This window comes from Streptomyces hygroscopicus (assembly GCF_026168105.1).
In the GTDB taxonomy this organism is placed as follows: Bacteria; Actinomycetota; Actinomycetes; order Streptomycetales; family Streptomycetaceae; genus Streptomyces; species Streptomyces hygroscopicus_D.
In genome coordinates, this window is record NZ_LBMW01000006.1 from 1 (window position 1) to 57,671 (window position 57,671).

Annotated in this window: 48 protein-coding genes and 2 pseudogenes (1 of these 50 running past the window's edge); 23 read left to right on the forward strand and 27 right to left on the reverse strand. The window is 70.1% G+C overall.

Annotated elements, in window-relative coordinates:
* Positions 1–99: 99 nt before the first annotated feature.
* Both AAW14_RS08360 and AAW14_RS08365 read right to left on the reverse strand, forming a co-directional pair.
* Positions 100–633, reverse strand: coding sequence for an alkyl hydroperoxide reductase (locus AAW14_RS08360; RefSeq protein ID WP_055492316.1), 534 nt, complete (start codon positions 631–633; stop codon positions 100–102).
* Positions 634–636: 3 nt separating this feature from the next.
* Positions 637–1,191, reverse strand: a complete 555-nt coding sequence (locus tag AAW14_RS08365; RefSeq protein WP_265561509.1) for a peroxiredoxin — start codon at positions 1,189–1,191, stop codon at positions 637–639.
* Positions 1,192–1,351: 160 nt separating this feature from the next.
* Between AAW14_RS08365 and AAW14_RS08370 the strand changes: the two genes are divergently transcribed.
* The 4 genes from AAW14_RS08370 to AAW14_RS08385 all read left to right on the forward strand — a co-directional run bounded on the left by AAW14_RS08370 (position 1,352) and on the right by AAW14_RS08385 (position 4,266).
* Positions 1,352–2,308 carry a LysR substrate-binding domain-containing protein gene (locus AAW14_RS08370; protein ID WP_265561511.1) on the forward strand — a complete coding sequence of 319 codons (957 nt, stop codon included), beginning with the start codon at positions 1,352–1,354 and terminating at the stop codon, positions 2,306–2,308.
* 182 nt (positions 2,309–2,490) lie between these two features.
* Positions 2,491–3,381, forward strand: a complete 891-nt coding sequence (locus AAW14_RS08375) for a MarR family transcriptional regulator (protein ID WP_265561513.1) — start codon at positions 2,491–2,493, stop codon at positions 3,379–3,381.
* A 65-nt stretch (positions 3,382–3,446) separates the two neighbouring features.
* Complete coding sequence (locus tag AAW14_RS08380) at positions 3,447–3,833, forward strand: roadblock/LC7 domain-containing protein (protein WP_265561515.1); 387 nt, start codon at positions 3,447–3,449, stop codon at positions 3,831–3,833.
* Between the two features lie 4 nt (positions 3,834–3,837).
* Positions 3,838–4,266: a hypothetical protein gene (locus AAW14_RS08385; protein ID WP_265561517.1), complete on the forward strand. Its 429-nt coding sequence runs from the start codon at positions 3,838–3,840 to the stop codon at positions 4,264–4,266.
* A gap of 48 nt (positions 4,267–4,314) precedes the next feature.
* Here AAW14_RS08385 and AAW14_RS08390 read toward each other — a convergent pair whose 3' ends face one another.
* From AAW14_RS08390 to AAW14_RS08410, 5 genes are all read right to left on the reverse strand, one after another.
* On the reverse strand, positions 4,315–6,648 hold the full coding sequence (locus AAW14_RS08390; RefSeq protein WP_265561519.1) for an ABC transporter permease: 2,334 nt from the start codon (positions 6,646–6,648) through the stop codon (positions 4,315–4,317).
* Complete coding sequence (locus tag AAW14_RS08395; protein ID WP_265561520.1) at positions 6,645–7,334, reverse strand: ABC transporter ATP-binding protein; 690 nt, start codon at positions 7,332–7,334, stop codon at positions 6,645–6,647. The genes AAW14_RS08390 and AAW14_RS08395 overlap by 4 nt, the downstream gene beginning before the upstream one ends.
* Complete coding sequence (locus tag AAW14_RS08400) at positions 7,331–7,855, reverse strand: PadR family transcriptional regulator (protein WP_265561521.1); 525 nt, start codon at positions 7,853–7,855, stop codon at positions 7,331–7,333. The genes AAW14_RS08395 and AAW14_RS08400 overlap by 4 nt, the downstream gene beginning before the upstream one ends.
* Before the next feature lie 305 nt (positions 7,856–8,160).
* The gene (locus AAW14_RS08405; protein ID WP_265561522.1) at positions 8,161–8,403 is read right to left on the reverse strand and encodes a hypothetical protein; all 243 of its coding nucleotides are present in this window, start codon (positions 8,401–8,403) and stop codon (positions 8,161–8,163) included.
* Positions 8,400–9,335, reverse strand: coding sequence for an SPFH domain-containing protein (locus AAW14_RS08410; RefSeq protein ID WP_265561523.1), 936 nt, complete (start codon positions 9,333–9,335; stop codon positions 8,400–8,402). The genes AAW14_RS08405 and AAW14_RS08410 overlap by 4 nt, the downstream gene beginning before the upstream one ends.
* Positions 9,336–9,573: 238 nt before the next feature.
* On the opposite strand from AAW14_RS08410, the gene AAW14_RS08415 reads away from it, so the two are divergent.
* Positions 9,574–11,931: a transglycosylase domain-containing protein gene (locus tag AAW14_RS08415; protein ID WP_265561524.1), complete on the forward strand. Its 2,358-nt coding sequence runs from the start codon at positions 9,574–9,576 to the stop codon at positions 11,929–11,931.
* Positions 11,932–11,982: 51 nt separating this feature from the next.
* Here the strand turns inward: AAW14_RS08415 and AAW14_RS08420 are convergent, their stop codons facing one another.
* The 5 genes from AAW14_RS08420 to AAW14_RS08440 form a co-directional block, all read right to left on the reverse strand.
* Complete coding sequence (locus AAW14_RS08420) at positions 11,983–13,446, reverse strand: catalase (RefSeq protein ID WP_265561525.1); 1,464 nt, start codon at positions 13,444–13,446, stop codon at positions 11,983–11,985.
* Between the two features lie 219 nt (positions 13,447–13,665).
* The gene (locus tag AAW14_RS08425; RefSeq protein WP_265561526.1) at positions 13,666–15,783 is read right to left on the reverse strand and encodes a SpoIIE family protein phosphatase; all 2,118 of its coding nucleotides are present in this window, start codon (positions 15,781–15,783) and stop codon (positions 13,666–13,668) included.
* Between the two features lie 274 nt (positions 15,784–16,057).
* Positions 16,058–16,750, reverse strand: coding sequence for a DUF402 domain-containing protein (locus AAW14_RS08430; protein WP_265561527.1), 693 nt, complete (start codon positions 16,748–16,750; stop codon positions 16,058–16,060).
* An 83-nt stretch (positions 16,751–16,833) separates the two neighbouring features.
* Complete coding sequence (locus tag AAW14_RS08435; protein ID WP_265561528.1) at positions 16,834–18,219, reverse strand: class II fumarate hydratase; 1,386 nt, start codon at positions 18,217–18,219, stop codon at positions 16,834–16,836.
* Positions 18,220–18,340: 121 nt separating this feature from the next.
* Positions 18,341–20,008: a fumarate hydratase gene (locus tag AAW14_RS08440; RefSeq protein ID WP_265561529.1), complete on the reverse strand. Its 1,668-nt coding sequence runs from the start codon at positions 20,006–20,008 to the stop codon at positions 18,341–18,343.
* 197 nt (positions 20,009–20,205) lie between these two features.
* Between AAW14_RS08440 and AAW14_RS08445 the strand changes: the two genes are divergently transcribed.
* Both AAW14_RS08445 and AAW14_RS08450 read left to right on the forward strand, forming a co-directional pair.
* Positions 20,206–20,910 carry a DUF1707 SHOCT-like domain-containing protein gene (locus AAW14_RS08445; RefSeq protein WP_265561530.1) on the forward strand — a complete coding sequence of 235 codons (705 nt, stop codon included), beginning with the start codon at positions 20,206–20,208 and terminating at the stop codon, positions 20,908–20,910.
* A 163-nt stretch (positions 20,911–21,073) separates the two neighbouring features.
* Positions 21,074–21,445: a WhiB family transcriptional regulator gene (locus AAW14_RS08450; protein ID WP_265561531.1), complete on the forward strand. Its 372-nt coding sequence runs from the start codon at positions 21,074–21,076 to the stop codon at positions 21,443–21,445.
* Between the two features lie 59 nt (positions 21,446–21,504).
* On the opposite strand, the gene glpX is transcribed toward AAW14_RS08450, so the two are convergent.
* Entirely contained in the window at positions 21,505–22,539 is a 1,035-nt protein-coding gene (glpX, locus tag AAW14_RS08455; RefSeq protein ID WP_265561533.1) for a class II fructose-bisphosphatase, read from the reverse strand.
* 127 nt (positions 22,540–22,666) lie between these two features.
* Here glpX and AAW14_RS08460 point away from each other — a divergent pair, with 127 nt between their 5' ends.
* Positions 22,667–23,188 (forward strand): DUF4245 domain-containing protein, encoded by a 522-nt coding sequence (locus tag AAW14_RS08460; protein WP_265561534.1) that lies wholly within the window; start codon positions 22,667–22,669, stop codon positions 23,186–23,188.
* A 15-nt stretch (positions 23,189–23,203) separates the two neighbouring features.
* Here AAW14_RS08460 and AAW14_RS08465 read toward each other — a convergent pair whose 3' ends face one another.
* Together AAW14_RS08465 and xseA are read right to left on the reverse strand one after the other, a co-directional pair.
* A complete protein-coding gene (locus AAW14_RS08465; RefSeq protein WP_265561536.1) occupies positions 23,204–23,455 on the reverse strand; it encodes an exodeoxyribonuclease VII small subunit in 252 nt (83 codons plus the stop codon).
* 9 nt (positions 23,456–23,464) lie between these two features.
* On the reverse strand, positions 23,465–24,673 hold the full coding sequence (xseA, locus tag AAW14_RS08470; protein WP_265561538.1) for an exodeoxyribonuclease VII large subunit: 1,209 nt from the start codon (positions 24,671–24,673) through the stop codon (positions 23,465–23,467).
* Between the two features lie 236 nt (positions 24,674–24,909).
* Between xseA and AAW14_RS08475 the strand changes: the two genes are divergently transcribed.
* Both AAW14_RS08475 and ppgK read left to right on the forward strand, forming a co-directional pair.
* Positions 24,910–25,905, forward strand: coding sequence for a 4-hydroxy-3-methylbut-2-enyl diphosphate reductase (locus AAW14_RS08475; RefSeq protein ID WP_265561540.1), 996 nt, complete (start codon positions 24,910–24,912; stop codon positions 25,903–25,905).
* 105 nt (positions 25,906–26,010) lie between these two features.
* Positions 26,011–26,757, forward strand: coding sequence for a polyphosphate--glucose phosphotransferase (gene ppgK / locus AAW14_RS08480; protein ID WP_265561542.1), 747 nt, complete (start codon positions 26,011–26,013; stop codon positions 26,755–26,757).
* Positions 26,758–26,786: 29 nt separating this feature from the next.
* On the opposite strand, the gene AAW14_RS08485 is transcribed toward ppgK, so the two are convergent.
* Positions 26,787–27,434 (reverse strand): DUF6542 domain-containing protein, encoded by a 648-nt coding sequence (locus AAW14_RS08485; protein WP_265561544.1) that lies wholly within the window; start codon positions 27,432–27,434, stop codon positions 26,787–26,789.
* A gap of 200 nt (positions 27,435–27,634) precedes the next feature.
* Here AAW14_RS08485 and ychF point away from each other — a divergent pair, with 200 nt between their 5' ends.
* From ychF to AAW14_RS08505, 4 genes and pseudogenes are all read left to right on the forward strand, one after another.
* Positions 27,635–28,723 (forward strand): redox-regulated ATPase YchF, encoded by a 1,089-nt coding sequence (gene ychF, locus AAW14_RS08490; protein ID WP_265561546.1) that lies wholly within the window; start codon positions 27,635–27,637, stop codon positions 28,721–28,723.
* 383 nt (positions 28,724–29,106) lie between these two features.
* Positions 29,107–29,358 carry a hypothetical protein gene (locus AAW14_RS08495; RefSeq protein ID WP_265561548.1) on the forward strand — a complete coding sequence of 84 codons (252 nt, stop codon included), beginning with the start codon at positions 29,107–29,109 and terminating at the stop codon, positions 29,356–29,358.
* A 10-nt stretch (positions 29,359–29,368) separates the two neighbouring features.
* Positions 29,369–30,556, forward strand: coding sequence for a flotillin family protein (locus tag AAW14_RS08500; protein WP_265561550.1), 1,188 nt, complete (start codon positions 29,369–29,371; stop codon positions 30,554–30,556).
* A 154-nt stretch (positions 30,557–30,710) separates the two neighbouring features.
* A pseudogene (locus AAW14_RS08505) lies at positions 30,711–30,958 on the forward strand (DUF488 family protein); the annotation flags it as partial.
* Between the two features lie 85 nt (positions 30,959–31,043).
* Here the strand turns inward: AAW14_RS08505 and AAW14_RS08510 are convergent.
* Positions 31,044–32,279, reverse strand: coding sequence for a PP2C family protein-serine/threonine phosphatase (locus tag AAW14_RS08510; RefSeq protein ID WP_265561552.1), 1,236 nt, complete (start codon positions 32,277–32,279; stop codon positions 31,044–31,046).
* A gap of 331 nt (positions 32,280–32,610) precedes the next feature.
* Between AAW14_RS08510 and AAW14_RS08515 the strand changes: the two genes are divergently transcribed.
* Together AAW14_RS08515 and AAW14_RS08520 are read left to right on the forward strand one after the other, a co-directional pair.
* The gene (locus AAW14_RS08515; RefSeq protein ID WP_416223273.1) at positions 32,611–35,403 is read left to right on the forward strand and encodes a SpoIIE family protein phosphatase; all 2,793 of its coding nucleotides are present in this window, start codon (positions 32,611–32,613) and stop codon (positions 35,401–35,403) included.
* A gap of 471 nt (positions 35,404–35,874) precedes the next feature.
* Positions 35,875–37,014 (forward strand): ABC transporter substrate-binding protein, encoded by a 1,140-nt coding sequence (locus AAW14_RS08520; RefSeq protein WP_416223274.1) that lies wholly within the window; start codon positions 35,875–35,877, stop codon positions 37,012–37,014.
* A 4-nt stretch (positions 37,015–37,018) separates the two neighbouring features.
* Here AAW14_RS08520 and AAW14_RS08525 read toward each other — a convergent pair whose 3' ends face one another.
* The 8 genes and pseudogenes from AAW14_RS08525 to AAW14_RS08560 form a co-directional block, all read right to left on the reverse strand.
* Positions 37,019–37,393 (reverse strand): DUF488 domain-containing protein, encoded by a 375-nt coding sequence (locus tag AAW14_RS08525; protein WP_265561986.1) that lies wholly within the window; start codon positions 37,391–37,393, stop codon positions 37,019–37,021.
* A gap of 204 nt (positions 37,394–37,597) precedes the next feature.
* Positions 37,598–38,034, reverse strand: a pseudogene (locus AAW14_RS08530) (hypothetical protein).
* 42 nt (positions 38,035–38,076) lie between these two features.
* Entirely contained in the window at positions 38,077–38,499 is a 423-nt protein-coding gene (locus AAW14_RS08535; RefSeq protein WP_265561556.1) for a nuclear transport factor 2 family protein, read from the reverse strand.
* 187 nt (positions 38,500–38,686) lie between these two features.
* Positions 38,687–39,181 carry a MarR family winged helix-turn-helix transcriptional regulator gene (locus AAW14_RS08540; protein WP_265561558.1) on the reverse strand — a complete coding sequence of 165 codons (495 nt, stop codon included), beginning with the start codon at positions 39,179–39,181 and terminating at the stop codon, positions 38,687–38,689.
* 85 nt (positions 39,182–39,266) lie between these two features.
* A complete protein-coding gene (locus AAW14_RS08545; protein WP_265561561.1) occupies positions 39,267–39,992 on the reverse strand; it encodes a Pr6Pr family membrane protein in 726 nt (241 codons plus the stop codon).
* A gap of 91 nt (positions 39,993–40,083) precedes the next feature.
* Entirely contained in the window at positions 40,084–40,449 is a 366-nt protein-coding gene (locus AAW14_RS08550; protein WP_265561564.1) for a hypothetical protein, read from the reverse strand.
* Positions 40,450–40,643: 194 nt separating this feature from the next.
* Positions 40,644–43,904: a lectin gene (locus AAW14_RS08555; RefSeq protein ID WP_265561566.1), complete on the reverse strand. Its 3,261-nt coding sequence runs from the start codon at positions 43,902–43,904 to the stop codon at positions 40,644–40,646.
* 358 nt (positions 43,905–44,262) lie between these two features.
* Positions 44,263–45,552: a hypothetical protein gene (locus tag AAW14_RS08560; protein ID WP_265561568.1), complete on the reverse strand. Its 1,290-nt coding sequence runs from the start codon at positions 45,550–45,552 to the stop codon at positions 44,263–44,265.
* A gap of 928 nt (positions 45,553–46,480) precedes the next feature.
* On the opposite strand from AAW14_RS08560, the gene AAW14_RS08565 reads away from it, so the two are divergent.
* On the forward strand, positions 46,481–48,208 hold the full coding sequence (locus AAW14_RS08565) for a TIGR03767 family metallophosphoesterase (protein ID WP_416223275.1): 1,728 nt from the start codon (positions 46,481–46,483) through the stop codon (positions 48,206–48,208).
* A 33-nt stretch (positions 48,209–48,241) separates the two neighbouring features.
* Here AAW14_RS08565 and AAW14_RS08570 read toward each other — a convergent pair whose 3' ends face one another.
* Positions 48,242–50,875, reverse strand: a complete 2,634-nt coding sequence (locus AAW14_RS08570) for an amino acid permease (protein ID WP_265561573.1) — start codon at positions 50,873–50,875, stop codon at positions 48,242–48,244.
* Between the two features lie 326 nt (positions 50,876–51,201).
* Here AAW14_RS08570 and AAW14_RS08575 point away from each other — a divergent pair, with 326 nt between their 5' ends.
* The 4 genes from AAW14_RS08575 to AAW14_RS08590 all read left to right on the forward strand — a co-directional run bounded on the left by AAW14_RS08575 (position 51,202) and on the right by AAW14_RS08590 (position 54,116).
* Positions 51,202–51,498 (forward strand): hypothetical protein, encoded by a 297-nt coding sequence (locus tag AAW14_RS08575; protein WP_265561576.1) that lies wholly within the window; start codon positions 51,202–51,204, stop codon positions 51,496–51,498.
* Positions 51,499–51,933, forward strand: coding sequence for an archease (locus AAW14_RS08580; protein ID WP_265561578.1), 435 nt, complete (start codon positions 51,499–51,501; stop codon positions 51,931–51,933).
* 251 nt (positions 51,934–52,184) lie between these two features.
* The gene (locus AAW14_RS08585; protein WP_265561580.1) at positions 52,185–52,613 is read left to right on the forward strand and encodes a DUF2267 domain-containing protein; all 429 of its coding nucleotides are present in this window, start codon (positions 52,185–52,187) and stop codon (positions 52,611–52,613) included.
* Between the two features lie 78 nt (positions 52,614–52,691).
* Complete coding sequence (locus AAW14_RS08590) at positions 52,692–54,116, forward strand: RtcB family protein (protein ID WP_322741025.1); 1,425 nt, start codon at positions 52,692–52,694, stop codon at positions 54,114–54,116.
* A 147-nt stretch (positions 54,117–54,263) separates the two neighbouring features.
* Here AAW14_RS08590 and AAW14_RS08595 read toward each other — a convergent pair whose 3' ends face one another.
* On the reverse strand, positions 54,264–55,370 hold the full coding sequence (locus tag AAW14_RS08595) for a pyridoxal-phosphate dependent enzyme (RefSeq protein ID WP_265561582.1): 1,107 nt from the start codon (positions 55,368–55,370) through the stop codon (positions 54,264–54,266).
* A 155-nt stretch (positions 55,371–55,525) separates the two neighbouring features.
* On the opposite strand from AAW14_RS08595, the gene AAW14_RS08600 reads away from it, so the two are divergent.
* Together AAW14_RS08600 and AAW14_RS08605 are read left to right on the forward strand one after the other, a co-directional pair.
* Complete coding sequence (locus AAW14_RS08600) at positions 55,526–57,082, forward strand: S8 family peptidase (protein WP_265561584.1); 1,557 nt, start codon at positions 55,526–55,528, stop codon at positions 57,080–57,082.
* A gap of 268 nt (positions 57,083–57,350) precedes the next feature.
* A protein-coding gene (locus AAW14_RS08605) for a GntR family transcriptional regulator (protein WP_265561586.1) crosses the window boundary here: on the forward strand, positions 57,351–57,671 show its 5' end (the start). The gene runs 432 nt beyond the window's last position; the window shows 321 of its 753 coding nt (coding positions 1–321); the start codon lies at positions 57,351–57,353; its stop codon lies off the right edge, out of view.

Below are 57,671 nucleotides of genomic sequence, written 5' to 3' on the forward strand. Positions count from 1 at the left end.
GCGGTCGCCGAACCGCCCTCCGCCTAGCGCGGGCATGACGCAAGGTGCCTGCCCCCCAGCCTCGGGCTGGGGGGCAGGCCCCTTGCGGCGGATGAGCCGTTACTCGGCGAGGACCGCCTCCGCGTCCAGCGTCACGCCGACGGCCTGGATCACCGAAGCGATCTTGAAGGCCTCCTGGATGACCTCACGGTCCAGGCCCGCCTTCCGCAGCACCTGTTCGTGCGAGTCCAGGCACATTCCGCAGCCATTGATCGCCGACACGGCGAACGACCACAGCTCGAAGTCGACCTTGTCGACCCCGGGGTTGCCGATGACGTTCATCCGCAGACCCGCGCGCAGCGTGCCGTACTCGTGGTCCGAGAGCAGGTGGCGCGTGCGGTAGAAGACGTTGTTCATCGCCATGACGGCGGCCGCGGACTTCGCTGCGGTGTACGCCTCCGGCGACAGGTTCGCCTTCGCCTCGGGCTCCAACTCGCGCAGCACGATCGCCGAGCGCGACGCGATGGCCGTGGCCAGCACCGTGCCCCACAGCTGCTGCGCCGGCAGCTCGGAGTTGCCGATGACCGAGCCCAGGTTGAGCTTGAGGTCCTTGGCGTAGTCCGGGATGGCGGACTTCAGGGTGTCGAGGGACATGGCTCACTCACCGGCCAGCAGCTCGACCGGGTCGAGGGTGTCCTCGCCCTTGCTCCAGTTGCACGGGCACAGCTCGTCGGTCTGCAGGGCGTCCAGGACCCGCAGGACCTCCTTCGGGTTACGGCCGACGGAACCCGCGGTCACCATGGTGAACTGGATCTCGTTGTTCTGGTCGACGATGAAGACGGCACGCTGCGCGAAGCCGTCCTCGCCCTCGATGCCCAGGGCGCGCATCAGCTCGTGCTTCGAGTCGGCCATCATCGGGAACGGGAGCTCGCGCAGGTCCGGGTGGTCCTTGCGCCAGGCGTGGTGCACGAACTCGGAGTCGCCGGAGAAGCCGAGGATCTGGGCGTCACGGTCGGCGAACTCGTCGTTCAGCTTGCCGAAGGCCGCGATCTCGGTCGGGCACACGAAGGTGAAGTCCTTGGGCCATGCGAAGACGATCTTCCACTTGCCCTCGTAGGTCTTGTGGTTGATCTGCTCGAACTCCTTGCCCTTCTCCAGCGAGACGCAGGCGGTCAGTTCGAACTCGGGGAACTTGTCACCGACAGTGAGCACACGCTCTCCTAATAGCGCAGAAACACCGTGTTCACAAGGTGTTTCTCGTGGGTTGGACGATCACGATCCTGGCACAGGGAGGATTGATTCGGGAAATAGCTATACTGGGTCGTGTTGATCGGTGTCGGCTATCAGTGACTTCGAGTAAGGGGTAACGGTCATGGCGGGGACGAAGACCCATGGGCGCCGCCAGCCCAGTCTCGCCCAGTTGCGGGCCTTCGCCGCCGTCGCAGAGCACCTCCACTTCCGGGATGCAGCCGCCGCGATCGGCATGAGCCAGCCCGCGCTGTCGGGTGCCGTCTCGGCCCTGGAGGAGGTCCTCGGCGTCACCCTGCTGGAGCGCACCACCCGCAAGGTGCTCCTCTCGCCCGCCGGCGAGCGCCTCGCCGTACGGGCCAAGGCGGTGCTGGAAGAGGTCGGGGCCCTCATGGAAGAGGCTGAAGCCGTCCGGGCTCCCTTCACCGGGGCGCTGCGGCTCGGCGTGATCCCGACCGTCGCACCGTACCTGTTGCCCACCGTCCTCAAGCTGGTCCACGATCGCTATCCGCTCCTCGACCTGCAGGTCCACGAGGAGCAGACCGCCAATCTGCTCGAAGGTCTCACCACCGGCCGTCTCGACCTGCTGCTGCTCGCCGTCCCCCTCGGTGTGCCCGGCGTTGTCGAACTCCCGCTCTTCGACGAGGACTTCGTGCTCGTCACCCCGCTCGACCACTGGCTTGGGGGGCGGGAGGGGATCCCCCGGGAGGCCTTGCGCGAGCTGAACCTGCTGCTTCTCGACGAGGGGCACTGCCTGCGCGACCAGGCCCTGGACATCTGCCGGGAGGCCGGCCGCGAGGACGCGCCTGTGACCACGACCGCCGCCGGGCTGTCCACCCTCGTGCAGCTCGTCGCCGGCGGCCTCGGTGTCACCCTGCTGCCACGCACCGCCCTCAGGGTGGAGACCACCCGCAGCAACCAGCTCCTCACCGGCTATTTCGCGGACCCGGCCCCCACCCGGCGCGTCGCCCTGGCCATGCGTGCGGGCACGGCGCGGGGCGGCGAGTACGAGGAGCTGGCCCAGGCGCTCCGCGAAGCGCTGCGCCCGCTGCCCGTACGGGTGCTGGCGCCCCGAGCCTGAGAGGCTCCGGGCAGCGCCCATGCACACTCGGTCATCCATATGTCCGATGGCGAACCCGGAACGGCGAGAGAGTTCAACTTCCGTCAGCTAGTGCGCATTTCGCCGGAATATGCGCCCGCGCTGATACACATACTCCCTCAGCGTGACGTGTCAGGCATGTGTGCGACATTCCAAGGGGAGTTGTGGCGGGCGTACGGGATTCCCTTGGGCGGGCCGGATACGACCTGCTGTCGAGCGCGGTGACGCGGTACGCGCGTGAAAAGGGTGACGGCGCGCTGCGAGTTTCCGGGACGCCCGGCGGGGTCGTCCATCTGCGCGGTGGTCTCGTGGTCGCCGTCGCGAGCCCCGGCGCCCCCGGACCCGGAACGCTGTTGACGCGCTCGGGCCGGTCGGGTGCCGGGGCGGCCGAGCTGCGCGTCGTGCGCATGATGGCGATGCAGGACGCGGCCTTCGCGATCGTCGCGGGGCGTGTGGACGGCTGGGAGGTGCTGGAGGACCCCGCCGATCCGCCCGACGCCCTCGGAGTCGGCGAGACACCAGGGCGGCTGCTGCACCAGGCGGCGCGCAAGCTGGCCGCGCTGGACGTCCTGCCCCATCCGGTGCGGCCGGACCGGGAGCGCCCGTTACCCGCCGTCGAGGTCGACCTCGCCCAACTTGCACTATTGCAGCGGGAGTTGTTGGTGCACGCCGACGGCCGAAGCACCGCGCGGGACATCGCCTTCCGTACCGGTCGCGCGGTGTACCCCGTCACGGTCGAGATGGCCCGACTGCTGGGCGGGGGCTATCTCGAGTGCGTCGAGACGGCCGCACCGCCGGTCCGGATGCCGGCCCGCGTGCCCCCCGAGAGCCTGCGCCCCCGGACGCGCCCGGTGGCGGAGCCGGCGGCCGTGTCCACGCCGGGTGACGCGGGCGATGTGCCCCCGTCCGCATCCTCGCCGTCGCCACCGGACCCCGCCCCCGAACTGCCGCGCCGCACGCCCGGCGCCAGCGGCATCACCGAAACGCTCGCTCCCCAAAAGGCGGTGGCGAGTTGGAAGGGGTTCTTCCGGCTGCGGAGCGGAACCGCGAAATGAGAAGGCGAATGAAAGGAAACTCGTGCAACCAGTAAACGACCATTCCTCGTCAGGGAGTTGAGTACATGGATCACACAGCGCTGGCGTTCGAAATGCGCGGCCTGCGCGAGCAGGTGGCCGGAATCACCGACACCGCGATAGCGGCGGCCGACGGGCTGCTCATCGCGGCCGACACGGCGAGCGGTATCGAACCCGAGGGACTCGCCGCCCTCGCCGCGGCGGGACTCGGGCTTGCCCGGCGCACCACCGAGGCGACCGCACGCGGTGCCCTGCGCGGCACGGTCGCGTACGGCAGTCAGGGCTGCGCCGCGTTCTTCGCCGTGGGCGACACCGCGCTGATGGTCGTGCTCGGTGACGAGGGGGTGGACGCGGACCGTCTGCACCGGACGATCCGGCCGGCCATCGACCGTATCGGCTCGATCCTCACCGCGAAGGCGCCCGAGGGAGTGTGAAGGGATGGCGACGAAGCGTATGACTCCGGGTTTCTCCGACCAGGTGATGGGCCTGGTCAAGTCCCTCCGTACCGATGCCCCCGACTGCCTCGCCTCCGGCGTGGTCGACATGTCCACCGGGATGCTGCTCTCGTACGAGACCGTGGACAACCACCCGCCCGAGGTCCTCGACCTGCTGGCGGGGGCGACCCTGGACCTGTTCCAGGGCCGCACGGTCGTGATGATCGAGGACGTGTTCAAGGAGCGCAGGGGGATCACCAGCGACAACCACTTCTTCCAGGAGATCCTCGTCAACAGCGAGAACCTCACTCATCTGTTCGTCCGCATGAACGAGCAGCAGGACGTCGTCGCGGTGGTCGTGTGCCGTAAGTCGGTGAATGTCGGCATGCTCTTCGCCCAGGTCCGCCGGGTGGTGAAGGAGTACAGCCTGTGAACGCGTGCGGGCCCCTCCCGCCGGGGAAGGGCCCGCACAGCTGCCGAGCTACTCCGTACGCAGCCCCTCCGGCCGCATCAGCCGCAGCAGCGGCGGCAGGCTGAGCACCGTCACCAGCAGCACGACCCCGGCCCCTATGCCACTCATCGTCAGCACGCTCGCCCAGTCCACGCTCACGGCGGCGCTGGTCATCTTCAGCAGGATCGCACCCAGTGAGAGACCGACCACCGAGGCCAGCACCAGGCCCATGGCGATCGGGATCGCCGTCTGCCACAGCACCGACATGCTCAGTGTGCGGCGCCGGGTGCCGAAGGCGACCAGCGACGACAACAGCTTCCTGCGCTCACGCAACTGCTCCAGCTGCGAGACCAGCAGACTTACACCGATCAGCGCGAGCACACAGGTGGCGCCGACGAACAGACCGGTGCGGATGGCGGTGAAGCGCCCGGACTGCTCGGTCTCCCTCAGGGTCTGCGGGGTCTGGAGCGGAGCGATCCGTGCCGCGGTGTTCCGCACGTGGTCGGGCGCGTCTGCAACCGTGCTGTCCAGCGCGATGTACATCTCGCCCTGCACGGCCTCCTGCGCCTTCGCGGGCAGGGCCCCCTGCGTCATCAGGATGCCGTCGCTCTCCAGCCCGGTCGGGTCCCGCCGGGTACCTGCCGTCCGCAGCCCCCGCGGTACGGTCCAGGCGACCTCCCTGCCCTTCGGGTTGCCGCTGTAGGACGGGTCGAAGTACAGGGTCCGGCCGACGGTGGCGAGCTTCGGGGTGTCGGTGTCGCTCTGGGAACCCGACACCGCGAAGACGTCACCGTCACGGCACGAGGACAGCGTCGCCACCTCGCGCAGGGACGCGCAGTCGCCCACGGTGACCCGGAGGCCGAGGTCGGAATCCTTGCGCCGGTTGCCCGCGTAGCCCGTCGAGACCGCGATGACCCTCCGCACGCCCTCGGTCCTGCGCAGCTCATCGGCCGAGGGAGCGAGCGGGATGCTGCTCGGCACCTTCAGCTCCATCTGCGCCCGCGTCACATCGTTGGCCAGCTGCTTGGTGTAGTTGCCCTCCACGCCGGCGAACAGCATCTGCAGCGCGATCGCCCCGGCCACCGCCACCGCGACGCCGTTGACCATACGGGCCGCGGTCCCGCTGCTCAGCTGAAGCCTGCGGACGGCGAGTTGCCAGGCAACTCCGCCGGAGTTCAACCGGCCGACGACCGCCTCGACGATCCACGGCAGCAGCGCGGTGACCCCGACGAGCAGGAGCAGGACGCCACCGACAACCTGGTAGGCGTTGAAGTCCTCGTGGACCTGGCCCTGCCCGGCCATCGGGTAGAGCATCCCGAGCCCACCGAGCGGCAGCAGCAGCCGCCACCACAGCCGCCGCCGGGTGGGCTTCGCGGTGCGCACCACGCCGAGCGGTTCGATGACCACACCGCGCATCGCGAACAGGGTCACCAGGCCGGCGGCCGCCGGCACCGCGACCGCCACGAGCAGCGCCAGCACGGGAGAGGGGTTGAGATAGCTGGGGAAGACGCTCACGCCGAAGACTTCGGCGGTTCCGGCCGCCTGACGGCCGATCAGAAAGAAGACGGTGCCGAAGACCAGCCCGAGCAGGGCTCCCGCGAGCGCCTCACCGGCGGCGATCCGCCGCGTCATCCCGCTGTCCGAGCCCACGAGGCGCAGTGCCGCGAGCCGACGGTCGCGTCGCTCGCCGCCGAACCGCACGGCGGTGGCGATGAAGACGCCGACGGGCATCAGCAGCACCACGACGACCACGAGCATCAGCAGCATGAGGACGGGGTCCGCCTTCTCATGGGTGGGGCGGACATCGCCGAACCTGTTGATACGGGCCACGTTCGGGGGGTCGATCTTCGCCGCGAGCCCCTTGGCGCCCGCGTAGTAGGCGAGTTCGTGCGAGCCGACGAGTCCGCTCTCCCCGATGGTCCCCGCGATCCGGTACGGCAGCCGCTGCTTCAGCAGCTGCCCGCCGCCGGAGGCGAGCAGATCCTTCAGTGCGGGGGAGACCACCATCTCGCCCACCGCCGGGAGCTTCTCCAGTCCCGGCGGCAGCGGCGCCCGTGCTCCCTCTGGCTCCATCAGCCGTCCACGGACCGTCTCGTCGCGGTACGTGTCGTCGATGTCCGCGATCACCAGGGTGTTGTCGGCCCTGGGCATGACCTGCTCGCCGTACGTGTGGTCAGCGCGCGCGTTCTCCCGGTCGTGCCGTACCGCCACCGCGCCGGGCAGGGCGGTGGTGAGCAGCAGCAGCGAGACGCCCAGGCCGACGCCGATGGCCGTGAGTACCAGCCGGACCCACCCCTCGCGCCCGCCCGTGAAGGCGAACTTGGCCCCCATGGCCAGGTCCCTGGCCCATTGGCGCGCCCTCATACGATGCGCTCCATGTCCCGCGACTTCCCGTCCCGTACGACGATCTCGCGGTCGGAGTAGGCGGCCACCCGCGCCTCGTGGGTGACCAGCACGACGGCCGCGTTGGTGGACCGGGCCGCCTCGGTGAGCAGATCCATCACGCGCTCGCCGTTGAGCGAGTCCAGCGCGCCGGTGGGCTCGTCGGCGAACAGGACGCGCGGTCCGGTGACCAGGGCGCGGGCGACGGCGACGCGCTGGCCCTGACCGCCGGATATCTCACCGGGCCGCTTCTTCGCCAGGTCGTCGACCTCCAGCCGCGCCATCCAGGACAGGGCGGTCCGTTCGGCCTCCTTGCGAGCGGCGCCGCCCAGCCGCAGCGGAAGGGCGACGTTCTCGACGCAGGTCAGCTCGGGCACCAGCTGTCCGAACTGGAACACGAATCCGAACTCCGTGCGCCTGAGGAGGCTGCGTTCGGCGTCGCTCATGCCGGACATCTCTCGGCCGTCGTACACGATCGAACCCGAGTCGGGCGGCACGATCCCGGCGAGACAGTGCAGCAGGGTCGACTTGCCGGAGCCGGAGGGACCCATCACGGCGACGATCTCGCCGGGGTGGATGGAGAACTCGGCGCCGTCGAGGGCAAGGGTCGGCCCGTACGCCTTGCGCAGGTCGTCGGCTGCGAGCAGGGAACCCGCGGGAGCGCTCATTCGGCCACCACCTCGGCGAGCTTGTCGAGGCGCGCGGCGGTCAGCTCCAGCCAGCGCAGATCGGCCTCGAGATGGAACAGGGCGTGGTCGCAGATCAGCTGGTCGGCGAGGTCGCCCTTGCGCTTGCGGTCGGTCAGGATGCGCATACTGCGCAGGTGCTCGGCGCGTTGCGTGTCGAGGATGTCGGCGGCGTCGCGGCGGGTGAGCAGCGCCAGGACGACCTTGGTGTAGAGGGTCGACTGCAGATACGGCTCGGGCTTCTCCGGGGTCGCGAGCCACCGCTGTACGTCGGTTATCCCGGCCTGGGTGATGGCGTACCGCTTGCGCTCGGGCCCGCCGCCCGCCTCGATGCCGTCGACCTCGACGAGCCCGTTCTTCAGCAGACGGGACATCGTCGAGTAGACCTGGCCGTAGTGCAGCGGCCGGTCATGACCGAACTTCTCGTCGAAAGCCCGCTTCAGGTCGTAACCGTGACGGGGCCCGGACTCCAGGAGCCCTAGGAGCGTGTGACCTATGGACATGCGGAGCACTGTACACACGGCGTATACACCTGACGTATACATTGCGCGTATAGGGGTGCGACGAGGAGTGAGCCCCTGCAGGTGAGGGCCGATTGTCACGGTTCTGCTACACCGGGGGCAGCGGATCCGTGTCCGCCGCCGCTAAGGGCTGTCCCGTAATCCCCGGCGGGCGCGCGACGACAGCCACGGCACCTCGCTGCGTTGGCGGATCGACCGAATACGCCCAGTATGGGGACGACCCTCCGCCTTGTGATGCACCGCATCTGACGCCGCGCGCTGATCCACCGGGGATTACGGGACAGCCCTTAGGAGGCGGCGTCCCCGGGCGGGCGCCCCCGCCGGGGCAGCGGGCCGGTATCGCGCGGCAGACGACCGGCGTCCGCGAGAGCGCGTCGCAGCAGGAACTCGATCTGCGCGTTGGCGGAGCGCAGCTCGTCCGAGGCCCAGCGGGCCAACGCCTCGTACACCAACGGGTCCAGCCGCAGCAGCACCTGCTTGCGCTGCTGCGGCCGACGCTGAGGGGGCGAACCCTCGGAGGGAGCCGTCACTGGTAGAGGGACCCCGTGTTGAGCACGGGCTGCGGGGCCCGGTCCCCGCACAGCACCACCATCAGATTCGACACCATCGCCGCCTTTCGTTCCTCGTCCAGCTCCACGATGTCCCGTTCGGAGATTCTGGCCAGGGCCGCCTCCACCATCCCGACCGCTCCGTCGACGATCTGCCGCCGCGCGGCGACCACCGCACCGGCCTGCTGCCGCTGGAGCATCGCGGACGCGATCTCAGGAGCGTAGGCGAGATGTGTGAAGCGCGACTCGATGATCTGCACTCCGGCGGCCTCCACGCGCGCGTGCAGCTCGACGGCGAGCTTCTCGGTGATCTCCTCGGCGTTGCCGCGCAGCGAGAGCCCGCCCTCGTCGTGGGCGTCGTAGGGGTACTCGATGGCGATGTGCCGCACGGCCGCTTCGGTCTGCGTGGCGACGAACTCCAGGAAGTCGTCCACCTCGAAGGTGGCCTGCGCGGTGTCCTCCACCTTCCAGACCACCACCGCGGCCAGCTCGATCGGGTTGCCGTAGGCGTCGTTGACCTTGAGGACCGCGGTCTCGTGGTTGCGGACGCGGGTCGAGATCTTCGTACGCGAGGTGAACGGGTTCACCCAGCGCAGCCCGTCCTGCCGGATGGTGCCGCGGTAGCGCCCGAAGAGCTGGACGACCCGCGCCTCACCCGGTGCCACCGTGTTCAGCCCGCACATCCCGATGAACGCCGACAGACCGCTCAGGACACCGATCGCGACCAGCGCGGCCTTGCCCGCGGATCCGGTGACCGTCGAGCCCCAGGCGATCAGGCCCGCGCCCAGTGCCAGTCCGGCCACCCCGAGCAGCAGTGCGAGGCCGCCGCCGATGCTGTGCGCGGTGAACTCCCGGACCCGCGGCGCGGGCCTTTGCGGTATGTCGCCGGTGGCGGAAGCGTCATGTGTCGACATGGGTGGTGTCCCCCCGTTTCGTATATAGCTCTTACCTAGCTAAGTGATAGCACATTTTTTCCGCTGGCAACCTTCCATGCCTGCGGAACGTCGGTTCCGGTGGGACAGGTGCTGATTCTCACGTCCGTAAAAGGACGGATCGGCCGTCCTTTGTCATACCGCGCGGTGTTAGCTTTCTGAGCTGACCTGAGCCACGTACCTGGGTGACACACGAGAACGAAGCGGAGCGGATCGACTCATGGGACGAGCGGAAGAGAGACGAGCGCGACAGCGTGGTGGCCGCCGCGCGGCGCCCAAGCGCTCGACCGGGACGACCGGCTCCGCGTCGGTGGGCGCCCCGCCGGCGACCGGCGGCCGTGCCGCCGCGCGCGGCAGGGCCGCCAAGAACGGGAAGGCCCGGAAGAGCGGCATACGCCGGTTCTTCACCTGGAAGACGGTCCTCGGCTCGTTGTTCGGCTTCGTGCTGCTGGTCATGGGCGCTTTCGTGCTGCTGTACGTCATGACCCCGATCCCTGCGGGGAACGCCGCCGCCCAGTTGCAGAGCAACATCTACAAGTACAGCGACGGTTCGATCCTCGCCCGCACCGGCGACCTCAACCGTGAGAACGTCGACCTCGCCGAGATACCCAAGGGCGTCCAGCACACCTTCGTCGCCGCCGAGAACAAGACCTTCTACCAGGACAACGGCATCGACCTGCGGGGCACGGCCCGCGGCATCGTCAACACCCTCTCCGGCAAGGGCGCGCAGGGCGGCTCGACCATCACCCAGCAGTACGTCAAGAACTACTACCTGACCCAGAACCAGACCGTCACGCGCAAGCTGAAGGAACTGGTCATCTCCCTGAAGCTGGACCGCAAGAAGTCCAAGGAGTACATCCTCGCGGGCTACATCAACACCAGCTACTACGGCCGGGGGGCCTACGGAATCCAGGCCGCCGCGCAGGCGTACTACCGCAAGGACGCCGCGAAGCTCACGGTCGAGGAAGGCGCGTACCTGGCGTCACTGCTCCAGGCGCCGAACCAGTACGACTGGGCCATCGCCACGGACACCGGCAAGCAACTGGTGCAGGCCCGCTGGAACTACGTCCTGAACAACATGGTCGGCATGCACTGGCTGGACGCGGGCCAGCGCCAGGCGATGAAGTTCCCGGTGCCGAAGGCGCCCAAGCCGGCACCCGGCATGCAGGGCCAGACCGGGTATCTGGTGGACGCGGCCAACGCGGCCCTGGAGAAGCAGCTGGTCGCCCAGGGCACCGCCGGCTCGCTCGGTGATGCCGAGGCACTGGTCAGGCAGGGCGGCTGGACCATCACCGTGAACATCGACAAGAAGAAGCAGGCCCAGCTGGAACAGGCCGTCAAGGACAAGCTGACCAGCAACCTGAACCCGAAGAAGCGTTCCGTCGACGGTGATGTGCAGGCCGGTGCCGTGTCCGTCGATCCGAGGACGGGACGGGTGCTCGCCCTGTACGGAGGCGTGGACTACTTCAAGCACTACACCAGCAACGCGACCCGCCGTGACTACCAGCCCGCCTCCACCTTCAAGCCGCTGATCTTCGCGGCCGCCCTCGACCAGGGTGCCAAGACCCAGGACGGACGGGCGATCACCGCGAACACGATCTACGACGGCACCAGCGGCCGCCCGGTCAAGGGCAGCACGATCCCCTTCGCGCCGCCGAACGAGGACCACCAGGACTACGGACCCATCACCGTGCAGACGGCGATGAACCAGTCGGTGAACTCGGTCTTCGCGCAGATGGGTGTCGACGTCGGCATGGAGAACGTGCTGAAGGTCGCGGACTCGCTCGGCCTGGACACCAAGGGCCTGCCCGCGGTGCCCGCGCAGACCCTCGGCAGCATGGGCGCGAGCCCGCTGGAGATGGCCGGCGCCTACGCGACGCTCGACAACCACGGCAAGAAGGTCACCCCGGCGGTCGTCAAGTCGGCCGAGCACAAGGACCGTACGGTCACCTTCCCGAACCCGATCGGCGACCAGGTGATCACCCGCGAGGCCGCCGACACGGTGACCTCGGTGCTGACCGGAGTGGTCGACGACGGTACGGCCAAGCAGTCGGTCGCGAACAACCCCGCGCGCAACGGCCAGCAGGTCGCGGGCAAGACGGGTACGTCCGACAACAACAAGTCGGCCTGGTTCACCGGTTACACACCGAACCTGGTCACCTCGGTGGGCCTGTTCGGTGAGGACGCCAAGACCCACGCCCAGGTCCCTCTGAAGGGCGCAACGGGCCTCATCCAGGACAGCGGCGGCCGTATCAACGGCGGCAGCTTCCCCGCGCTGATCTGGGCCGCGTACACCTTCGACGTGATGGGCGACGTCAGCACGTTCGACCTGGACACCGTGCAGGGCGCGGCGGTCCAGCCGAGCGTCACGCCGTCTCTCACGCAGTCCCCGAGCTCCACGCCGTCGTCGTCGCCGTCCACGAAGAAGCCGACCTCCCATCCGCCGACCAGCTCGCCTCCGGCCTCGCCGTCATCGCCGACGGCTCCCAGTCAGCCGCCGACGAGCTCGCCGTCGTCGTCGCCGGACACCTCGCCGTCGGCGCCGGAGAACCCGCTCAATCCGAACGGCGCGCAGTGACACGAGGGCGCCCGGTGGCCGGTCCACCGGGCGCCCTCCTCGTCGGGTGCGTCAGCCGCCGTTGACGTTGTTGGCGATGCGGTCGCCGATCTCCTTGTCGATGTTGCGCCAGTACTGCAGCGCGCGGTCGAGGACCGGGCGGGAGACGCCCTGCAGCAGATGGCCGGTGACGTTGGAGACCAGCCGGTCTCGGGCCGCCTCGTCCAGGACCTGGCGGACCATCGTGTGCGGCTGGCCGAAGTCGTCGTCCTCCCGGTGCAGCCGGTAGGCCTCCCGCACCATCTCGCCCGCCGTCTGCCAGCCGGCGGCCTCGCCGAACTGATCCACGGCCGCGGCCGGTCCGCCGTAGGAGTTGGGCGCGTACGGTCGCGCGGTGTGGGCGGGCTCGTAGCGCATGGGGCCGTCCTTGGCATAGGAGCTGACCTGCACGCGCGGCCTGTTGGGCGGCAGTTGGGTGTAGTTCGGCCCGATGCGGTAGCGGTGCGTGTCCGGGTAGGAGAAGAGTCGGCCGAGGAGCATCTTGTCCGGGGAGGGGCCGATGCCCGGCACCATGTTGGACGGCTCGAACGCGGCCTGCTCGATGTGGATGAAGTAGTCCTCGGGATTCTTGTTCAGGGTCATCCGGCCGACCTCGATCAGCGGGTAGTCGCCGTGCGGCCACACCTTGGTCAGGTCGAACGGGTTGAACCGGTAGTCCGGCGCGTCGTCGAACGGCATCACCTGCACGTGGACCGTCCAGGACGGGTGGTCGCCACGCTCGATCGCCTCGTACAGATCGCGGCGGTGCAGGTCGGCGTCCTTGCCGGCCAGTTCGTCGGCCTGCTCCTGGGTGAGGAAGTCGATGCCCTGATCGGTCTTGATGTGGTACTTGACCCAGAACTTCTCACCGCCGGCGTTGATCCACATGTAGGTGTGCGAGGAGTAGCCGTTCATGTGGCGGTACGTCTTCGGGATGCCCCGGTCGCCCATGAGCCACGTCACCTGGTGCGCGGACTCGGGGGAGAGGGTCCAGAAGTCCCACTGCATGTCGTTGTTGCGCAGCCCGGTCGCCGGGTGGCGCTTCTGCGAGCGGATGAAGTCCTGGAATTTCATAGGGTCGCGGACGAAGAAGACCGGGGTGTTGTTCCCCACAAGGTCGTAGTTGCCGTGTTCGGTGTAGAACTTCAGCGCGAAACCGCGCGGGTCCCGCCAGGTGTCCGGGGAGCCGAGCTCGCCGGCGACCGTGGAGAAGCGGGCGAGCATCTCGGTGCGCTTCCCGGGCTGGAAGAGGTCGGCCTTGGTGAACTGGCTGATGTCGTTGGTGACTTCGAGGATCCCGTACGCGCCACTGCCCTTGGCGTGCACCACCCGCTCGGGAACCCGTTCCCGGTTGAACTGGGCCATCTTCTCTATGAGGTAGTGGTCCTGGAGCAGGATCGGGCCGTTCGGACTCACGGTGAGCGAGTGCTCGTCACTCTCCGCCGGGATGCCTGCGTTGGTGGTGGTGTAGGGAGCCGACTGGGGTGTCTGCGTCACGAGCGTCCTCCCGTCGTACAGAGGGTTCGGTCAGGTCGCTTCGCTCACCCCAGCAGTCAACTCCGCCGACGGGATGTCGGCAACATTTGGACGGGGTCCAATTCCGGTTCTCTTCTGAGCCCGGCGCGCCCGGCACCGGCCCGGCGCGCGCCCGGCACCGGCCTGGCGCGGGCCCGGTACCGGCCTGGTCCAGGCCCGGTGCGAGGCCGGTCCACGGCCTCACCCCCGGTTCAGCTCGAACCAGACCACCTTCCCGGTGCTCAGCCGCGTCGCACCCCACCGCCGGGCCAGTCGGTTGACCAGATACAGTCCCCGGCCGCCCTCGTCCGTGGCCCGCGCCTGCCGCAGCCGCGGCAGCTGGGGCACGTCGTCGCCGACTTCGCAGCGCAGTACATCGGTGCGCAGCAGCCGCAGCGTGACCGGCCGTGACGCATAGCGCACGGCGTTGGTCACCACCTCGCTGACCAGCAACTCCACCGAGTCCGTCAGCTCCTCCATCCCCCAGCGGGCCAGCGCCCGGCGGGCCAGCCTGCGGGCCCGGCCCGGCGCCGCGTCCTCGGGTTCCAGGAACCAGTACGCGACATCGCTCGGCGCGATCCCGTCGAAGCGGGCGGCGAGCAGCGCGATGTCGTCGTCGCGGTCGCCGGGCCCGAGCATGTCGAGCACCTCGTCGCAGAGCGCCTCCAGCGGCGGCGGGTGATCCGCGCCGGTGAGCTGGGCGGTCGCCGCGAGCTTCTCCCGCAACTGCTCTATGCCCGTCCACACGTCCCGCAGCCGCGACTCGACCAGCCCGTCGGTGTAGAGCAGCAGGGTCGCTCCCGCCGGGGCGTCCAGCTCGACCGCCTCGAAATCCACTCCACCCACGCCGATCGGGGCACCGGCCGGCACCCGCAGCACCTCGGCCCGGCCGCCCAGATGCAGCAGGACAGGCGGCGGATGGCCCGCATTGGCGATGGTGATCCGGTGCGCGACCGGGTCGTACACCGCGTACAGGCAGGTCGCCATGCGGTCGGTGCCGAGCCGCTGGGCCTGCTCGTCGAGGTGGTGCAGCACCTCCTGCGGCGGCAGGTCGAGCCCGGCCAGCGTCTGGGCCGTCGTCCGCAACTGCCCCATGATCGCCGCGGATGTCATGGAGTGGCCCATGACATCACCCACGACCAGCGCCACACGGCTGCCGGGCAGCGGAATCGCGTCGTACCAGTCCCCGCCGACCCGTGCGGTCTCGGCGGCCGGCAGGTAACGGGACGCCAGCCGTACGCCCGTCGGGTTCGGCAGGGTCTCCGGCAGCATCGTCCGCTGCAACTCGTCGGCGATGTACGCCTCTCGTCCGTACAGCACCGCCTTGTCGATTCCGAGCGCGCTGTGCGTGGCCAGCTGGGCGGCGACCAGCAGATCGTCCGCCTCGAAGGCCATCCGCTCGGGGCGGCGCAGGAACAGCGCGGCGCCGATGACCCGGCGGCGGCCGCGCAGCGGCGCCAGGATCGCGCGCTGGCCCGGCGGAACGGAGAGATCGTCGCCGAGCAGCTCCGGGAGCGCGGCGCGGGCCGCGGGCGCGTCCGCGAACACCGGCCGCACCCCGCGCAGCACCTCGGCGAGCGCGCCGCCCACCCGCACTTCGCACAGCTCGTTGCTCAGCGCCGCGAAACCGGAGCCCTCCGGCACCGGCACCGGCAGGATCCCGTCCTCCAGGTCCCGCTCCTGCGGTATCCGGTCGGTGCGCCGCAGCCGCAGCACCAAGGGGCCGGTGGGCCGCTCGTCACCCACGGGCAGCGGGTCGCGCAGATAGACGAGGATCGCGTCCGAGAAGGTCGGCACCGTGGCCCGGCACAGGCCCATCACGATCTCGTCGAGGTCGATGCCGCGCGCGATCCGACGCGTGGCGGCGCCCACGAAGCGAAGCCGGTCCCCGTCACGCCGCATGGGCATGGGGCCGCCCGGCGGCGCCTGGCCGGTGCGCCGGTCCTTGCCGCCGCTCACGGCGGCGGCGCGGTCCTGCCCGGAGCCGGGCTGGGCCGGAATGCTCTCCGGAGCGGGGCGCGGACGGTGCGTGTCCGGCTCGTCCGCGGACGGCTGGGAGTGCTCCGTGCCGCCCGTCGCGGGCAACGGCGCCGAGGAACCGCCCGGATTGCCCGATGCGCCGTGCTGGGCACAGGGCAGCGGCACACCGGACGAGACGGGCGAGTCGCCCGGCCGGGCCTGTGCGGGTAACACCGGGGCCGGCGGGGCGGACAGCGGCTCCGGGGTACGCAGGAGCGCCCCGCGGGGATCCGCGGGGCCCACGCCCTGCTGCGGGCGGTCGTGGGAGGTCGGGTGCTCCGTCACGCGTGTCGAATCCATCCGTCCGGGGCTGCGCGCCGTGCGTCAAGTTCGTCCCGCAGAGAAGCCGATACCCGGAATACGTGCCCCAGGAACGGAATTCCCGCGCGGTCCCACGCAATCCATGATGCACCGGCCGGCCCCGCCGCCCCGGTGTGGCCCTCGTACCCCTCGCTCACGTCCTGCCGCCCCTCGGTGACGTTCGGTCAAGCCCAGCGATTACTGCGTGAGTTGCTGTTGCATGCCCTTGCGGAGGACGATCCTACGGTTGTACCGCGGGGGCGCAACAAGGGTCTCATGAGGTCATGTGCGCGGGCATGCGGTCCCAGTCCTCCGGCAGAGGCGGCACCGACCAGGACGGATCCGGTCGCCAGTGCGGCCAGCCGTCCGAGAACGGCGGCCCCCAGGCGTGGATCACCTCCACCGCGGAGCGGCTCGCCTCGCGTACCCGCTCCGCGAGTTGAGAGGCGATCAGGCCGTCCCGCTGGGCCTGCGCGAACTCGTCCTCGTCACGCCAGCCCCAACTGCGGTCCGGATAGACGCAGATGTCCAGGAAATGGTCCTCGGAGTCGACGCCGCCGGACCAGCGCACCAGCGGCTCCTCCAGGTTGACGTACCAGTTCTTGAAGCGCCAGCCCGGCTCCCAGAACAGCCATACCGACCAGGGATCCCCGGGCCGGGCCAGCTTGAGCACACCGGTGCCGAACCAGCGGTCGAGCTGTACGGCCCGCGGCTTGGTGTATCGGGACTCCAGCGGCTCGGCGTGCAGCGGCGTGCCATCGGCGAGGACGGGCTTCACGCACTGGGTGCCGGGCGCCATCCACACGGCGAGCAGGTCGCCGTCGTCCCTGACCACGGTGACGGGCCGAGCGATGTGGAAGCGCTCTCCCCCGTTCTCCCGGTATCTCCACAGGATGTGGTCCCCCGGGGCCCAGTGTGCCGTCGCTCCGCCCGCTTCGACTCGTCTCACCGCTCCACCCTCTGCCATGCACAGATATTAGGTGCCCCAGGCATACGACGCTGCGGCGGCCGTCACGGTTCGCGCCGGGGCGGGTGACGCGGCGCCGGGATTCACGGGTGTGTCATCCGCAGGACGTCCAGTGCCTCGTCGAGCTGCTCCAGCGTGAGGTCGCCCCGGTCCACATACCCGGATTCCAGGACGACTTGACGGATGGTCTTGCGTTCGGCGAGCGCCTTCTTCGCGACCTTCGCGGCCTCTTCGTAGCCGATGTACTTGTTGAGCGGGGTGACGACGGAGGGGGAGGACTCGGCGTACTCGCGGGCGCGCTCGCGGTGGGCGACGATGCCGTCGACGGTGCGGTCGGCGAGCAGCCGTGAGGCGTTGGCGAGCAACCGGACGGACTCCAGCACGTTCTTCGCGATGACCGGCATCATCACGTTGAGCTCGAAATTTCCGGAGGCGCCGGCGACGGTGATGGTCCCGTCGTTCCCGATGACCTGCGCGGCGACCATGAGTACGGCCTCCGGGATCACCGGGTTGACCTTGCCGGGCATGATCGAGGATCCGGGCTGCAGATCGGGCAGACCGATCTCGGCGAGCCCGGTCCGGGGGCCGGAGGCCATCCACCGCAGATCATTGGCGATCTTGGTCAACCCGACGGCGATCGTCTTCAGTTGCCCGCTGAGCTCGACGATCCCGTCCCGGGCGCCCTGGGCCTCGAAGTGGTTGCGGGCCTCGGTGAGCGGCAGTCCGGTGACCCGGGCGACCTCGGCGATCACGGCGGCGGAGAAGCCGGGCGGGGTGTTGATCCCCGTCCCGACCGCGGTGCCGCCCAGCGGCAGTTCGGCCAGCCTCGGCAGTGAGGCCTTCAGTCGCTCGACGCCGTAGCGCACCTGGGCGGCGTATCCGCCGAACTCCTGCCCGAGCGTCACGGGGGTGGCGTCCATGAGATGGGTTCGGCCCGCCTTCACCACATCGGTGAATTCCTCGGCCTTTCGTTCGAGAGAGGTCGCGAGGTGTTCGAGGGCCGGGACCAGGTCACGGCTGACGGCGGCGGTGGCGGCGATGTGCAGGGAGGACGGGAAGACGTCGTTGGACGACTGGGAGGCGTTCACATGGTCGTTGGGGTGCACGCCCCTGCCGAGCCGCTCGCTCGCGAGGGTGGCGATGACCTCGTTGGTGTTCATGTTGGACGAGGTGCCTGAACCCGTCTGGAAGACGTCCACGGGGAAATGCTCGTCCCACCGCCCCTCGGCGACCTCGACGGCCGCTTCGAAAATGGCCTCGGCCACGTCCTTGTCGAGCACGCCGAGCTCCGCGTTGACCTTCGCCGCGGCGCCCTTGATCCGCGCCAGCGCCTCGATGTGCGCGCGCTCGATCCGCTGCCCGGAGACGGGAAAGTTCTCCACGGCCCGCTGGGTCTGCGCCCGCCACTTTGCATGGACGGGAACCCGTACTTCACCCATGGAGTCGTGCTCGATCCGGTATTCGCTCATACCGGGTACAGCGCGGGGGCGGGCGGGGATGTTCCGCGGGGCGGGCCGAATGGGGGACGGGCCCCGGGGAGGGCCGGGCAGGCGCGGCGGGGCGAGGAACGCTCCCGCCACGCCCGGCGGCTTACGCCAGTCCCGGACCCCGCACCGGAATCGACGTGAACGTCGGCTGCGGAGCCGGGTCCTGGAAGAAGTCGTTGCCCTTGTCGTCCACCACGATGAACGCCGGGAAGTCCTCGACCTCGATCTTCCAGACGGCCTCCATGCCGAGCTCCTCGTACTCGACGACCTCGACCTTCTTGATGCAGTCCTGGGCGAGGCGGGCCGCGGGGCCGCCGATGGAGCCCAGGTAGAAGCCGCCGTGCGACGCGCACGCGTCCGTGACCTGCTTGCTCCGGTTGCCCTTCGCCAGCATCACCTTCGAGCCGCCCGCCGCCTGGAACTGCTCGACGTAGGAGTCCATGCGGCCGGCCGTCGTCGGGCCGAAGGACCCGGACGCGTAGCCCTCGGGGGTCTTGGCGGGGCCGGCGTAGTAGACCGGGTGGTCCTTCAGGTACTGCGGCATCTCCTCCCCCGCGTCCAGCCGCTCCTTGATCTTGGCGTGCGCAATGTCACGAGCCACGACCAGCGGCCCGGACAGCGAAAGCCGCGTCTTCACCGGGTACTTGGTCAGCTCGGCGAGGATGTCGTCCATCGGCTGGTTCAGGTCGATGCGGACGACGGCGCCCTCCTGCTCCAGGTGCTCGTCGGTCGTCTCCGGCAGGAACCGGGCCGGGTCCGTCTCGAGCTGCTCCAGGAACACGCCCTCGGCGGTGATCTTCGCGACCGCCTGCCGGTCGGCCGAGCAGGACACCGCGATCGCCACCGGGCAGGACGCGCCGTGCCGCGGGAGGCGGACCACTCGGACGTCGTGGCAGAAGTACTTGCCGCCGAACTGGGCGCCGATGCCGATCTTCTGCGTCAGCTCGAAGACCTTCTCCTCAAGCTCCTTGTCCCGGAAGCCGTGGCCCAGCTCGGAGCCCTCGGAGGGCAGCTCGTCCAGGTAGTGCGCGGAGGCGTACTTGGCGGTCTTCAGCGCGTACTCGGCGCTGGTGCCGCCGACGACGATCGCCAGGTGGTACGGCGGGCAGGCGGCCGTACCCAGCGAACGGATCTTCTCCTCCAGGAACTTCATCATGGAGGCCTCGTTCAGGACGGCCTTCGTCTCCTGGTAGAGGAACGACTTGTTGGCGCTGCCGCCGCCCTTCGCCATGAACAGGAACTTGTAGGCGCCGCCGTCCGTCGCGTACAGCTCGATCTGCGCCGGCAGGTTCGAGCCGGTGTTCTTCTCCTCCCACATGGTGAGCGGAGCCATCTGCGAGTACCGCAGGTTCAGCTTCGTGTACGCGTCGTAGATGCCACGCGAAAGGGCCTTCTCGTCCCCGCCCTCGGTGAGGACGTTCTGTCCGCGCTTGCCCATCACGATCGCTGTACCGGTGTCCTGGCACATGGGCAGGACGCCGGCGGCGGCGATGTTCGCGTTCTTCAGCAGGTCCAGGGCCACGAACTTGTCGTTCGCGGACGCCTCCGGGTCGTCGATGATGCGGCGCAGCTGGGCCAGGTGCGCGGGGCGCAGGTAGTGCTGGATGTCGTGGATGGCCTCCTCGGCCAGTTTGCGCAGCGCCTCCGGCTCGACCTTGAGGAAAGTCCGCCCGTCGGCCTCGAAGGTGGAGACGCCTTCGGAGGTCACCAGCCGGTACGGGGTGGTGTCCTCTCCCGTGGGGAGCAGATCGGTGTACGCGAACTCAGGCATGTCGCCCATTCCTCACTCATCAGACAGCGGCTGGCCTCCGTTGGCAGCGTCCACCAGCGTAGAACCTGGCGCTGACGGCGGGCTTGTGAGGTAGGGCTCATTGGGGCGGGGCGGCGCTCACCCGGCCGGCGGCCGGGTTTTCCACAGGTCGCGACGAGGGGTAGTCGCGATCTATCGCGTTTGGGTACGCTGCTGTCGTGGACCTTCAGAAGAGCCCCGCCCCGACGGGCCGACAGCCCGTGCCCCCGGCAGAGCTGCGCTGCTCCGACGCCGACCGCGACCGCATCGCCGACCTCCTGCGCGACGCCCTGGCCGAGGGCCGTCTCACCGCGGAGGAGCACGCCGAGCGCGTCGAGGGCGTGCTGAGCGCCAAGACGGTCGGCGAGCTGGACCGGTTCGTCCGCGACCTGCCCGCGGCCAACCCGCGCCGCACCACCTCGGCGTATGCCCCTCCGTCGAGTCGCCCCGCCCCGGTCTCGGCGCCCGTGGAGCCGGACGAGCACGTGGTGGCGGTCTTCAGCAGCGCCATGCGCAGGGGCCGCTGGCGTCCCGGCCGCCATATGCGTGCGTATGCGATCTTCGGCACTGTCGAGATCGACCTGAGCGAGGCGATATTCGAGTACCAGCAGGTCGTGATCAAGGCGATCTCGGTCTTCGGCACCGTGGACATCCGCGTCCCGGAGAACGTCACGCTGCACGGCACCGGTGGCGGTGTGCTCGGCACGTTCGAGGTGAGTCCGCTGGACTCCGGCGACCAGGACGCTCCGGTCGTCCACGTGGACGGACTGGCCGTTCTCGGGACGGTCGATGCACGGCCGAAGCGGGGCAAGACGGTCACGGACATCCTCGATCGGGTATCGGACAAGGTGGACAGGGCTTTGCGCAAACACCTGGACCGTTGACGCTTGTGAATCCGGTCGCGTGCGCAGTGAACCGGACATGTTGCGGGGGTATGAACACCCCCTGGGCTTCCAGCGGTTGGGAACTCAGTGCATAGGCGCGCGTACAGCGGGTAGGCCTTGCTGCATCGTCTCTCGCTCGCGAAGCCGTCGTCAGGAGTAGACCGTGCTGCAACCGCCGCATTCGTCCCTGCAGTTCGCTGAGGTTCCGCACCAGCGGGTGTCAGCGCGCGACAGGGATCAGGACGCCCCCTGGCACACGGAGGCGGTGTGCCGGCGTGACGAGGCCGGCCTGTTCTTCGCCCCCTCCAAGGAACCCACCGCGGCCCGGCTGTCCCGCGAGGAGGCGGCCAAGCGGGTCTGTGCGCGCTGTCCGGTGATGGTCGAGTGCCGGGAGCACGCGCTGTTGCAGCCCGAGCCGTACGGGGTGTGGGGCGGGCTCACCGCGGCCGAGCGCCGTGTGGTGCTGGCGCGGCGCCGCCGCCGCGACCTGGAGCTCAAGAAGGCCGCACGGGGGACGATAGCCGCGGCCGGCTGACGAGGCCTACGACAAAGGGCGCGCTCTCCGCACAGAGCGCGCCCTCTTGTGAGGCCCTGCTACTTGGCGCGGTCGAAGTCGATCGCGCTGTACGCGCGCAGCTTGCTCAGCCGGTGCACCGAGTCGATCCGGCGGACCGTGCCGGACTTCGAGCGCATGACGATCGAGTCGGTGTTCGCGGTCTCGGAGCGGTAGCGCACGCCGCGCAGCAGCTCGCCGTCGGTGATGCCGGTGGCGACGAAGAAGACGTTCTCGCCGGAGACCAGGTCGTCGGTTGTCAGTACCCGGTCGAGGTCATGGCCAGCGTCGATGGCCCGCTGCCGCTCCTCGTCGTCCTTGGGCCAGAGCTTGCCCTGGATGGTGCCGCCCAGGCACTTCACGGCGCAGGCCGAGATGATGCCCTCGGGCGTGCCGCCGATGCCGAGCAGCAGGTCGATGCCGGTGCCCTCGCGCAGCGCCAGGATGGAGCCGGCGACATCGCCGTCAGAGATCAGCTTGATGCGCGCACCGGTCTCCCGTACCTCCTTGATGATGCCCTCGTGGCGCGGCCGGTCGAGGATGACGACGGTGACGTCCTCGGGAGTGGAGTGCTTGGCCTTCGCGACGCGGCGGATGTTCACCGAGACGGGCGCGTTGATGTCGACGAAGTCCGCGGCCTCGGGGCCCGTGACCAGCTTGTCCATGTAGAAGACGGCGGAAGGGTCGAACATCGTGCCCCGGTCGGCGGCGGCCAGCACCGCGATCGCGTTCGGCATGCCCTTCGCGGTGAGCGTGGTGCCGTCGATCGGGTCGACCGCGATGTCGCACTCCGGGCCGCTCCCGTCGCCGACCCGCTCCCCGTTGAAGAGCATCGGGGCTTCGTCCTTCTCCCCTTCGCCGATGACGACGATGCCGTTCATCGAGACGGTGGAGACGAGGGTCCGCATGGCGCGTACGGCGGCTCCGTCGGCGCCGTTCTTGTCGCCGCGGCCGACCCAGCGGCCTGCGGCCATGGCGGCGGCCTCGGTGACCCGGACGAGTTCGAGGGCGAGGTTGCGGTCCGGAGCCTCGGAGGGAACTTCGAGCTCGGACGGCAGATGATGATTCTCGGTCATCGGAGCGCACCTTTCTGATACGACGACGGCCGGATGAGGGTGATGCGGAAGACTCTATCGTTCAGCAGACAAAATGAGCAGGGGGCCCCACGGATGAGCAGACCCCTGCACCTGCGACGATAGGGGCGTGGCAGGTACGAATGGCAAGCAGAAGACGGTTCGGGACATGCTCCTCTCCCTGGCCCTCATCGGGTTGATGGCGGGCGTCGTCTACCTCTTCATTCCGCACGACGACCACACTCCCGACCTCAAGCGGGTCGATTACAGTGTCGAGCTGCTCACGGCACGCCGCGCGGCGACCTACCCGGTGGCGGCACCCGCAGGCCTGCCCGACAGCTGGAAGGCCACCTCGGTGCGTTACCAGGGTGACCACTTCGACTCCTGGCACCTCGGCTTCCAGGACCCCAAGGGCCAGTACGTGGCGATCGAGCAGTCGACTCAGAAGGCGTCCACGTTCATCGAGGACGCCAGCCAGGGCGCGCAGGAGACCACCGTCACCCAGACCATCGGCGGCCGGACCTGGCAGCGCTACACGGGCGGCCGGTACGACGCGCTCGTGCTCAAGGCCAAGGGCTCCACGACCGTGGTGACGGGAACGGCGTCGTTCACCCAGCTGGCGACGATGGCGGAGGCGCTGAAGACGCGCTGACGGAGCGGCGAGGGGTCACCCCCCGCCCTCGGCGCCCTCCGCACGCCCGGCGCCCTCCTGCTGTTCCTTCTCGGCCAGCGCCGCGTCGAGCCGCTTGCGGGCGCCCTCCAGCCAGGTGCGGCACACCTTGGCCAGCGTCTCCCCCCGCTCCCACAGCGCCAGGGACTCCTCGAGCGTCGTGCCTCCGGCCTCCAGACGCCGTACGACCTCGATCAACTCGTCGCGGGCCTGCTCGTACCCGAGTGCCTCGTCCGTCTTGCTGCTCATGCGCCCACCCTAGATCTCGGCCCGGACCGTGAATTCACCCTCGGCTACCCGGGCCCGCAGCGCCTCGCCCGTCGCCACCTCCTCCGGCGACCGCACGACGTGGCCGTCCGGCCTCTGCAGCACCGCGTATCCGCGCTGCAGCGTCGCGGCCGGGGAGAGGGCCACCACGCGCGCGTGCGTGTGCGTCAGTTCCGAATCGGCGCGGTCGAGCAGATGCCGGAGCGTGCGCCGGCTGCGGTCCACCAGCGAGGCGACCAGGTCCTCCCGCTCGTCGATCATGCGGTGCGGATCCTCCATCGAGGGCCGCGCCAGGGCGTGCGCCAGACCCCGCTCCTCGCGCTCGACGAACGCCAGCACGCACCGCCGCGCCCGGTCCCGCAGCGCCTGCACCCGCTGCAGCTCCTCGCCGACGTCCGGCACGACCTTCTTGGCGGCGTCGGTCGGGGTGGAGGCGCGCAGATCGGCGACATGGTCGAGCAGGGGATTGTCCGGCTCGTGCCCGATGGCCGACACGACGGGCGTGCGACAGGCCGCCACCGCGCGGACGAGCTGCTCGTCGGAGAACGGCAGCAGGTCCTCCACACTGCCGCCGCCGCGCGCCACGACGATCACGTCCACGTCGTCGAGCGCGTCCAGCTCCTTCACCGCCTGCACCACCTGGGGCACGGCGTGCACACCCTGCACGGCGACGTTGCGCACCTCGAAGCGGACGGCGGGCCAGCGGTGCCGCGCGTTCTCCAGCACGTCCCGCTCGGCCGCCGAGGCCCGGCCGCAGACCAGCCCGATGAGCTGCGGCAGGAAGGGCAGCGGCTTCTTGCGCTCGGGCGCGAACAGTCCCTCGGCGGCAAGGGACTTCTTCAGCTGCTCGAGCCGTGCGAGCAGTTCGCCGACGCCGACCGGCCGTATCTCGGCGGCGCGCAGCGAGAGCTGTCCCCTGGGGGCGTACCACTCGGGCTTGGCGTGGACGACCACACGGGCGCCCTCGCTCACCACGTCGGCGACGGCGTCGAACACCTGGCGGTAGCAGGTGACGCCGACGGAGATGTCGTACGACGGATCGCGCAGAGTCAGGAAGACGACACCGGCGCCGGGCCGCCGCGACAGCTGAGTGATCTGCCCCTCGACCCACACGGCGCCGAGCCGGTCGATCCACCCCCCGATGAGCCGCGACACCTCACCGACGGGAAGCGGTGACTCCGCGGACGTGTTGACAGCCATGCGCCCGAGCGTAACGGCCACGACCGACAACGCCGGTCGTCCCGGCCGTCCCGGGCCGCGCCGCCGTCCCGGGCTCGCTCCGGTCCCGTTGCCCTGCCACCCCACCGCGGGCCGGACCGTCCCCACCACTCGTGCCGCCCCCGCCGCCCCGACGATCACCGCTCTTCCGCTTCGTCACCCGGTCTCCCCAAGGAGGCGATCTCCGGCGTCCCGGGCGCGGCCTTACGATGGTGCGCATGACCGCTTCGCCTGGCCGCCGTGTTCTGCTCGCCGCCCCCCGGGGCTACTGCGCGGGCGTCGACCGTGCCGTGATCGCCGTCGAGAAGGCCCTGGAGCAGTACGGGGCCCCGATCTACGTCCGCCACGAGATCGTCCACAACAAGTACGTCGTGCAGACCCTGGAGAAGAAGGGCGCGGTCTTCGTCGAGCAGACGGAGGAGGTGCCACCGGGCAACATCGTCATGTTCTCCGCGCACGGCGTGGCGCCCACGGTCCACGAGGAGGCCGAAAGCGGCCGGCTCGCCACCATCGACGCCACCTGCCCGCTGGTCACCAAGGTCCACAAGGAAGCGGTGCGCTTCGCCAAGGAGGACTTCGACATCCTCCTGATCGGACACGAGGGCCACGAAGAGGTCATCGGCACGTCCGGTGAGGCCCCGGACCACATTCAGCTCGTCGACGGCCCCGAGGACGTCGCGAAGGTCGAGGTGCGCGACCCCTCCAAGGTGGTCTGGCTTTCCCAGACCACCCTCTCGGTGGACGAGACCATGGAGACGGTCGACGCCCTCAAGGAGAAGTTCCCCCAGCTGATCTCCCCGCCCAGCGACGACATCTGCTACGCCACGCAGAACCGTCAGCTCGCGGTGAAGCAGATGGGCGCCGAGGCGGACCTGGTCATCGTGGTCGGCTCCCGCAACTCCTCCAACTCCAAGCGTCTGGTCGAGGTCGCCAAACTCGCAGGCGCGCGCGAGGCCTACCTCGTGGACTTCGCCGACGAGATCGAGGAGGCGTGGCTGGAGGGCGTGTCGACCATTGGTGTGACCTCGGGTGCCTCCGTGCCGGAGGTGCTGGTCGAACAGGTCCTGGAGCGAGTCGCGCAGTACGGCTTCGAGGACGTGGAAATCGTCAGGGCGGCCGAGGAGTCCATCACCTTCTCGCTCCCCAAGGAACTCCGCCGCGACCTGCGCGCCGAGGCCGCGGCACGCGTGGCGGAGCGCACCGAAGAGAACTGACGACGCGGCCGTCGTACGGTGACCGGGACCGGGCCGAGGTGATGGCTCCGGCGGTCGTACGGCGCCGGGAAGTGGCTGTCGGCCCCAAGACGTACCGTGGTGCCCATGCAGATCTTCGGCGTGGACATCGGCGGATCCGGAATCAAGGGTGCTCCCGTGGACCTGGACCGGGGCGACCTGACGGAGGAGCGCTTCAAGGTGCTCACCCCGCATCCGGCGACGCCCGACGGCGTGGCCGACGGAGTCAAGGAGGTCGTCGGCCACTTCGGCTGGACGGGCCCGGTCGGCATCACGTTCCCCGGTGTGGTCACCGGCGGCTCCACGATCCGCACCGCGGCGAACGTCGACAAGAGCTGGGTCGACAAGGACGCGCGCGCCCTTTTCAGCGAGCGGCTCGACGGGCTCCCGGTGACCGTGCTGAACGACGCGGACGCGGCGGGCGTGGCCGAGATGCGGTTCGGCGCGGGCCGTGACCGCGGCGGCACGGTCCTCGTACTCACGTTCGGCACGGGTATCGGCAGCGCGCTGTTCGTCGACGGCGTGCTCGTTCCGAACACGGAGCTGGGCCATCTGGAGCTGAACGGCCACGACGCCGAGAAGCGCGCGTCCACGAAGGCCAAGGAGGACCAGCAGCTCACGTGGGAGCACTGGGCCCGCCGGGTGCAGAAGTACCTCGCCCATGTGGAGATGCTGTTCTCCCCGGAGCTGTACATCATCGGCGGCGGCGTCAGCCGCAAGGCCGCCAAGTTCCTCCCGCACATCGAGGGCATCAGGGCCGAGATCGTCCCGGCCCAGCTGCAGAACAACGCGGGGATCGTGGGAGCGGCGATGAGCGCGGCCAAGGGGGAGTGACGGCGCGCGGCCTTCGCGGACCGGGGTGGTCAGGCCGTCCGGCGGCGTTGTGCGGCCCGGCGGCGCATCATCCGCACCCTGCGCACGGTAGCGATGACGCCCGCGACGAGCGTCCCGCCGTACAGCCAGCCCGCCTGCGTGGCGAGGCCGGTGACCAGTCCCACCATCTGCCCGCCGAGGCCGCCGTCGCCCTCCGCCACGGTCAGCAGACCGACGGCGAAGGCGATCGGCACCACCACGGGCGCGGCCACCAGATCACCGCGCCGCACCCACAGGGCGGTCAGCGCGGCCACGGGCAGGAACAGCACGCCGTACACCGTGAGGGACTCGAACAGCAGCCGGTCAAGACAGCCCAGCGCCACCATGACGGCCGCGCAGAACAGCCCGCCGCCCAGGCCGGTCAGCCGGGGGCCGGGCAGGCGCCGCAGCGACTGGACGACGGGTGCGGCGCCCGGTCGGGCGGCCGGACGCCCGGTGACGACGCCGCCCGCCCGGCCTGACGGCCGTGCGGCGGCGGTGCCTCCCCGTGGCTCGGGCCTGCCGGGAGCGCCGGACGGGGATGGCCGGGCGCTGGCACCGGCCCGTACGGGTACGGCTGCGCCCCGCCGGCCCTGCGGGGGAAGGGGCGCACCACGTCGCGGTGCGTGTTGCGGGGGTCGCGTGCTGTGTTGCTCCACTGGACCAACTTAGGTCGGTTTATGTGCGGAATGAGGGCTCAGACACGCCGTTGACGACTACTTGGCCAAGCGTTCGATACGGCGCCGGGGTGTGGACAGGTACGCCGTAGACTGGTGGATCGGCCCGCACACACTCCTGACGGACCCGGGCCCACACCGCCCAGTCCAGTCCTCCAACCTCACGTACGGGAAGTCGCAACGTGTCGCTCACGATCGGAATCGTCGGTCTGCCCAATGTCGGCAAGTCGACCCTGTTCAACGCCCTGACCAAGAACGACGTGCTGGCGGCCAACTACCCGTTCGCCACGATCGAGCCGAACGTCGGTGTCGTGGGCGTCCCCGACGCCCGTCTCGCCAGACTGGCCGGGATCTTCAAGTCGGAGCGCACCCTCCCGGCGACCGTTGACTTCGTCGACATCGCGGGCATCGTGCGCGGCGCCAGCGAGGGCGAGGGCCTCGGCAACAAGTTCCTCGCGAACATCCGTGAGTCGGACGCGATCTGCCAGGTCATCCGCGCCTTCAAGGACGAGAACGTCGTGCACGTGGACGGCAAGGTCTCGCCGAAGGGCGACATCGAGACGATCAACACCGAGCTGATCCTCGCGGACCTGCAGACGATCGAGAAGGTCCTGCCGAGGCTCCAGAAGGAATCCCGCATCAAGAAGGACGTCGCCCCGAAGGTGAAGGCCGTCGAGGAGGCGAAGGAGATCCTGGAGAAGGGCGACACGCTGTTCTCCCACGGCATCGTCCAGGGCACCGAGCGCGCGGCGCTCCTGCACGACCTGCACCTGCTCACCACGAAGCCGTTCCTGTACGTCTTCAACGTCGACGAGGACGAGCTGATGGACGACGCCTTCAAGGACGAGCAGCGCACGCTGGTCGCCCCTGCCGAGGCGATCTTCCTCAACGCCAAGCTGGAGGCGGACCTCGCCGAACTGGAGGAGGACGAGGCCCTCGAACTCCTCCAGTCGGTCGGCCAGAACGAGCCCGGCCTCACGACGCTGGCCCGGGTCGGATTCAACACCCTGGGCCTGCAGACCTACCTCACGGCTGGTCCCAAGGAGTCCCGCGCCTGGACGATCAAGAAGGGCGCCACCGCCCCCGAGGCGGCCGGTGTGATCCACACCGACTTCCAGAAGGGCTTCATCAAGGCCGAGGTCATCTCCTTCGAGGACCTGGTGGAGGCGGGGTCGGTCACCGAGGCCCGCGCCAAGGGCAAGGCCCGCATGGAGGGCAAGGACTATGTGATGCAGGACGGGGACGTGGTGGAGTTCCGCTTCAACGTGTGAGCGGTCGACCCAACACCACGTCGCCGATCCGGCATACATACAGATCAGAGGGGCCGGGCTGTCAAGAGCCCGGCCCCTTCGTCGATCCCGTGCCGGCTCGGTGCTGGATTTCCTCACCCGCCGGGGGCGCTCGGGCGTCGTAGACAGTGCCTGCGCCGCCTACGGGCGGGCGACTCGGCAGGCCGGACCGCGAGTCCAGGTACCCGGTCCGCTCGCGGGCCGGTGGCGGCTGCTGAGCGGGACCCGGGCGCGCTGTGTGGCGGATCCCTCCCTGCTTGCCCGGGCGCGTGCACCGGGGCAGGGCCCGACCGGGGTGTGGGCGCCTGTCAAGGGTGGGTCTAAGGTCGGAACCAAGGGACCAGAACGATGGGAGGCAGTCGGCGATGGCACAGGACGAGGCCGTGATCGGCTGCACGGGGGCACTGCTCATCGGCACGCGTGGATCCGCCGGTCCCGGCGAGATCCTGGTGCAGGTCAGAGGCGGTTCCGAGACCTTCCTCGCCTGGTCGCAAGAGCCCCTGCCAACCGGGGCCACAGTGCTCGTGATCGATTCCCGTGGATGCCGTGAAGTGGACGTCATCGAGTGGAGCGATCCGTTGGACACGTTGCGCGGCGATGCCGCCGACGCCGGCTAAGGAGTAGAGGATGTTCGGTTACCGCGTTCCCGCCCCCGACGAGGCGATGCTGATCTCGGGAGGGCGGCGGGGCCTGGGGGGCGCGCCGTTCCGGGTGGTGACGGGGCACGGCAAGTTCGTGCTCCCCGTCTTCCGCAAGGTCCGTTTCCTCACCCTGTCGATGTGCGAGTCCGAGGTCACCGAGACCTGCGTGACCAGGCAGGGAATCGCGCTGCACGTCCGCGCCGTGATCGCGTTCAAGGTCGGCAACGACACGGAGAGCATCATCAACGCCGGGCAGCGGTTCCTCTCCGACCAGGAGCAGATGTCCGTTCTGACCGGCCGGATCTTCGCCGGCCATCTGCGCGCCATCATCGGCTCGATGACGGTCGAGGAGATCGTCACCGAGCGGCAGAAGCTCGCCGCCGAGGTGCTGGACACGTCGAAGACCGAGATGGCGAAGATCGGCCTGATCGTGGACTCGCTGCAGATCCAGTCGATCGACGACGGCGACACCGGCTACATCGACGCGATGTCCGCGCCGCACAAGGCGGCCATCCAGCGGCAGGCCCAGATCGCCCAGGCCCAGGCCAACCAGGCCGCGGCCGAGGCGGAGCAGGACGCGGCCCGCAAGCAGGCCGAGTACGCGCGGCAGACCGCCGTGGTGAAGGCCGAGTACTCGGCCGAGGTGGACCGTGCCCAGGCGCACGCCGCCCAGGCCGGACCGCTCGCCCAGGCGCACGCCCAGCAGGAAGTGCTCGCCGCCCAGACCGAGTTGGCGCAGCGCCAGGCCAAACTGCGGCAGCAACAGCTGGTGGCCGAGGTCGTGAAGCCCGCGGAGGCCGAGGCGGAGCGGGTCAGGATCCTCGCGATCGCCGAGGCGGAGCGCATGAAGATCCAGGCGGAGGCCGCGGCCTCGCACGACCGGGTCGCCCTGGACCGGATGCTGATCGACCAGCTCCCGCAGATCGTGAAGGAGGCCGCGGGGGGCCTCTCCGGTGCCAACGTCAACGTCCTGAACGGCGCGGACGGTCTCGGCGAGATCGCGGCCGGCCTGGTCGCCCAGGGCCTGACGATCCTGGACTCGGTCCGCCAGAACCTCAACGGCCAGAACAGCCAGAACGGCCAGACCACCGGCGGCCGCCCCGAGCAGGGAAACGGCCGGCTCGAACTGCGGGCTCCGCGGACGACGGAGCAGGACACCGGCGAGGTGAAGTAGCCGGCCTCGGCTGCCGTGCGACGCTCGGTGGGCAGTGCTTCGGCCATCGCCGCCCCGGGAAGACCTCCGGTCGGCGGGGCCGGGGCGTGCGAGGCTTTCCCGTGGTGCGAGGAGCCCCCCGCTGCAGGCGACTGCGTAACTACGGATACGCATGCGCGACCCGCGGTTCACCGCGGCGATGGACGACCTCCTGCGGCACGCCGAGGACATACGGACCGCCGTGATGTGCGCCGAGACGCTGTGGTGGCGCTGCCACCGGCGGATCATCGCGCCGACTTCGCGGTCCTCGCCCGCCGTACTCCGGTGCTGCACCTGGCCCATGACGGACGGTCAACCGAACATCGGCCCACGCCCGGCGCCCGACTGAGGGATGACGGCCTCCTGGTGTACGACCGGCACTGAACACGTCCTCGGGCAGTACCCCGCCGACCGGTGGGTGACGAGACGCTCTTCGACGCACTCGGCCTGCCCGTGCCTCGGGGAGGCGCTACAGCCGGACGACGACCAGGGCGATGTCGTCGCGGGCGCCGGCGGTGACGTCCAGGTGGACCAGCAGCGCATCGGCGAGCTGCTCGACCGGGAGGGTGCTGTGCTCGCCCAGTGCGTCGGTCAGGCGGGCCAGGCTGGCATCGATGTCTTCGTCACGGCGTTCGATGAGCCCGTCGGTGTAGAGCACGAGGGTGTCCCCTGGTCTGTAGGGCAGTCCGGCCTGGGGGCGGGGGACATGATCCGGGCGAGCGCCCAGCGGCGGGTCGGTGGCCTGGTCCAGCAGTTCGCAGCTTCCGTCGGGGTGGGCCAGCACCGGCGGAGGGTGGCCCGCGATGCTGTAGATGATCAGAAGGCTGCGGGGGTCGATGAGGACCTTGGCCACCGTGGCGGCCAGCGCTCCTTCGACCGACCGGGAATACAGGCCCAGCACCTCCAGGGCCTGTGCCGGGCTGGGGACGGCTCGGATGGCCGCGCTCAGGGCGCTGCGGAGCATGCCCATGACCGCGGCGGCCTGCAGGCCGTGGCCGACGACGTCCCCGATGGCGATGGAGTAGCGGTAGGGCGGCAGGTCGACCACGTCGTACCAGTCGCCGCAGATATTGAGCGACCCGGCGGCGGGCAGGTAGCGCACGGCGATGTCCTGGTGCCGGGCCAGGTCGGGAGAGCGCAGCATGGCTTCCTGCAGGGTGACGGCGACCTGGCGCTCGTTGGCGTGAGCCTGGCGCAGCTCCTCGTTCAGCCGGTGCAACTGGCGCGCCCGGGCATACAGTTCGGCCTCCACCCCCTTCTCCCGCTCGCTGAGCGGTCCGCGAGTCCGAGCGGCACGGCGCGAGCTGACGAACGCCGTGACATCGTCAACCTGCTCGATGATCCACCGCACGGTGCCCTCCGAGTCCAGGATGGGGGTGCGGATCGCCGTCCACCACCGCTCCTCGAACTCACCCGGCCGGTCGGCGACGGGAATGTCGTACCGCTGCAGTACCACCGTCTCCGCCTCTCCGGAGGCCCTGACCCGCTGCAGCGAGTCCCTGAAACTGCGCCCCCCGTCGGGAGCCGCCGGATGCTCCGGGAAGGCATCGAAGAGGTACCGCCCGACCAGGTCCTCCCTGACCCGCCCCGTGACCTTCATGTAGGCGTCGTTGACGTCGCAGATCACCAGCTCCGCATCCAGCACCAGGTACGGACTGGGCGTGGCGGCGAAAAACGCGCTGAAATCGATATCCGGTGTCGTCACGCGCGATCCTGCCGATCTTGCGAACGCGACCGTTTGCAGCCCTGAACCACGAGACCCGACCAACCCCGGCCTACGAGAACCAACCTACGAGATACCCGCCGTGTATGCGCCCGGAGGGCCGCCTGCCTGGATGCGGCGGCGGAAGAGGGAGGCCTGGGCTCTGCCAGTACGGCCTTCTCCCGTCCCCGTGGTGAGGGCGCGGGCTCCGTGACCTTCCGCCCATTCACTGGTGCAGGGCTCCGCCCGCCCCGCCTCGTGGTTGGTGACCCAGAAACGATAGAAATGGTATATGCGCCGATTCTCGGGTCGATCCGGGCGTTGGGTGTCCGATATGGGCAGAAGGATCCATGGTCCCGGTCGGCATCCTCGTCGGGGGAAGGAGCGCGGTCGGCCTCGGGAAGGAGAGCCGCCGCCGCTGCCGCGTCGCCTGCGCTCCCTGCTGAACGTGCGCAGTCTCGCCGGTCAGGTCTTTCTCCTGCAGCTGGCGGTCGTGGTGCTGCTCGTCGCCGCCGCCCTGGTGGCTCTCGTCGTGCAGGCTCGACGGGACACCATGGCGGACGCACGGCACCGGACGCTTGCCGCGGCACAGACCTTCGCGCACTCCCCGGGGATCGTCGCCGCGCTGAACAGCCCCGACCCCACCGCGGTGCTGCAGCCGCACGCCGAGGCGGCCCGGAAGGCCGCGGGCGTCGACGCCATCATCGTGTACAGGCTGGATGGGATCACCCTCACCCACAGCGACCCGAGGCAGATCGGGAAACACGTCATCGGACCCTACGCGGAGGCGGCGGCCGGCAAGCCGTTCACCAGGACCTTCCAAGGGTCCCTGGGACCCTCCGTGATCTCCGCGGTCCCCGTGAAGGCTCCCGACGGTTCGGTTGTCGCCATCGTCTCCTCCCCCGTCAGGGTCGAGAAGGTGCAGCACAGGGTGAACCAGCAGCTGCGGGTGCTGTTCGGCGGAGCTGCCGGGGCCCTGCTCATCGCGGCAGCCGGGTCGGGCCTGGTGAGCCGCCGGTTGCAGCGGCAGACCCATGGCCTGGGCCCGGCCGAGATGACCCGGATGTACGAGCACCACGACGCGGTCCTGCACGCCGTGCGGGAAGGAGTGCTGATCATCGACGGTGATGGCCGGCTACTGCTGGTCAACGACGAGGCACGGCGGCTGCTGGACCTGCCGGCGGACGCGGAGCGGCGCCACCTCACCGATCTCGGACTGGACGAGGGCCTCGCCGAGCTGCTGTCCTCCGACCGCCTGGCCACTGACGAGGTGTACCTGGCGGCCGACCGTCTCCTTGCGGTCAACAAGCGGCTCATCGCCCCTCACGGACCGGCCGGCAGCGTGGTGACGCTGCGGGACACCACCGAACTGCGCGCTCTGTCCGGCCGGGCCGAGGGAGCGCGCGAACGACTGCAACTGCTGTACGACGCCGGAGTACGGATCGGCACCACGCTCGATGTGAAGCGCACCGCCGAGGAACTGGCGGAGGTGTCGGTGCCCCGGTTCGCCGATGTCGTCACCGTCGAGCTGCTGGACCCGGTCCTGCGCGGTGAGGAGTCCTCCGCCGCGACCACCGAACTGCGCCGTACCGCGATCGCGGGTGTCGACGGGGACCAGCTCTTCTATCCCGTCGGCGAGCTGATCCCGTTCCTCGCCACCCACCCCGTCTCGACGGGCATGGCCGACAGCCGGTCGGTCCTGGTGAGGGACCTGAGCACCTCCGAAGGCTGGCTCGCCCAGAATCCCGAAGGTGCCCGGCGGATCCTCGAGCACGGCATCCACTCCATGCTCGTGGTCCCGCTGCGGGCCCGCGGGGTGGTGCTGGGAATGGCGGACTTCTGGCGGGCGAGCGACTCCCCGTCGTTCGAGGACGAGGACGTGTCCTTCGCCGAGGAGCTGGCCGCCCGGGCGGCGGTGTGCATCGACAACGCCCGCCGCTACACCCGCGAACACACCATGGCCGTCACGCTGCAACACAGCCTGCTGCCACGCGGGCTCCCCGAGCGGGCCGCCCTTGAGGTGGCCTACCGCTACCTGCCGGCCCAGGCCGGGGTGGGCGGGGACTGGTTCGACGTCATCCCGCTGTCCGGCGCCCGGGTGGCGCTGGCGGTCGGTGATGTCGTCGGCCACGGCCTGCACGCCGCGGCGACCATGGGGCGGCTGCGTACCGCAGTTCACAACTTCTCGGGACTGGACATGCCGCCGGAGGAGCTGCTGGGCCGGCTGGACGAACTGGTGGACCAGATCGACGCCGAAGAGGCCACCGTCGGGGAGGACGGGCAGGGGATCGCCGGGGCGACCTGCCAGTACGCCGTCTACGATCCCACCTCCGGGCGGCTGGTCATCGCCACCGCGGGCCATCCGGGGCCGGCCGTGGTCCATCCCGACGGGACCGTGGGCTTCCCCACGGTGCCCGTCTCCCCGCCACTGGGGCTGGGCGCCGGCATGCCCTTCGAGTGTGCCGAGCTGACCGTGCCCGAGGGTTCCCGGCTGGTGCTCTACACCAACGGCCTGATCGAGGACCGAGGCCGCGACCTGGACGCCGGCCTGGAGGCTCTGCGCCGTGCTCTGGCCGGGCCCTATCGCACCCCGGAGGCCACGTGCGCGGCCGTGATGGAGGCCATGCTGCCCGCCCAGCCCAAGGACGACATCGTGCTGCTGGTGGCCCACACCCGCCGACTCGACCCCGCGCAGATCGCCGAGTGGCACGTGCCCCGCGACCCGGCGGAGGTGGCCCCGGTGCGTGCCGCCTGCGCCCGTCGGCTCACGGAGTGGGGCCTGGAGCAGATCGCCTTCACCGTCGAACTCATCCTCAGCGAGCTGATCACCAACGCCATCCGCTACGGCGCCGAGCCCATCACGGTCCGGCTGCTGCGCGACCGCGCCCTGATCTGCGAGGTCTCCGACGGCAGCAGCACCTCACCGCGGCTGCGCCGGGCGAACGTCACCGACGAGGGCGGGCGCGGGCTCTTCCTGGTCGCCCAGTTCGCCGAACGCTGGGGCACCCGCTACACGCCCAACGGCAAAGTCATCTGGACGGAGCAACCCCTCCACGCCGACGCCACGCCGGAGGGGGAAGAGCTCGGCGAGATCCTGCTCGGCCAGTGGGACGACACCGCACTGTGAGGGGGTCGCGCACGCCGCCCGAGCTGGTAGCGGCCGCCCGGCGTGCCGCACCGGCGAGACCCGGGCCCGGGCACACGATGGCCGCGGTTCCGCCGTGGGACGACGCCGGTCGCCGACTTCCCCGGTGGGATTCCGCCATCGATGCAGCCGGGTACTCTGGCCTCGATGACCACTTCGTCGACGCAGTAGACCTGGGAGGCCAGGGGGCACGGCGCAGGACTCGTCGCTTCGGACCGCTCGGTGCTGTCGGCGGTCGGCCGGACCGCGTGGGCGCAGGCTGGAGTGCCGCGGCCCGCGGGCTACCGGACCACGGACGCGCCGCGCAGGCCATCGCGCGGTGACCATGGCGGCCCGCACCCCGGCACGGCGCGGGGCAGCACGGCGGCACCGTTCGTTGGCTCCGATGACCCGACGTTCCCCGCAACAACAGGTGACAACCCTCGTCCCACATCCCCACCTTCTGGAGCCGTCGTGACCGCACCCAGTGCCCGAGCAGCGGCCGTCTTCGGCTGCTGCGCCCTCGTGGCACTGGGCCTGAGTGCCTGCGAGAACACACCGACCGCCGGACCCCGGAAGCCGTCGGTGGCCACCTCGGCTCAGAACGCGGGCGGCATGGGCGCGCTGATCGCCGCAGCGAAAAAGGAGGGCAGGCTCACGACGATCGGGCTCCCGCGTGACTGGGCCGACTACGGCGGCCTGATCGACGGCTTCGAGAAGAAGTACGGGATCAGGGTCACGGTTGCCGAACCGCTGGCCCACAGCAAGGACGAGATCGACGCCTTGAGGAAGAGCGGGAAGCGGCCGGGTGCCCCGGACGTGATCGATGTTGGCGATACGTTCGCGCGAACAGCGGCGGAGCAGAACTTGCTCGCGCCGTACAAGGTAGCCGCGTACGACTCGATCCCCGGCAGTCAGAAGGACCCGGGGGCCCGGTGGTACAACAACTACGGGGGTTACATCTCCATCGGCTGCGAGGCCAACCGGGTCAAGCCCTGTCCCGAGACCTTCGCCGATCTGCTGAAGCCCGGCTACAAGGGCAAGGTCGCGCTCGAGGGCAACCCGACCAAGTCGGAAACCGCCTTCTCCAGCGTCTACGCGGCCGCGCTGGCGAACAACGGGTCGTTCGACGACATCCAGCCCGGTCTCGACTTCTTCGGCGAGCTCAAGAAGAACGGCAACTTCAACCCTCTGGAGTCCAGCGCCGCAGCCGTCGAGGACGGCCGGACGCCGATCAGCATCAACTGGGACTACGTCAACCTCGGCTACGCCGACCAGTTCCGCAGCAAGGGCGTGAACCTGCAGGTCGCGATCCCCTTCGACGGCAGCTTCGCCCAGTACTACGCGCAGGCGATCAACAAGAACGCCCCGCACCCGGCCGCTGCCCGGCTGTGGGAGGAGTACCTCTTCAGCCCAGAGGGCCAGAACCTCCGGCTCAACGGCTACGCCCGCCCGGTGCTCATGGACGCCATGAGGACGGACGGCACCCTCAACGAGACCTCCGCCGCACGGCTGCCGACGGTCGAGGGAACGCCTCAGTTCCCGACGGACGCGCAAGTGGAGAAGGCCAAGGCGACGGTGGCCCGGGGCTGGGCGAAGGCCGTCTCCGGCTGACGCCTCAGGCCGACGCGCGGCCGGCGCCCGACAGCAGATCGGCCAGGACGGCGGCCTGGCTGTGGTCGGCGTCGCGGGTCGCGGTAAGGAGAGTGACCCGGCCGTGACGAGCGAGTTCGTCGAGTTCGCGCAGCGCCTGCTCGTGGTCGGGGTCGCTCAGTTCGGCGAGATAGCGCCTGCGGAACTCCGGGTAGCGGTCCGGATCGTGGGCGTACCAGCGGCGCAGCTCGGTCGACGGGGCGACGTCGCGCAGCCAGGCGTCCAGGTGGGCGTCGTCCTTGCGCAGCCCGCGCGGCCAGATCCGGTCCACCAGTGCCCGCGCGCCGTCCTCGGGCGAGGCTTCCTCGTAGACACGGCGATATCTGACGTCCTTGGCCATGGCCATGATGTCCTCCAGGGCCCCATCTGTGCCGTCGGCCGCCCGGTTTCCGGCCGGCAGCCTCACAGGTACGGCTACCGTGAAAGCGGGTGGGCCATTCCTGCAGCCGAGGCTTTCTCCTCGAGCCCTCAGGCCGCGCAGGTACGGACCGCCGTGATGTGCGCCAGACGGTGTGGTGGCGCCGCCACCGGCGGATCGGGCGGCTCACCCGGCCAGGACGGCGCAGCCCAGCGCGAGCAGGGACAGAACTTTCACGATCTCCAGGGCGACGTAGTACAGATGGGCGCGAGAGCGCCGCAGCGCGGGGTCCTCGCCTGCGAGGACGGCGTCGGAGCGCCGGTTGAGACGCGGACGGACGACTGCGAGCTGCAGGACCAGTACGGCCGCGGCGATCACTCCGGCCGTGACAACGGCCGCGGAGGGGGTGCCGATGGCGACAGAGCGCCGGTCACGACGATGGCGAGGAAGACCTCGACGAGGTTGAGCGCGCGGAAGACGATCCGGCCGATGCCGAGTCCGACGCGGATCGTCACCCCCGGGGCCCGGAACTTCAACGGCGCCTCCAGAAAGGAGATCGCCAGTACCATCCCGAGCCAGACGAAGGTGACGGCGCTGGCCATGGCCGCCGACGTCGTGTTCATTGCCGCTGTATCTCTCCTGTTCTGGCCCAGCGTCCATGGACGTCACATGGGCGAAGCGTGTCCAAGGCCCGGGATCACCGACCCGTGAGCGGCGGCGAGGGCGTGAGTGCGTTCGGTGTAGTCGCGAATGCGGATGACCTGGTCGTGACAGAGATGAAAGACCCGGTAGTACAGAGCCGGCCGCCCGTCTGCGGTACCGGCCATGGCGGGATCGGTGATCTGCAGCGCCAGGACGACGACGGTGGGGAAGGTGAAGGTCTCCTCGGTACGCACACGCACGCCCTGGTCATGACGGTCCTGATACCAGCGGAGGACTTCGGCCCGGCCGTGGCGCGGGGGTTCGCCGGGTCCGGCGCCGACCCACAGCACCCGGGGATGGAGCAGCGCCTCCAGAAGCCGGGCGTCCGCGGTGTGCAGGGCATCGCGCAGGTCGGAGGCGATGGAACGGGGGGTGCGAGACGGCATGCTGGGCTCCTCGGCACTGACTCGGGGCGGTTTCGAGTACGGGCGGCCATACCCGCGGCGGCACCCGAGACCAGCAGCGTCTTGCGCTCGCCGGCGGTCAGGTGCGAGGTCGCGGGCGACGGGCGCAGCATCCGCGGACGCACACCGAAGTCGCCCACGTGCGTGGCGCCGGGCGCCGTCGCGCGCGTCACAGCGGCACCGGGCCAGGAAGCTCGGCCGCGTACGCGTCACCCACGACCGAGTGGAAGTCCATGAGTGCACGGGCAGCCCCTGCCCGCACGGCGGGGTCGATCCGCGACAGGATCCGCGCCAGTTCCTCGTGCCGCCACTGGAGCACCCGGGCGACCAGCATCCGACCACGATCGCTGAGCTCCAGCGTGACCACACTGCGATGGTGCGGATCGCTGCCGCGCAGCACATGCCCCGATGCGGCGAGGCGGTCCGCCAGACGCGTAATGGAGGAGGCGCCCAGACCCAGCGCCTGCGCAACCCTCGACGACGGGCAGCGACCCAGGTCACGCAGCGCCAGCAACAGCCGCATCTGAGGCAGGGACACTCCCTCACCTGCCTCGTCCAGGCTGTGCAGCGCGACGCCGATCAGATCCCGCGTGGCTGTCTGGAACGCCCGGATCTCCTCGTCGCTCGGGCCGACGTCCGGTCCATGGGCCACCGCTTCCCGCATGTCCCTAAGTATTGCACAAAGCAACACTTGCTTCTGCGTAGAGAAAGCCTCAGCCGGCCGCTGTCGTCCTGTGCCGATGCGCCCGTTATACCGATGCGCCCGCCGCCGGGGCCTCTTCAGGCTCCGGCCGCGCGCCGGCGGCGACCGTGGAGGCGGCAGGCGGCCCGTACCTGCGGTCCAGGGTGACGAGGCCGAGGCCCAGCAGATAGAAGGCACCCGCCAGGAAGACGCAGTTGACGCTCACCTGCCCGTACCCCGAAGCCGCGACGTCCAGGAAGGGGTACGGGTAGCGCGTACCGGTGGTCACCACGGCGCCCCGGACCAGAGCGAAGACCAGATACGCCAGCGGATAGGCGAGCCACAGCGCTGCGTGGCGCCGGTGCAGCGCACCCCTGGGGCCGAAGAACCGCCAGTCCAGCAGGGCCATCAGCGGCGTCACCACGTGCAGCAGGACGCTGTGCCACGTGTAGTGCGATTCCTTCTGCTGCTGGTAGAAGGGGCTGACCGGGTTGGCGAGCAGCAGGTTGAAGACCGTGCCCGTGATCACGATGTAGAGCGTCACCGCCCCCTTGATCGCTGCCAGGAAGGCCCCTTCGGGGCCCGCGCCCCGCACCGTACGCATGACCAGCGCCGCGAAGAACACCGTCAGAAGCAGATTGCTCTGGACCGTGAAGTAGATCCAGAAGTCGGCGGGGCCGGGGCTCGCGAGGCTTTCGGCCGTCGTGCCGGCCAGCCCCAGCGCGCCGACGAGGCACAGCGTCGACCGAAAGGCTATGAGTCGCGCACGGTTCGGTCTGAGGTCTGGTGCCATGGCTGCTCCGTCGAGAGGGTGGTTGCCTCGGAGCCAGTCATGTTACTGACCGGAAACCACACGGCCACCCAATCGTGGGCAGACGTACCGCTCAGATCCGGTCCGTCAGATCCTCCGCGAACACCTGCGACAGCGGCTGAGGCCCCACGTACTGCTGGCAATTGCACTGCCCGGGCTCGTAACGCAGTGGCTTCTTGTGCTCGTCCCAGGCCGTCGGGACCTCTACGCGCTCGTGACAGCGGCCGTTCTTGTCATGCTTGGCCAGGTGGTGGGTACACCCGCACACCGGCTCGGGCGGCTTGCGCGCCGCTTCGACGGCCAAGCGGTCCTGTGCCGCCGCCTCCGCCAGTTCCAGCTTCCGCTCGTGCCGGTTGCGCAGCGCGGTGCGGACGGTGTCGGCAAGCCAGGCGAAGCCACCCGTCCAGAAGACGATGAGCATCCACCAGAACCAGTCCACCAGCACCCCTTCCCCCGTGCGGCCCGTGCGTGCCGCGACCGCTCCATGGCTTCGGCGCCGGGTATGTCTGCGCCGAAGCTTCGGGTCCAGGATAGACGCCGGGAACGCCGCGGTTGCCGCCGCGGCGGCCCGCTGGGGGTGAGGGCGGTGGCGTGGAAGCCCGGCCGGATCTCGTCCGAACCGGCCGGGACCCGTTACGGAAGCGCCCAGCTCTGGGCGCTGGTGCCATTGCATGTGTACAGCTGGAGTTGGGTGCCCCAGGCGGTGGCCGAGCCCGGGTCGTCCAGGCACTTGCCGGACGGCGGGTTGGCGAGGGAGTTGCGGGCACCGACGTGCCATTGCTGGGCGCGGGTGCCGTTGCACTCGTACCACTGGACCGGAGTGCGGTCGGCCGTACCGGAGTCGGTGACGTCCAGACAGCCGCCGAGCACCTGAAGGGTGCCGTTCGGCTCCACCGTCCACTGCTGGGCACCGGTGCCGTTGCAGGCGTAGATCTGGACCGGGTTGCCGTCGGTCTTCGCGCTGTTGCGGTCGTCGACGCACAGGCCGGCCCGGACGCCGGACACGATCGGCCCGGTGGCGGGTCCCGTGGCGGCGCCGGTGCCGAAGCCGATCGCGAAGACATGCAGTCCTCCGGTGCCGACGTCGGACGGCAGCCGCACGGTGGCGACCGTCCTGCCGGCGGCCAGTGCCACCGGAGCCGTGGCGAACACGTACGTCTTGACGTCGTCGGACGAGGAGCCGGCGTGGTTGCGGTAGGCGGTGGTCACCGCGACGGTGTTGTCGGGGACCGGCGAGGAAGCGCCGCCGTTCAGTGTCCAGTCGGAGAAGCGGACGGTGACCGACTGGGTCGTGCCGTCCGTGTAGGTGACGATCGCGGTGCCGGTGGACGGGCCGTTGTTGGCGGCGCCCAGGAAGGAGATGGCGCCGGAGCCGGACGCCCGGACGGTCTGTCCGTTCGCCTCGTAGTTGTCCGGCGTGGTGGCCGCGGCGTCCGGCCAGGTGAATGCGACGCCCTGGGCGGTGATCTTCGATCCGGGTGTGACTCCCGCGGCGGACAGGGCGTTCGCGGAGTAGCTGTGGCCCGCGCCGTCGAAGTCGGCCGAGGAGGCGGCGGAGTCGCTGGACGTCCCGACATCGGTGTAGGTGGGCGAACCGGGGTACGAGGGCGGCGCGGCGGAGGCGGCCGACGCCCAGGAAGTATTGGGGGAGGTGCCGAGTACGTAGGAGAGCGTGCCGCCGTCGGTGATGGCGCCGGCCGGCGCGTGCGCCTTGTCCCACACCGAGCCGTTCCAGGTGGCCGACTGTACGTACGGAGCGTCGTCCGCGGCGTTGGTGCCGTTGATCGTGAGGGTGTGGCCGGAGGGGAGGGTGATCACCGCTTGGGCGAAGAGCGGGCTGCCCAGCGCCAGATCGGCGGTGCCGGGGGTCTCCGGATACATGCCGAGGGCGGACCACACGTACCACGAGCTCATCTCGCCCAGGTCGTCGTTGCCCGCCAGCCCGGACGGGCTGTCGGTCCAGATCTGGTCCTGGACCTGGCGGACGACTTTCTGCGTCTGGTACGGGCGGCCGACGTAGTCGTACTCCCAGGGGATGTTGAGGCTGGGCTCGTTGCCGAGGTTGGTGTAGCCGCTGCCACCGGTCAGCGAGGACAGGTCCGTGTCGAGATACCTGGCCATGACCGAGTCGCCGCCCATGGCGGTCGCCAGTCCGTGCAGGTTGAAGGGCACCATGGGCGTGTACTGCCAGGAGTCCCCCTCGACGAAGTTCCTGCCCGAGGTCGGCGAGAATCCCGAAGTCCACGCGCCCGAGGCGTCGCGCGGCTGGATGAAACCGCTGCCGAAGTTGAAGAGGTTCCGCCAGTTCTGCGCCCGGTTGACGAGCCGGCGCTGATCGGCGGTGTCACCCAGGGCGCCGGCGAGGGCGGAGACGGCGAAGTCGGCCGAGGCGTACTCGAGCGTGGTGGAGGCCGCGCCGTAATAATCGCAGCAGCCGTAACGGCCGTTGCTGGGCAGCCAGCCCAGCTGCTCCAGATAGTCGAGCCCGGGCCGGTTGTTGTTCGGTTCGGTGGCCTCCGTGACCATGCCCTTGAGCGCGGTGGCGGTGTCGAAGCCCCTGGCGCCGAACGCGTAGAAGTCGGCGATGATCTGGTCCGCCGGGTCGCCGACCATGACGTAGGTCTCGCCGTTGTTCTCCGACCACTTGGGGAGCCGTCCGGTCTGCTGGTAGTCGTCGACCATCGACTGCGCGGTGTCGGAGGCGACCTGCGGGGCGACGAGGGCTTCGAGCTGGGCCTGTGAGCGGTAGGTGTCCCAGCCCGAGTAGTTGGCGTAGGCGGCGCCGTGGCCCGCGTCGACGGTGTGCGTCCTGCCGTCGAAGCCGGGGTACTGGCCGTTGCTGTCACTGATCACGTTCGGATGCAGCAGCGTGTGGTAGAGCGCCGTGTAGAAGACGGTCTGCCGGGCGGGCGTCCCGCCCGCGATCCGCACCCTGCCGAGCAGGGAGTTCCACGCGCTCCGCGCCGAGCTTCGCACGCCCTCGAAGTTCCAGCCGGAGTTCTCCGCCGTACGGTTGCCCACCGCGTCGGCGACCGACACGTACGAGACACCGACCTTGGCCTGCACGACCCGGTTTCCGGTGGTGTCGAAGGTGACGTATCCGTCGGAACCGCTCGCCTGTGGGGTGAAGGTGCGCGCGGTCCGGGGAACGGCGCCGTGCAGCACCGGCTTGTTCGGCGCCTCGGGGGTATCGGGCGAGACACCGGTGCGGGGCGAGGGCTGTGCGCCGGTGGCCGCCGCCGTACCGCTGTGGCTGAAAGGCCGGTCGAAGACCATGTCGAAGTGGACGGTGTAGGAGTTGCCGGCTCCGCAGAAGTTGCCGCTGGTGACCTGGCCCCTCACCTCGGTGTCGTTCACCACGGTGAACTGCGTGCCGGAGTCGCCCCCCTGGCTGCCCGTCAGCTTGAAGAGCAGATTCGCCTGGCTGGTGGACGGGAAGGTGAAGCGCGCCATGCCGCTGCGGGTGGTTGCGGTCAACTCCGCCTTGACACCGTTGTCCATCGACACGCTGTACGAGCCGGGGGAGGCGGACTCGTTCGCGTGCGAGAAGCCGTCCGTGGCGCCGGTGTCCACCGCACCGAGGGTCGGCAGAACCGGGATGTCACCGGCGGCGCGGCAGCCCGGCCCCGCGATGTGGGTCAGGCTGAACCCCGTGATGGAGGAGTCGCCGTACTCGTATCCGCCACCGTACGGCCGGTGCGGTGTGTCGGGACTCCACTGGACCATCCCGAACGGCGCGTCGGCCCCGGGGAAGTCGTCGGCGGACTTCGACGTCCCGATGAACGGGTTGACGAGTGAGGCGGGGTCGGTGACCAGCGCGAGCGCGTCGGTTGCGGCGACGGCCGGGCCGGAGGCGGCGGCCGCCACCAGAGCACAGGCGGCCAGGATGGACAACGGGCGGAGGTGCGGGCGGGCTTGGAGCCGGAACGAGCCGAATCTGTACCGTCTTCTGAGACTTGTCAGTCTTGCCATCCTATGTCCCTTCCCTTTGACGGGCAGGCCGATCGGCCTGAACGAGGGAACTCCGCACGGCGCGTGACAACGTTGTCTCATGTCCCGCACGCTGGGCCCTGCGCGGCTGCAAGCCTTGGCGGCGGTGCGAGGGGTGGTACGGAGCGGAGCGGGCAAGAGATGACAGCGTGGTCAACAGTCCGTACTTCCGGGAACGTTGGCGTCTCCGCCTCGTACTGTCAAGGGCTCGCGTTCCGGACCGGGCAGAGGGCCGTCCGCTCGGGCGGCGCCGTACGGTCTCTCACAATGTCCAGCCGTGACCGCCGCTGTTGTGGGACATGGCCAGGACGGCGGTGGTCACGACGAGGTACCGGGTGAGGCGGCCTTGGCGGTACAAGGCCGCCAGTGCCCAGGCGAGAGCCGTGTACCAGGGCATCGCCCACGGCGCCGTGAGGATCCAGGCGAAGGTCAGCGCGAACGGTACGGCGACGAGGGCGGGGGTGTCCGCGGGGACGCGGCGGCGGAGTACCCAAGCCAGCGCGAGCATCAGGACGGGCCACAGGACACTGGTGATGGCCGCGGTCGCACGAGTGCCCAGGAACGCCGTACCGAATTGGTCGAACCAGGCCCACAGCGAGGGTTTGGAGACCAGATGTGAGGCCGCGGAGAGCGGGGCGAGGGCGTGCAGGCCGTAAACCGCATAGAGGAGGGCCAGCGTCAGCATGGCCGCGCAGGTCACTCGGACTGCCTGCCGCCAGGCACCGGAACGCAGCAACGGCCAGGCCAGTCCCACGCACAGCAGGGCGGCACTGATCTTGGTACCGCAGGCCAGGCCGACCAGCGCACCGACGATCATGTCGTGATGCCATCGGGTGGCCCGGCGGACGAAGTGGACCGCGCAGACGGCCAGGCAGGCGACGATGGTGTCCAGATGCCCGCCCGCGACCAGGACGCCGATCAGGAGTGGGTTGGCGGTCCACAGCAGGCCGGCCCGGACCGGATCGTCGGCGGTGCGCATCAGCAGGTAACCGGTGCCCAGGAACACGGCCGCGTTCGCGAGCATCAGCGCCCATATCGTCAGCCACGGCCGGTCGCCGCCGACGAACGCGGCAGCGGCCTGGAACCACGTCGCGATCGGCCCGTACACGGACGGGGTGTTCCGCCACCCCTCGCTCACCATATGGGCGTAGGCGCCTCCCAGTTGGGCGGGTGTCGTCACATACGGATCACCGCCGAGTGCGGCGATACGGCCGTACGCGGCGTAACTGGCCGTGTCGGAGGAGCCGACCGGAGTGAGGTTGGCGACGACGAGCACGGCGAGCGTGCCGGCGCTGGACAGCAGCCGTGAGTCGGGACTCCAGCCCCGCCGGTAGGCGTTGAGCATGAGGAGCGTTCCCAGACACGACAGCACGATGGCCGCGGAGGTGACTGCCTGGGAGACGGTGCCCGACATGGCGGGCAGTCGCAGCCAGGGGATCGGTGCCCTGAGCGTGTTGTGGTTGGGCGCGCTCGCGCCGACCAGTCCGAACAGGGCGACGCCCAGCACGGACAGCCATACGGCTGCGGACGGCCGAAGCCGCGCAACGACCATCGGTACCCGCGAGGGAGCAGTCCGGAGCCGGCCCGCAGAACGCAGAGCCCACTCATCGTTGTTGGTCGTCAAGGTCACTCTCTGGGTCGCTGTCGGGTCTCGTTCGTCCCGCGCCGAAGCCGGTCGCAGGAACCGTAGGCGCAAAACGGCGCGGACCACCGGGCTCCGCACCCGGCCGGCCCTGGGGCCCGGCCACGGTGCACGGAGGGATCAAGCCCGGGGTCCGGCGTGGTCGGCTTCGGTGTCCGGGCCGGTCACCGGGCGGCCCACGTCGCATTCTGCCCGCCGTGGTCCCGTCGCGTACGTGCGGAGAACGGGACCTGGAAGCCGGCCGGCCTAGTGACGGTGAGCGTCAACGATGCGTGGTGTAAACCACCCTTCGAAGAGGTCGGGAGTGTGAGCCCCGTGACACCCGAACGCGTGACCACCGCGGAGCGGTCGGCTGCCCCGCGCCGTCCCGGGGAGCGGCGAGCGAACGCCACCCCCGCAACAGCCATCGAGACTGCATCACCGACCATCGCGATCTTCGCCGCTCGCCGCACGCGTCCATTCCCTCTCACGACAACACCCTTCGCGCCACACCTCCAGGGGCGGGACGCGGAGGGAACCCTATGACGTTTAGATAAACATCAGGTCAAGATTGCTCGATCGGCGTCGCCGATCCCCTCGCGACTAGCCGGATTCACTGAAATTACCGACTTGCCGGTCACCGGTGCGCGACTCGCGGACGCATCGGCGGGCCGCCGTGGAGCGCGCCCCGCGCCCCGTGGCGGAAGGCGAAGCGCAGGCCGGTCCGCATTCCTCTGTTTGCCTCAAGTTTCCCCCAGGACCCTGGACGTGTGACTACCCGTCAGTAATCTGTTGCGCCGAGACGGTGCGCCCGGCGCTCGTACTCACGTTCCAAGTGCCGCCGTCCGAAGGGGTAGCCATGCGCGGGATGAGTCGCCGTCAGTTCATGTCCAGAATGTCCGCAGCAGCCGCGGGCGCGGCGTTGTGGTCGGCGGAGGCGCACGACCGGGCCATGGCCCTCACGGCGGCACGGGCCGTACGCATCGGGGGGACCACCCTCGAACAGGTTGCGGCGCCCACCGGCAGCGGCCCGTACAAGCGGCTGGCCTCGGGCCCCGGTTGGCCGCTGGCGGTCCGCGGAGACCTGGCGGCCGCGGGCGCGGGACGGGACGACCGCCGCGTCGGGCTGGCCGCCTTCGTGCAGTTCACCGACCTGCATCTGGTCGACGCAGAGTCGCCGCTTCGGTTCGAGTACCTGGCCCGGTATCTAGACAGCGCGCACCGCCCGCACGAGACGCTGACGGCCCGGGGCGCCTCCGCGTTGGTCGAACGGGTCAACGCACTGCGCTCGGGCCCGTACACCGGGCTCCCGTTCGGCTCGGTGATGGCCACCGGGGACAACACCGACAACCACGAACTCGTCGAACTCGACTGGTACCTGACCGTGATGAGCGGCGGCCGCATCACCCCCGGCAGCGGGGATCCCTCGCGCTACGAGGGCGTGCAGAACTCCGGCAGCGGGCTGTACTGGAACCCCGAGTCGTCCTTGCAGGACGACTACAAGGCCAAGGGTTTCCCGCAGATACCCGGTTTCCTGGCCGGCGCGGGTCGTGCGTTCACCGCACCCGGGCTTACCGTCCCTTGGTACAGCACGGTCGGCAACCACGACGACAGCATCGAGGGCTCCCTTCCCGACCTCGGGCTCCTGGGCGATCTGTACACCGGCGACCGCAAGCTCGAAGGCTCCGACGACGCCACCGCGGCGAAGCTGGCCGACGCGGTGCAGCACGACCCGGCCGCGGCAGTCGCCATCCTCACCCAGCTGCTGACCACGGGCGGCGCGGTACGCCGGATCACCCCCGACGCGCGACGCCGGCCCTTCACCCCCGCCGAGTACGCGAAGGCGCATCTGAACCCGGCGTACACCGGCCCGGGCCCGGTCGGCCACGGCTACACCGCGGACTCGGTCTCCAGCGGCCACCTGTACTACGCCGTCCCGCTCGCCGAAGGAGTCCTGGGCATCAGCCTCGACACCACCAACCGGGCCGGATTCGCGGACGGTTCCCTCGGGACCGCACAGCTCGACTGGCTGGAGTCCGTCCTCAGGGCGCACAGCGGCCACTGGTACGACAACGACGGGAACGTCGTACGCGGCAGCGGTGACGACAGCCTGGTCGTCGTCTTCAGCCACCACACCAGTGCGACGATGGGCAACCTGCTGCCCGACCCGTACCGCCCCTTCGAGGCACGGCACGACGGCAATGCGCTCGTCGCGCTGCTCCAGCGCTACCCCAACGTCGTGGCCTGGGTGAACGGCCACACGCACCGGAACCAGATCATCGCCCACGGGCACGCCGTCCCCGAGCGCGCCTTCTGGGAGATCAACACCGCTTCCCACATCGACTACCCGCAGCACGCCCGGATCATCGAGATCGCCGACAACGGCGACGGCACCCTCTCCGTCTTCACCACGCTCATTGAATCCGCGGCTCCCTACGCCACCGACTTCACCGACACCTCCGACCCGGGCCTCGCGGCCCTCTACCGTGAGCTGTCCTACAACGACCCCTACGCCACCCCGGCGGCCAGGATCGGTTCCTCCGGCGACCACAACACCGAGCTGCTGCTGACACGGCCGGGGAAGTGACGGCGGGCGCGGGCGGCGCGGTACGAGGCCGTCCTACCCGTCGTCCGCCTTCGGCAGCTCCTGTTCGGCCCAGATGGTCTTGCCGGTCGGTGTGTAGCGCGTCCCCCAGCGGTGGGTCATCTGGGCGATGATGTACAGTCCGCGGCCCCCTTCGTCGTCGCTGGCCGCGTGGTGCAGGTTGGGGGAGCTGCGTCCGCCGTCGGAGACCTCGCAGATCAGGGTCCGGTCGCGGATCACGCGCACCTGGATCGGGCCGCCGCCGTAGCGGATGGCGTTGGTGACCAGCTCGCTGACGATGAGTTCGGTGGTGAACGCCAGGTCATCCAGTCCCCAATGGTGGAGCTGCTTGCAGGTGGTGGTGCGGATGCAGGCGACCGCCGCCGGGTCCGCCTCCACGTCCCACTCGGCGAACTGGTTCCGCTCGAGCATGCGGGTCCGTGCCAGGAGCAGCGTCGCGTCCTCGTCCACCGGCCCGGGCAGCAGTCCGTAGACCACCCGGTCGCACAGCTCCTCCAGGGGCAGCCGGTGATCGGCGAGCGCCTGGGCGAGCAGGCCGAGAGCGGCCTCGGGGGTCTCGACCGACTGGATCAGGCCGCCGGTGAAGAGGGCGACGAGACTGCCCGGCGCGAGCTGGAGCTCGGTGCTCTCGTAGGGCGGGCCGCCGACTCCCAGCGGAGTGCCGGGCGGCAGCTCCGGAAAGCTGACCATCCCCGTGCGCGCGTCGACGATCGCCAGCGGTGACTCTCCCGCACACGCCACGGTGCACCGCCCCGAGACGGGGTCGTACACCGCGTACAGGCAGGACACCCCCCTGGTGCCGGTCTGCCGCCTCCTGCGGCCCGGGACGTGCTCCGCTCCGCGCTCGTGCACGGCCTGCTCGGCCAGGTCGTCCAGCCGGGTGAGGACCTCGTCGGGTGCCAGGTCGAGGCGGGCCAGGACCGCCACGCCCGTGCGCAGACGCCCCATGGTGGCGGCGGCCTGCAGGCCGTGACCGACGACGTCCCCGACGACCAGGCCGACCCGGGTGCCCGACAGCGGGATGACGTCGAACCAGTCGCCCCCCACGCCGGACCCGCTGTCGGCGGGCATGTAGCGGCTCACCGACTCGACGGCGGTCTGCGGAGACAGGCGCTGCGGAAGCAGGCTGCGCTGGAGTTTGAGGGCTGCCGTGTGCTCCCGTGTGACCACCAGCATCAGCAGGAAGCCGAGCAGCAGGCTGCCGAGGCCCACGACCGTGACCCCGCCCACCGGTCCGATCAGCGGCAGGTTGACGGTGGTCGTGCCGTACCGGCGGTCCGCGTAGACGTCGAAGGCGGCATAGAGGAACAGGAAGAGCATCATCAGCCCGCCCAGCCCCGGCAGCACGCCCTTGAAGACGAGATCCCTCGTGCTGCGGGTGAGGACACTGCGGTGGTACCAGACGCAGGCGAAGCCGGTCAGCCCGTAGTAGAACGTGATCGCGATGCCGACCGAGTGGATCGAGTCGGCCAGGACGTCCCGGCTGAACGTGGTCAGCAGGACCAGGAAGGCGATCGAGCCCGCCCCCACGCCGACCGTCGACCAGGTCGGGGTGAGGAACTTGCGATGGACCCGGGCGAAGCGGGTGGGGACGGCCTTGTGGACCGCCATCGAGAAGACGGTCCGGGCCAGGGGCAGGATGGTGGTCTGGGTGGAGGCCAGCGCAGAGGTCAGCACCATCAGGACCAGCAGTCTGGACAGGAACAGCCCCGCGCCGTGGCCGCCGAAGACGGCGTCGCCCAGTGCCGAGAGCACATCGTCCGAGTTCCGGGCGTTGCCCAGCCCGATACCCGAGGGGCCGACTCCGGCGAACGCCTGCGCCGACGTGGACACCGTCGTGTACGTGATCAGGAGCAGCACGGTGGAGATGATCGCGGCACGCCCGGGAATACGGGTGCTGTCGATGGTCTCCTCGTTGATCGTGACGGCGGTGTCCCAGCCCCAGTAGATGAAGACCGCCGTGAGGAGCCCCGAGGTCAGTGCCGCTGCCGAGGGGATCTGGAACGGGTCGAACCAGGAGACGGAGACGTGCATCGCCGTCGGGGGAGGGCTGGTGTAGACCCTGACCAGCGCGGTGACGGCGAACAGGAGCAGCACCCCCACCTCCACGCACAGCATCCAGCGCTGGACAGCGGCCGAGAGCTCGATGCCGACGTAGCAGATCGTGGTCATCACGGCGATCCAGACGATGCCCACGACGGTGGTCCACAGCCGGTTCCCCGCCAGTGCGTCGTAGCCCAGCAACCGGAAGGTGTAGATACCGGCGATTTCGGAGAGGTTCGTCATGACCAGGATGTCGGCGACGATGATGCCCCAGCCGCCCATCCAGCCGACATGCGGTCCGAAGGCGCGGGTGGCCCAGGTGAACGTGGTCCCGCAGTCGGCGTCGCTCGCGTTGAGCTCCCGGTAGGCATACGCGATCAACAGCATCGGGATGAAGGCCAGGACGGTGACGATCGGGGCCTGCAGCCCGACCGCCGTCACGATGAAGCCCAGCGTGGCGGCGAGGCTGTATGCCGGTGCGGTGGAGGCCAGGCCGATGACCACTGAGGAGAACTCACCCAGGGCGCCGCTCTTGAGCCCTTTCGAGCGGACCACTGCGCCGGATGCGGAGCGGTCGGCGGACGCGGCACGGTCGAAGAGCCTCACGCCTGATTTGAACTCCGGCCCAGCAGCTACGCAACACCACCGGGCTGCCGGGTGGCCGACCGCCGTCCGAGTGGCTGCCCGGGCGTGCCCGCGGTACCGGCAGGGAACGCTCCACCCCCCGTGACGCCGATGTCCGGAGCCGCTCGGGGGTCGATCGGGGACGCGTCGGTACGGGACGCCGGAGGCCGCCGCCGGGGGCCCCTCGACGCCGCACCGCGCACGAGGTCCGCGTTGTCGTCCGCGGCGCGCGGGCGGACCATACCGAGTAGCAGGCATCGTGGCGTGGTCGGGAGGGGCGCCCGCGTTCGGAAGAAAGGCTGACGGTCATGGAGTGGGCATCTTGGACGACGAAGGGAGTGTTCGCCGGTCGCGGAGGCGCCCGCACCGACGAGGCCGGGATCCTCACCGGTGACCTGACCGTGCACACCACCTGGCACGGCGGCCAGGCCGATGTGTCGGTCCAGTACAGCGGTGCCTCCCAGTGGTTCACCCTCACCGGAAGCCCGGTGCCGTGCCCTTCCGAGCAGGAGAGCCGGCATCTGCACCAGGAGGTGGTGGAAGCCGTCCGGGCCGGTGGCGGCGCCACCGTTCCGCATCACGAGCATCCGGGGCAGCACCCGTAGATGCGGCGGGAGAGTTCCGGCCCGCGCGGCGGGCACCGCGGTGTTCCGCACACCGCGGACCTGCGGGTGGAGGCCTGGGGCGAGACGCGTGAGGAATGCCTGGCGCAGGCCGTGCGGGGTGTCTGCGAGTCGTTCCTGGACCTGACCGGAGCGGCGGCCGCCCGGAGCCGGGACGTGGTGCTGCGGGCCGAGCGGGACGAGGACCTGCTGGTGGCCCTGCTGGAAGAGGTCGTCTACCGGCTCGACACCGAGGGAGAGGTCCCGGTCGGCGTGGAGCTGACCCCGGTCGCGGGCGGTCTGCGCGCCGAACTGCGCATGACCGACGCAGGCTCGCTCCCCGTGACCGGCGCCGCCCCCAAGGCCGTCACCCTCCATGAGCTGTATTTCGGCCGGGGCCCGCAGGGCTGGACCTGTTCCGTGACCCTCGACGTCTGACGAAGCCCGAGACCACCCAGCGCAATACCATGGACGCTTAGGGCAGGAACGACGAGAACGCACCGCGTGCGACGCCCTTCGCGGCGCGCCACCCGCCGCGGGCTGCCGATTCAGGCGCTGCCCGCATTCCTGTCGACTTCTGAATCACCGGATCGTCCGCGGTGTCGCACACCGCACCCGCCGAAGCGCGGCGTTCCGTGCGGCCATCGACGTCACGGACCGCGCCAAGGACAGACCGGAAGGGGAGATTCATGTCCGTCACACATCCGCCCGACTTCGAACACACCATCCATACGGCGAACATCTGGCTCAAATCGGTGTCCGAGAGCCTGGGGACCGAGGATCGCCACCTGGCCCACCGGCTCCTGCGCACCTGGATGCACACGCTCCGGGACCGGCTCACCGTCGATGTGGCCGCCCACTTCGCCGCTCAGCTCCCCGAGCTGATGCGCGGCGCCTACTACGACGGCTGGGACCCCAGCCACGTACCGATCAAGTTCGACCGCGAGGGCTACGTGAACCGCTTCTCGCAGGAGGGAAAGGTCCCCGTCGAGGACGTTCCCCGGATCGCTGCCGCGGTCACCGCCGCCGTACGCGAGCACGTCTCGCCCGGGCAGCTGGAGTCGGCGCTCGAGCAGGTCCCGCACGACATCCGCGACATCCTCCTCCAGCCGGCCTGACCGGCCGCGGCGTCGGATCGCCGGCGGCCGACGGCTCCGGCGCCGCCACGGCGGACGACCGACGGGACGGTGGCGGACATGGACATCACGCTGGTCCCGGAGAGCCCTTTCCGGTTCCGCATCGAGCAGGACGAGGCGATGCGGGTGCCGGGAGTGGTCTTCGCGACGCGGGACCTGCTGCCCCAGGCGGTCGGGGACAAGGCGCTGGAACAGGTCGTGAACGTGGCGACGCTGCCCGGCATCGTACGCGCCTCGTTCGCCATGCCCGACGTGCACTGGGGGTACGGCTTCCCGATCGGCGGCGTCGCCGCCACGGACATCGACGCCGGCGGGGTGATCTCGCCCGGCGGTGTCGGATTCGACATCTCCTGCGGTGTCCGGCTGCTCGCCGCCGGCATCGACCGGCAGCCGCTGGTGTCGAGGATGCGGCGGCTGATGGACATCCTCGGCGACACCGTCCCGCGTGGCATGGGACGCGGCGGGCTGTGGAAGCTGTCCGGCCGCGCGGAGATGGAGAAACTGCTCGTGGACGGTGCCGGGTACGCGGTCGAGCGCGGGCACGGCGTGCCACGCGACCTGGAGCGGTGCGAGGACCACGGAGCACTGGCGGGGGCGGATCCCTCGCAGGTCGGGCAGCGAGCCGTCGAACGGGGGCTCCAGCAGGTGGGCAGCCTGGGCTCGGGCAATCACTTCCTGGAGGTACAGGCCGTGGACGAGGTGTACGACGCCGAGACCGCGACCGCCTTCGGCCTGCACGCCGGCCAGGTGTGCGTCATGATCCACTGCGGCTCGCGGGGCCTGGGGCACCAGGTGTGCACCGACCACGTCCGGGTCATGGACGAGTCCCTGCGTTCCTTCGGGATCCGCATCCCGGACCGGCAGCTGGCCTGCGCGCCCGTCGTCTCCACCCCGGGCCGCGCCTACCTCGGGGCGATGGCAGCAGCCGCCAACTACGGCCGCGCCAACCGGCAGTTGCTCTCACAGGCCGCGCGCCATGCGTTCGCCGTCGCCGCGCAGACGGAACTCGACCTGGTGTACGACGTCTCCCACAACACCGCCAAGATCGAGACCCACGAGGTGGAGGGCGTGGCGCACCGGCTGTGCGTCCATCGCAAGGGCGCCACCCTGGCGCTCCCGCCCGGCCACCCCGACCTTCCGGAGGGCCTCGGCGGCCACGGCCACCCCGTGCTGGTTCCCGGCACGATGGGCACGGCCTCGTACGTGATGGTCGGCACCGCCGGGAACGACGCGTTCTCGTCCTCCGCCCATGGCGCGGGCCGGGTCTGGAGCCGACACCAGGCGCTGCGCCGGATCCGCGGCGAGCAACTGCGTGACGTGCTGGAGTCCCGGGGCATCTGCGTCAGACCGTCCTCGTGGCGCGGGCTCGCCGAGGAGACGCCCGACGCCTACAAGGACGTCGACGCGGTCGCCCGGGCCACCGAGGGCGCCGGCCTCGCCCGGCTCGTCGTACGCCTGGTGCCGCTCGGAGTCGTCAAGGGCTAGTCGGCAACAGCTGCGCGAACCGGTGCGGGAGGCCGCCGAGAACGGGCCGAAGGTGGGCGGTGTTCCCGTAGGGGCCCGAGGTGGGCCGCCACCGCGCAACGCGCCCTGGGCGACGGCGCGTGCGGGGCCCGCCGTCGGCCCAGCGGCTCACTCATGGGCCAGTCCTGTCTTGAGTCCGGCCCCGCACAGCGGTACGACCGCGCTGCGTCGTCCCAGCACCCCGTCCCGTACGGCGGCCCAGCACACCACTCCGGTCGTCTCCACGTACAGACCCCGGGACGCCAAGTCCAGCTGGGCGTGGCGGATCTGGTCCTCCGTGACGGTCAGGAACATGCCGCCCGAGTCGCGGACCGCGCGCAGGATCTGGCGGGCCCGGGGCGGTCGGGGGACGGCGATGCCCTCGGCGAAGGTGGGGGCCGTGGCGGCGATGTCGACCAGGTCGCCGGCGCCCTCCTCCCAGGCGTGCGCGAGCGGCGCGACCGCCGCCGCCTGCACCGCGTACAGGGCCGGACGCCGGTCGATCAGGCCCGCCGCGTACAGCTCGGCGACGGCGAGGGCGGCGCCGAGCAGCAGTGAGCCGTTGCCCACGGGCAGGACGAGCACATCCGGGAGCCGGCCGCCGAGGTCCTCCCACAGCTCATGGGTGTACGTCTTCGTGCCGTGCAGGAAGTAGGGGTTGAAGACGTGCGACGCGTAGAACACCTCCGGCTCGTCCGCCGCCTCGCGCGCCGCCCGCGCCGCCGCCTCACGGTCGCCGCCGACCACGTGCACCCGCGCGCCGTGCGCGCCGATCTGCTCCAGCTTCTTGGGCGATACGCCCTCGGGGACGTACACCGTGCACGGGAGCGCGGCCCGTGCGCAGTACGCGGCGATCGCCGTGCCCGCGTTGCCGCTGCTGTCGGCGAGGACCTGGCGCGGCCGCAGCCGTAGCGCAAGCTCGGCGAGCAGCACCGCGCCCCGGTCCTTGAAGGACAGCGTCGGCATCAGGAAGTCGAGCTTGGCCCGGATGCCGTCCTTGAGCTCCACGAGGGGGGTGCGGCCCTCGCCGAGGCTGACCGAGGGAGACGCCAGCGGCAGCGTCTCGGCGTACCGCCACAGTGAGTTCACCCGGCCCGCAAGGGACTTGAGCGGTGCGGGGGTCGGGGCGAAGTCCAGGTCCAGGGGGCCGTGGCAGACGGGGCAGCACCAGGCGAACGACTCCGCGGCCACGCGCGTGCCGTCCACCGGGCAGTAACGGTCCGGCAAAGGTGTCATACGGGCAGGGTAGTTGTCCGGTTGGTGACGATATGTCATGATCGCCGCGCGGCATCCGTGTTGTGTCCGTCCTCATCGCACGGCTCCGCCGCCCACCGCGCGCTCCGCACCGCCCCGGGCGCCGCCAACGCACCACCGATCAGGAGGACCCCCGGATGGCAGTGATCCGTCAGGCCCGGCGACGACTGGCCGGGATCGGTGCGGCGGCCCTGGTCGTCGGCCTCGTTCCCGCCTTCACCGCTCAGGCGGCGCCGGGTCCCGAGGGCCCGATCCAGTACGCTGACGCGCCGAACGCGGTCGCCGACAGCTACATCGTCCTCCTCAAGCAGGGCGTCGCGGAGGCAGACTCCGACCGGGGGCGGGCGCTGGTCGCGAAGTACCACGCGACCATCGGGCGCACCTACGTCAAGGCGCTCAACGGGTACGCGATCCACGCCGCCCGGGCCGATGCCAAGCGGTTCGCCGCCGATCCGGCCGTCGCCACCCTCGTCCAGAACCGCGTCCTGCACATCGACGCGACCCAGACCAACCCGCCCTCCTGGGGCCTGGACCGCATCGACCAGAAGACCCTGCCGCTCAACGGCCGGTACACCTACCCCGACTCGGCCGGCCAGGGCGTGACCGCGTACATCATCGACACCGGCGTACGCATCACGCACACCGACTTCGGGGGGCGCGCCTCGTACGGCTACGACGCCGTCGACAACGACAACGTCGCGCAGGACGGCAACGGCCACGGCACGCACGTCGCGGGCACGGTCGCCGGATCCTCGTACGGCGTCGCCAAGAAGGCGAAGATCGTCGCCGTCCGCGTCCTCGACAATTCCGGTTCCGGGACCACCGACGAGGTCATCGCGGGCATCGACTGGGTGGCCCGGCACCGCAGCGGCCCCTCCGTCGCCAACATGTCCCTCGGGGGCACCGCCGACAGCGCGCTCGACACGGCCGTCCGCAACACCATCGCCTCCGGAGTCACCTTCGCGGTCGCCGCGGGCAACAGCAACGACGACGCCTCCGGATACTCGCCCGCCCGGGTCGGCGAGGCGATCACGGTCGGCGCCACCACATCGGGCGACGCGCGGGCCGGTTACTCCAACTACGGCTCGGTGCTCGACCTCTTCGCGCCGGGTTCCTCGATCAGGTCCACGTGGTACACCGGCGACACGGCGACGGCCACCCTGTCCGGTACGTCGATGGCCACCCCGCACGTGACGGGCGCGGCGGCCCTCTACCTCGCGGACCATCCGACGGCCAACCCCGCGCAGGTGGCCTCCGCGCTGACGGGCGCGGCGTCGGGCGGGGTGGTCACCGACCCGGGAAGCGGCTCGCCCAACCGGCTGCTCAACGTCATCGGGGGCGCATCGCCCCGGCCGCGCTTCGAGAACACCAGGGACTACCCGATCAACGACAACTCCACCGTGGAGTCGCCGATCACGGTCTCGGGGATCCCCGGCAAGGCGCCCTCGGCTCTCGGTGTCGAGGTGCACATCCAGCACACGTACATCGGCGACCTCCGGGTCCAGCTCATTGCGCCGGACGGTACGGCGTATCTGCTCAAGCCGTACGGAACCGGTGGCGGTACGCAGAACATCAACACGACCTACACCGTGAACGCCTCGACGAAGACGGCGAACGGCACCTGGAAGCTGAGGGTCGGCGACAACGCGACGTACGACACGGGGAAGATCGACTCCTGGGCGCTGCTGTTCTGAGCGGCGTTGAGCCCGATCACTGGCCGCAAAGCTCTGGGTTCTGTCATGTCCGCATCCATATGGATCGGGGGCGGCAGCGGGGGCGCCGGGCGCGGTGACGGACGTCGGCAAGGAGGTGTGACGGCGGCTATAGCGGGGAGAAAGTGCCTGGGTAAAGCCCTCGGTAGTCCCAAGTCATCACATCGAGTGATTCTCTGGCCTGCACTTGCGTGGCACAACCCACGGTTGCCACGCTGTTGCTGTCTGTACAAGCTGATGGGAGCGGCCAGTGACTTTCGGTGAGCAGCCGGCGTATCTGCGTGTCGCGGGTGATCTCCGCAAGAAGATCGTCGACGGATCGCTGCCACCGCACACCCGCCTCCCGTCCCAGGCCCGCATCCGCGAGGAGTACGGCGTCTCGGACACGGTCGCCCTGGAGGCGCGAAAAGTACTGATGGCCGAGGGCCTGGTGGAGGGTCGCTCCGGGTCGGGCACGTATGTCCGGGAGAGGCCGGTGCCGCGGCGGATCGCCCGCTCCGGATACCGCCCGGAGAGCGGCGCCACCCCGTTCCGCCAGGAACAGGCGGACGTCACCGCGCGCGGCACCTGG

Excerpts from the sequence above, each read along its gene's own strand:
- AAW14_RS08360 (WP_055492316.1), bottom strand. The coding sequence starts at position 633 with ATGTCCCTCGACACCCTGAAGTCCGCCATCCCGGACTACGCCAAGGAC.
- AAW14_RS08370 (WP_265561511.1), top strand. The coding sequence starts at position 1,352 with ATGGCGGGGACGAAGACCCATGGGCGCCGCCAGCCCAGTCTCGCCCAG.
- AAW14_RS08380 (WP_265561515.1), top strand. The coding sequence starts at position 3,447 with ATGGATCACACAGCGCTGGCGTTCGAAATGCGCGGCCTGCGCGAGCAG.
- AAW14_RS08385 (WP_265561517.1), top strand. The coding sequence starts at position 3,838 with ATGGCGACGAAGCGTATGACTCCGGGTTTCTCCGACCAGGTGATGGGC.
- AAW14_RS08390 (WP_265561519.1), bottom strand. The coding sequence starts at position 6,648 with ATGAGGGCGCGCCAATGGGCCAGGGACCTGGCCATGGGGGCCAAGTTC.
- AAW14_RS08395 (WP_265561520.1), bottom strand. The coding sequence starts at position 7,334 with ATGAGCGCTCCCGCGGGTTCCCTGCTCGCAGCCGACGACCTGCGCAAG.
- AAW14_RS08400 (WP_265561521.1), bottom strand. The coding sequence starts at position 7,855 with ATGTCCATAGGTCACACGCTCCTAGGGCTCCTGGAGTCCGGGCCCCGT.
- AAW14_RS08410 (WP_265561523.1), bottom strand. The coding sequence starts at position 9,335 with ATGTCGACACATGACGCTTCCGCCACCGGCGACATACCGCAAAGGCCC.
- AAW14_RS08415 (WP_265561524.1), top strand. The coding sequence starts at position 9,574 with ATGGGACGAGCGGAAGAGAGACGAGCGCGACAGCGTGGTGGCCGCCGC.
- AAW14_RS08425 (WP_265561526.1), bottom strand. The coding sequence starts at position 15,783 with ATGGATTCGACACGCGTGACGGAGCACCCGACCTCCCACGACCGCCCG.
- AAW14_RS08430 (WP_265561527.1), bottom strand. The coding sequence starts at position 16,750 with ATGGCAGAGGGTGGAGCGGTGAGACGAGTCGAAGCGGGCGGAGCGACG.
- AAW14_RS08435 (WP_265561528.1), bottom strand. The coding sequence starts at position 18,219 with ATGAGCGAATACCGGATCGAGCACGACTCCATGGGTGAAGTACGGGTT.
- AAW14_RS08440 (WP_265561529.1), bottom strand. The coding sequence starts at position 20,008 with ATGCCTGAGTTCGCGTACACCGATCTGCTCCCCACGGGAGAGGACACC.
- glpX (WP_265561533.1), bottom strand. The coding sequence starts at position 22,539 with ATGACCGAGAATCATCATCTGCCGTCCGAGCTCGAAGTTCCCTCCGAG.
- AAW14_RS08465 (WP_265561536.1), bottom strand. The coding sequence starts at position 23,455 with ATGAGCAGCAAGACGGACGAGGCACTCGGGTACGAGCAGGCCCGCGAC.
- xseA (WP_265561538.1), bottom strand. The coding sequence starts at position 24,673 with ATGGCTGTCAACACGTCCGCGGAGTCACCGCTTCCCGTCGGTGAGGTG.
- AAW14_RS08475 (WP_265561540.1), top strand. The coding sequence starts at position 24,910 with ATGACCGCTTCGCCTGGCCGCCGTGTTCTGCTCGCCGCCCCCCGGGGC.
- ppgK (WP_265561542.1), top strand. The coding sequence starts at position 26,011 with ATGCAGATCTTCGGCGTGGACATCGGCGGATCCGGAATCAAGGGTGCT.
- AAW14_RS08495 (WP_265561548.1), top strand. The coding sequence starts at position 29,107 with ATGGCACAGGACGAGGCCGTGATCGGCTGCACGGGGGCACTGCTCATC.
- AAW14_RS08500 (WP_265561550.1), top strand. The coding sequence starts at position 29,369 with ATGTTCGGTTACCGCGTTCCCGCCCCCGACGAGGCGATGCTGATCTCG.
- AAW14_RS08515 (WP_416223273.1), top strand. The coding sequence starts at position 32,611 with ATGGGCAGAAGGATCCATGGTCCCGGTCGGCATCCTCGTCGGGGGAAG.
- AAW14_RS08525 (WP_265561986.1), bottom strand. The coding sequence starts at position 37,393 with ATGGCCAAGGACGTCAGATATCGCCGTGTCTACGAGGAAGCCTCGCCC.
- AAW14_RS08535 (WP_265561556.1), bottom strand. The coding sequence starts at position 38,499 with ATGCCGTCTCGCACCCCCCGTTCCATCGCCTCCGACCTGCGCGATGCC.
- AAW14_RS08540 (WP_265561558.1), bottom strand. The coding sequence starts at position 39,181 with ATGCGGGAAGCGGTGGCCCATGGACCGGACGTCGGCCCGAGCGACGAG.
- AAW14_RS08545 (WP_265561561.1), bottom strand. The coding sequence starts at position 39,992 with ATGGCACCAGACCTCAGACCGAACCGTGCGCGACTCATAGCCTTTCGG.
- AAW14_RS08560 (WP_265561568.1), bottom strand. The coding sequence starts at position 45,552 with ATGGTCGTTGCGCGGCTTCGGCCGTCCGCAGCCGTATGGCTGTCCGTG.
- AAW14_RS08565 (WP_416223275.1), top strand. The coding sequence starts at position 46,481 with ATGCGCGGGATGAGTCGCCGTCAGTTCATGTCCAGAATGTCCGCAGCA.
- AAW14_RS08575 (WP_265561576.1), top strand. The coding sequence starts at position 51,202 with ATGGAGTGGGCATCTTGGACGACGAAGGGAGTGTTCGCCGGTCGCGGA.
- AAW14_RS08580 (WP_265561578.1), top strand. The coding sequence starts at position 51,499 with ATGCGGCGGGAGAGTTCCGGCCCGCGCGGCGGGCACCGCGGTGTTCCG.
- AAW14_RS08585 (WP_265561580.1), top strand. The coding sequence starts at position 52,185 with ATGTCCGTCACACATCCGCCCGACTTCGAACACACCATCCATACGGCG.
- AAW14_RS08590 (WP_322741025.1), top strand. The coding sequence starts at position 52,692 with ATGGACATCACGCTGGTCCCGGAGAGCCCTTTCCGGTTCCGCATCGAG.
- AAW14_RS08595 (WP_265561582.1), bottom strand. The coding sequence starts at position 55,370 with ATGACACCTTTGCCGGACCGTTACTGCCCGGTGGACGGCACGCGCGTG.
- AAW14_RS08600 (WP_265561584.1), top strand. The coding sequence starts at position 55,526 with ATGGCAGTGATCCGTCAGGCCCGGCGACGACTGGCCGGGATCGGTGCG.